Origin of the sequence: Hydrogenophaga aromaticivorans (assembly GCF_013387465.1) — a bacterium.
In the GTDB taxonomy this organism is placed as follows: Bacteria; Pseudomonadota; Gammaproteobacteria; order Burkholderiales; family Burkholderiaceae_C; genus Hydrogenophaga; species Hydrogenophaga aromaticivorans.
In genome coordinates this window covers 445192-500952 of sequence record NZ_VYGV01000016.1, presented here as the reverse complement: position 1 = coordinate 500952, position 55761 = coordinate 445192, and the positions used below count along the sequence as shown (strand labels likewise).

Annotated in this window: 53 protein-coding genes (2 of these 53 cut by a window edge); 25 read left to right on the top strand and 28 right to left on the bottom strand. The window is 67.4% G+C overall.

Translation table 11 applies throughout. The annotated features are described in order from the left end of the window. Positions 1–649, bottom strand: partial view of an ABC transporter ATP-binding protein gene (locus tag F3K02_RS19505; RefSeq protein WP_177137276.1) — the 5' portion only. 422 nt of this gene lie to the left of the window's left edge; the window shows 649 of its 1071 coding nt (coding positions 1–649); it begins with the start codon at positions 647–649; the stop codon falls past the left edge of the window. Further along, positions 646–1728 carry an ABC transporter ATP-binding protein gene (locus F3K02_RS19500; protein WP_177137275.1) on the bottom strand — a complete coding sequence of 361 codons (1083 nt, stop codon included), beginning with the start codon at positions 1726–1728 and terminating at the stop codon, positions 646–648. Before F3K02_RS19500 ends, F3K02_RS19505 begins: the two co-directional genes overlap by 4 nt. A 154-nt stretch (positions 1729–1882) precedes the next feature. Here F3K02_RS19500 and F3K02_RS19495 point away from each other — a divergent pair, with 154 nt between their 5' ends. From F3K02_RS19495 to proC, 3 genes are all read left to right on the top strand, one after another. After that, complete coding sequence (locus F3K02_RS19495) at positions 1883–2665, top strand: DeoR/GlpR family DNA-binding transcription regulator (protein WP_177137274.1); 783 nt, start codon at positions 1883–1885, stop codon at positions 2663–2665. A gap of 26 nt (positions 2666–2691) precedes the next feature. Beyond that, positions 2692–4185, top strand: coding sequence for a glycerol kinase GlpK (gene glpK / locus F3K02_RS19490; protein WP_177137273.1), 1494 nt, complete (start codon positions 2692–2694; stop codon positions 4183–4185). Positions 4186–4399: 214 nt separating this feature from the next. Next, positions 4400–5227, top strand: coding sequence for a pyrroline-5-carboxylate reductase (gene proC / locus F3K02_RS19485; protein ID WP_177137272.1), 828 nt, complete (start codon positions 4400–4402; stop codon positions 5225–5227). Between the two features lie 22 nt (positions 5228–5249). Here the strand turns inward: proC and F3K02_RS19480 are convergent, their stop codons facing one another. The 3 genes from F3K02_RS19480 to F3K02_RS19470 form a co-directional block, all read right to left on the bottom strand. Further along, the gene (locus F3K02_RS19480) at positions 5250–6167 is read right to left on the bottom strand and encodes a 4-hydroxybenzoate octaprenyltransferase (protein ID WP_177137271.1); all 918 of its coding nucleotides are present in this window, start codon (positions 6165–6167) and stop codon (positions 5250–5252) included. Positions 6168–6293: 126 nt separating this feature from the next. Beyond that, positions 6294–7253 carry a hydrogen peroxide-inducible genes activator gene (locus F3K02_RS19475; RefSeq protein ID WP_177137270.1) on the bottom strand — a complete coding sequence of 320 codons (960 nt, stop codon included), beginning with the start codon at positions 7251–7253 and terminating at the stop codon, positions 6294–6296. Continuing rightward, positions 7250–8248, bottom strand: a complete 999-nt coding sequence (locus F3K02_RS19470; protein ID WP_177137269.1) for a LysR family transcriptional regulator — start codon at positions 8246–8248, stop codon at positions 7250–7252. The genes F3K02_RS19475 and F3K02_RS19470 overlap by 4 nt, the downstream gene beginning before the upstream one ends. A gap of 139 nt (positions 8249–8387) precedes the next feature. On the opposite strand from F3K02_RS19470, the gene F3K02_RS19465 reads away from it, so the two are divergent. Next, entirely contained in the window at positions 8388–9623 is a 1236-nt protein-coding gene (locus F3K02_RS19465) for an MFS transporter (protein ID WP_177137268.1), read from the top strand. On the opposite strand, the gene F3K02_RS19455 is transcribed toward F3K02_RS19465, so the two are convergent. Next, positions 9612–11858, bottom strand: coding sequence for an ATP-dependent DNA helicase RecG (locus F3K02_RS19455; protein ID WP_246309591.1), 2247 nt, complete (start codon positions 11856–11858; stop codon positions 9612–9614). The two genes, F3K02_RS19465 and F3K02_RS19455, sit on opposite strands and share 12 nt — an antisense overlap. Positions 11859–11948: 90 nt before the next feature. Between F3K02_RS19455 and queA the strand changes: the two genes are divergently transcribed. After that, positions 11949–13073, top strand: coding sequence for a tRNA preQ1(34) S-adenosylmethionine ribosyltransferase-isomerase QueA (queA, locus tag F3K02_RS19450; protein ID WP_177137267.1), 1125 nt, complete (start codon positions 11949–11951; stop codon positions 13071–13073). Positions 13074–13124: 51 nt separating this feature from the next. Here queA and F3K02_RS19445 read toward each other — a convergent pair whose 3' ends face one another. Genes F3K02_RS19445 through F3K02_RS19435 form a run of 3 tightly spaced genes read right to left on the bottom strand, consistent with a single transcriptional unit; the run spans position 13125 to position 15258 of the window. Next, complete coding sequence (locus F3K02_RS19445) at positions 13125–13436, bottom strand: non-heme iron oxygenase ferredoxin subunit (RefSeq protein WP_177137266.1); 312 nt, start codon at positions 13434–13436, stop codon at positions 13125–13127. Between the two features lie 14 nt (positions 13437–13450). Then, on the bottom strand, positions 13451–13942 hold the full coding sequence (locus F3K02_RS19440; RefSeq protein WP_177137265.1) for an aromatic-ring-hydroxylating dioxygenase subunit beta: 492 nt from the start codon (positions 13940–13942) through the stop codon (positions 13451–13453). Beyond that, positions 13939–15258, bottom strand: a complete 1320-nt coding sequence (locus F3K02_RS19435; RefSeq protein ID WP_177137264.1) for an aromatic ring-hydroxylating dioxygenase subunit alpha — start codon at positions 15256–15258, stop codon at positions 13939–13941. Before F3K02_RS19435 ends, F3K02_RS19440 begins: the two co-directional genes overlap by 4 nt. A 111-nt stretch (positions 15259–15369) precedes the next feature. Here F3K02_RS19435 and F3K02_RS19430 point away from each other — a divergent pair, with 111 nt between their 5' ends. From F3K02_RS19430 to tgt, 4 genes are all read left to right on the top strand, one after another. Beyond that, positions 15370–16287, top strand: coding sequence for a LysR family transcriptional regulator (locus F3K02_RS19430; RefSeq protein WP_177137263.1), 918 nt, complete (start codon positions 15370–15372; stop codon positions 16285–16287). 79 nt (positions 16288–16366) lie between these two features. Then, the gene (locus F3K02_RS19425) at positions 16367–16561 is read left to right on the top strand and encodes a hypothetical protein (protein WP_177137262.1); all 195 of its coding nucleotides are present in this window, start codon (positions 16367–16369) and stop codon (positions 16559–16561) included. A gap of 94 nt (positions 16562–16655) precedes the next feature. Continuing rightward, on the top strand, positions 16656–17036 hold the full coding sequence (locus tag F3K02_RS19420) for a c-type cytochrome (RefSeq protein ID WP_177137261.1): 381 nt from the start codon (positions 16656–16658) through the stop codon (positions 17034–17036). Positions 17037–17149: 113 nt separating this feature from the next. After that, the gene (gene tgt / locus F3K02_RS19415) at positions 17150–18316 is read left to right on the top strand and encodes a tRNA guanosine(34) transglycosylase Tgt (RefSeq protein ID WP_177137260.1); all 1167 of its coding nucleotides are present in this window, start codon (positions 17150–17152) and stop codon (positions 18314–18316) included. A 119-nt stretch (positions 18317–18435) separates the two neighbouring features. On the opposite strand, the gene F3K02_RS19410 is transcribed toward tgt, so the two are convergent. After that, the gene (locus F3K02_RS19410; protein ID WP_177137259.1) at positions 18436–18864 is read right to left on the bottom strand and encodes a c-type cytochrome; all 429 of its coding nucleotides are present in this window, start codon (positions 18862–18864) and stop codon (positions 18436–18438) included. Between the two features lie 230 nt (positions 18865–19094). On the opposite strand from F3K02_RS19410, the gene F3K02_RS19405 reads away from it, so the two are divergent. Next, positions 19095–20282 carry an MFS transporter gene (locus tag F3K02_RS19405; RefSeq protein ID WP_177137258.1) on the top strand — a complete coding sequence of 396 codons (1188 nt, stop codon included), beginning with the start codon at positions 19095–19097 and terminating at the stop codon, positions 20280–20282. A 7-nt stretch (positions 20283–20289) separates the two neighbouring features. Here the strand turns inward: F3K02_RS19405 and F3K02_RS19400 are convergent, their stop codons facing one another. The 4 genes from F3K02_RS19400 to F3K02_RS19385 all read right to left on the bottom strand — a co-directional run bounded on the left by F3K02_RS19400 (position 20290) and on the right by F3K02_RS19385 (position 27963). Further along, positions 20290–21450: a response regulator gene (locus F3K02_RS19400; protein WP_177137257.1), complete on the bottom strand. Its 1161-nt coding sequence runs from the start codon at positions 21448–21450 to the stop codon at positions 20290–20292. Positions 21451–21477: 27 nt separating this feature from the next. Continuing rightward, positions 21478–24378 (bottom strand): PAS domain S-box protein, encoded by a 2901-nt coding sequence (locus F3K02_RS19395; RefSeq protein WP_177137256.1) that lies wholly within the window; start codon positions 24376–24378, stop codon positions 21478–21480. Between the two features lie 247 nt (positions 24379–24625). Then, positions 24626–25264, bottom strand: a complete 639-nt coding sequence (locus tag F3K02_RS19390) for a response regulator (RefSeq protein ID WP_177137255.1) — start codon at positions 25262–25264, stop codon at positions 24626–24628. Next, on the bottom strand, positions 25261–27963 hold the full coding sequence (locus F3K02_RS19385; RefSeq protein WP_177137254.1) for a PAS domain S-box protein: 2703 nt from the start codon (positions 27961–27963) through the stop codon (positions 25261–25263). The genes F3K02_RS19390 and F3K02_RS19385 overlap by 4 nt, the downstream gene beginning before the upstream one ends. Positions 27964–28288: 325 nt before the next feature. Here F3K02_RS19385 and F3K02_RS19380 point away from each other — a divergent pair, with 325 nt between their 5' ends. Beyond that, positions 28289–28570 (top strand): MFS transporter, encoded by a 282-nt coding sequence (locus F3K02_RS19380; RefSeq protein WP_425485626.1) that lies wholly within the window; start codon positions 28289–28291, stop codon positions 28568–28570. Between the two features lie 32 nt (positions 28571–28602). Continuing rightward, positions 28603–29046: an inner membrane protein YiaA gene (gene yiaA, locus F3K02_RS19375; RefSeq protein WP_177137253.1), complete on the top strand. Its 444-nt coding sequence runs from the start codon at positions 28603–28605 to the stop codon at positions 29044–29046. Between the two features lie 24 nt (positions 29047–29070). Here the strand turns inward: yiaA and F3K02_RS19370 are convergent, their stop codons facing one another. The 5 genes from F3K02_RS19370 to F3K02_RS19350 form a co-directional block, all read right to left on the bottom strand. After that, a complete protein-coding gene (locus F3K02_RS19370; RefSeq protein WP_246309589.1) occupies positions 29071–30177 on the bottom strand; it encodes a zinc ribbon domain-containing protein in 1107 nt (368 codons plus the stop codon). 46 nt (positions 30178–30223) lie between these two features. Further along, complete coding sequence (locus tag F3K02_RS19365) at positions 30224–31033, bottom strand: DUF2145 domain-containing protein (RefSeq protein WP_177137252.1); 810 nt, start codon at positions 31031–31033, stop codon at positions 30224–30226. Between the two features lie 18 nt (positions 31034–31051). Continuing rightward, positions 31052–31510, bottom strand: coding sequence for a hypothetical protein (locus F3K02_RS19360; RefSeq protein WP_177137251.1), 459 nt, complete (start codon positions 31508–31510; stop codon positions 31052–31054). Positions 31511–31567: 57 nt separating this feature from the next. Then, the gene (locus F3K02_RS19355; protein WP_177137250.1) at positions 31568–32071 is read right to left on the bottom strand and encodes a YiaA/YiaB family inner membrane protein; all 504 of its coding nucleotides are present in this window, start codon (positions 32069–32071) and stop codon (positions 31568–31570) included. Between the two features lie 216 nt (positions 32072–32287). After that, complete coding sequence (locus F3K02_RS19350; RefSeq protein ID WP_177137249.1) at positions 32288–33748, bottom strand: MFS transporter; 1461 nt, start codon at positions 33746–33748, stop codon at positions 32288–32290. 124 nt (positions 33749–33872) lie between these two features. On the opposite strand from F3K02_RS19350, the gene F3K02_RS19345 reads away from it, so the two are divergent. Then, complete coding sequence (locus F3K02_RS19345) at positions 33873–34787, top strand: LysR family transcriptional regulator (protein WP_177137248.1); 915 nt, start codon at positions 33873–33875, stop codon at positions 34785–34787. Positions 34788–34849: 62 nt separating this feature from the next. Here the strand turns inward: F3K02_RS19345 and F3K02_RS19340 are convergent, their stop codons facing one another. After that, a complete protein-coding gene (locus F3K02_RS19340; RefSeq protein ID WP_177137247.1) occupies positions 34850–36826 on the bottom strand; it encodes an MFS transporter in 1977 nt (658 codons plus the stop codon). A gap of 26 nt (positions 36827–36852) precedes the next feature. Further along, positions 36853–37677: a hypothetical protein gene (locus F3K02_RS19335; RefSeq protein ID WP_177137555.1), complete on the bottom strand. Its 825-nt coding sequence runs from the start codon at positions 37675–37677 to the stop codon at positions 36853–36855. Positions 37678–37940: 263 nt separating this feature from the next. Between F3K02_RS19335 and F3K02_RS19330 the strand changes: the two genes are divergently transcribed. From F3K02_RS19330 to F3K02_RS19320, 3 genes are all read left to right on the top strand, one after another. Beyond that, positions 37941–38672: a helix-turn-helix domain-containing protein gene (locus F3K02_RS19330; RefSeq protein WP_177137246.1), complete on the top strand. Its 732-nt coding sequence runs from the start codon at positions 37941–37943 to the stop codon at positions 38670–38672. 206 nt (positions 38673–38878) lie between these two features. Continuing rightward, a complete protein-coding gene (locus tag F3K02_RS19325; protein WP_425485625.1) occupies positions 38879–39550 on the top strand; it encodes a ProQ/FinO family protein in 672 nt (223 codons plus the stop codon). Then, positions 39547–40806, top strand: a complete 1260-nt coding sequence (locus F3K02_RS19320) for an MFS transporter (RefSeq protein WP_177137245.1) — start codon at positions 39547–39549, stop codon at positions 40804–40806. The genes F3K02_RS19325 and F3K02_RS19320 overlap by 4 nt, the downstream gene beginning before the upstream one ends. Before the next feature lie 10 nt (positions 40807–40816). Here F3K02_RS19320 and F3K02_RS19315 read toward each other — a convergent pair whose 3' ends face one another. The 3 genes from F3K02_RS19315 to F3K02_RS19305 are packed head-to-tail and all read right to left on the bottom strand — an operon-like array spanning position 40817 to position 44099. Beyond that, a complete protein-coding gene (locus tag F3K02_RS19315) occupies positions 40817–42109 on the bottom strand; it encodes an FIST signal transduction protein (RefSeq protein ID WP_177137244.1) in 1293 nt (430 codons plus the stop codon). A 41-nt stretch (positions 42110–42150) separates the two neighbouring features. Next, positions 42151–43218: a PhaM family polyhydroxyalkanoate granule multifunctional regulatory protein gene (locus tag F3K02_RS19310; protein WP_177137243.1), complete on the bottom strand. Its 1068-nt coding sequence runs from the start codon at positions 43216–43218 to the stop codon at positions 42151–42153. Between the two features lie 41 nt (positions 43219–43259). Then, complete coding sequence (locus F3K02_RS19305) at positions 43260–44099, bottom strand: enoyl-CoA hydratase/isomerase family protein (protein WP_218179497.1); 840 nt, start codon at positions 44097–44099, stop codon at positions 43260–43262. A 251-nt stretch (positions 44100–44350) separates the two neighbouring features. Here F3K02_RS19305 and F3K02_RS19300 point away from each other — a divergent pair, with 251 nt between their 5' ends. The 4 genes from F3K02_RS19300 (at position 44351) to F3K02_RS19285 (ending at position 47026) form a co-directional block, all read left to right on the top strand. Further along, the gene (locus F3K02_RS19300) at positions 44351–44710 is read left to right on the top strand and encodes a TraR/DksA family transcriptional regulator (protein WP_177137242.1); all 360 of its coding nucleotides are present in this window, start codon (positions 44351–44353) and stop codon (positions 44708–44710) included. Between the two features lie 52 nt (positions 44711–44762). Further along, a complete protein-coding gene (locus tag F3K02_RS19295; RefSeq protein WP_177137241.1) occupies positions 44763–45212 on the top strand; it encodes a hypothetical protein in 450 nt (149 codons plus the stop codon). Between the two features lie 55 nt (positions 45213–45267). After that, entirely contained in the window at positions 45268–45711 is a 444-nt protein-coding gene (locus tag F3K02_RS19290) for a VOC family protein (RefSeq protein WP_177137240.1), read from the top strand. 157 nt (positions 45712–45868) lie between these two features. After that, positions 45869–47026 carry an ABC transporter substrate-binding protein gene (locus F3K02_RS19285; protein WP_177137239.1) on the top strand — a complete coding sequence of 386 codons (1158 nt, stop codon included), beginning with the start codon at positions 45869–45871 and terminating at the stop codon, positions 47024–47026. A gap of 27 nt (positions 47027–47053) precedes the next feature. On the opposite strand, the gene F3K02_RS19280 is transcribed toward F3K02_RS19285, so the two are convergent. Beyond that, entirely contained in the window at positions 47054–48064 is a 1011-nt protein-coding gene (locus F3K02_RS19280) for a fumarylacetoacetate hydrolase family protein (protein WP_177137238.1), read from the bottom strand. Positions 48065–48286: 222 nt separating this feature from the next. Between F3K02_RS19280 and F3K02_RS19275 the strand changes: the two genes are divergently transcribed. The 4 genes from F3K02_RS19275 (at position 48287) to F3K02_RS19260 (ending at position 52165) form a co-directional block, all read left to right on the top strand. Further along, positions 48287–49180, top strand: a complete 894-nt coding sequence (locus F3K02_RS19275) for an IclR family transcriptional regulator (RefSeq protein WP_177137237.1) — start codon at positions 48287–48289, stop codon at positions 49178–49180. Positions 49181–49201: 21 nt separating this feature from the next. After that, positions 49202–50407, top strand: a complete 1206-nt coding sequence (locus F3K02_RS19270) for a DUF3108 domain-containing protein (protein WP_177137236.1) — start codon at positions 49202–49204, stop codon at positions 50405–50407. Between the two features lie 182 nt (positions 50408–50589). Beyond that, positions 50590–50874, top strand: coding sequence for a BTH_I0359 family protein (locus F3K02_RS19265; RefSeq protein ID WP_177137235.1), 285 nt, complete (start codon positions 50590–50592; stop codon positions 50872–50874). A 142-nt stretch (positions 50875–51016) separates the two neighbouring features. Then, positions 51017–52165: an ABC transporter substrate-binding protein gene (locus F3K02_RS19260; protein WP_177137234.1), complete on the top strand. Its 1149-nt coding sequence runs from the start codon at positions 51017–51019 to the stop codon at positions 52163–52165. Between the two features lie 148 nt (positions 52166–52313). On the opposite strand, the gene F3K02_RS19255 is transcribed toward F3K02_RS19260, so the two are convergent. Next, positions 52314–53405: an AbrB family transcriptional regulator gene (locus F3K02_RS19255; protein ID WP_343067115.1), complete on the bottom strand. Its 1092-nt coding sequence runs from the start codon at positions 53403–53405 to the stop codon at positions 52314–52316. Between the two features lie 55 nt (positions 53406–53460). Here F3K02_RS19255 and F3K02_RS19250 point away from each other — a divergent pair, with 55 nt between their 5' ends. Then, positions 53461–54342 carry a ChaN family lipoprotein gene (locus F3K02_RS19250; protein WP_246309587.1) on the top strand — a complete coding sequence of 294 codons (882 nt, stop codon included), beginning with the start codon at positions 53461–53463 and terminating at the stop codon, positions 54340–54342. A 9-nt stretch (positions 54343–54351) separates the two neighbouring features. Here F3K02_RS19250 and F3K02_RS19245 read toward each other — a convergent pair whose 3' ends face one another. Then, positions 54352–55443 (bottom strand): zinc ribbon domain-containing protein, encoded by a 1092-nt coding sequence (locus F3K02_RS19245; RefSeq protein ID WP_177137232.1) that lies wholly within the window; start codon positions 55441–55443, stop codon positions 54352–54354. Between the two features lie 15 nt (positions 55444–55458). Then, a protein-coding gene (locus F3K02_RS19240; RefSeq protein ID WP_177137231.1) for an SPFH and helix-turn-helix domain-containing protein crosses the window boundary here: on the bottom strand, positions 55459–55761 show its 3' portion. The gene runs 774 nt beyond the window's last position; the window shows 303 of its 1077 coding nt (coding positions 775–1077); the start codon falls outside the window, past its right edge; its stop codon occupies positions 55459–55461.

Below are 55761 nucleotides of genomic sequence, written 5' to 3'. Positions count from 1 at the left end.
TGCCACGCGTCATCACCACCACCTGGTCGGCGAAGGTCAGCGCTTCCACCTGGTCGTGCGTCACGTAGATCAGGGTCAGCTTGAGCTCGTGGTGGATCTGCTTGAGCTTGCGGCGCAGCTGCCACTTCAGGTGCGGGTCGATCACGGTCAGCGGCTCGTCGAACAGCACGGCCGACACATCGGGCCGCACCAGCCCGCGCCCCAGCGAAATCTTCTGTTTCTGGTCGGCGCTCAGGCCGGCGGCGCGCATGTCGAGCTGGTGGCTCATCTCCAGCATCTCGGCGATCTGGCCCACGCGGGCCTGGATCTGGTGCGCCGGCACCTTGCGGTTCTTCAGCGGGAAGGCCAGGTTCTCGGCCACGGTCATGGTGTCGTAGATGACTGGGAACTGGAACACCTGGGCGATGTTGCGCTGCTGCGGCGTGGCGCGGGTCATGTCCTGGCCATCGAACTTGACGCTGCCGTGCGACGGCACCAGCAGGCCGGACATGATGTTGAGCATGGTCGTCTTGCCGCAGCCCGAGGGGCCGAGCAAGGCGTAGGCGCCACCGTCTTCGAAGCTCATCTTCAGCGGCAGCAGCGCGTAGTCGCCGTCGGCTTTCGGGTTCGGCTTGTACGAGTGCGCGAGGTCCAGATCGATACGGCTCATTGAGACGCTCCCTTGCGCTCTGGCGCGACCAGCAGGTCGCCCGCTTGGTCGAACACATAGGCCTGCGCGGGGTTCAGGTGCAGGGTGATGGGGCTGCCGAGTTCAAAGTCGTGCACGCCGGTGAGCTGGGCCACCACCTCGCCCACACCGGTGTGCACGTGCACAAAGGTGTCGGAGCCCGAGATCTCGGCCAGTTCCACGGTGCCGGGCAGGGACACATCGCCCTCGCGCGCATGCAGCCGCAGGGCGCTGGCGCGCACACCCACCGTCAGCGCGCGCGTGGCGCGCTCGGGCAGGTTCACGGCCAGGCGCGGCCCGCCACCCAGCTGCACGCCGCCGTCGACCACCTCGGCCGCCAGCAGGTTCATCGGCGGGTCGCTGAAGGCACGCGCCACGCGGATCGATTTGGGCACGTGAAAGACCTCGGCGGTCGGCCCGTATTGCAGCAGCTCGCCCGCGTCCATCACCGCCGTGTAGCCGCCCAGCAGCAACGCCTCGCCAGGCTCGGTGGTGGCGTAGACCACGGTGGAGTCACCAGCCTCGAACAGCTGGGTCAGCTCCTCGCGCAGTTCCTCGCGCAGCTTGTAGTCCAGGTTCACCAGCGGCTCGTCCAGCAGCATCAGCGGCGCGTTCTTGGCCAGGGCGCGGGCCAGCGCCACGCGCTGCTGCTGGCCACCGGAGAGCTCGGCCGGCAGGCGGTCCAGAAAGATGTCGATGTGCAGGCGCTCGGCGAGCTGCCGCACCTGGGTGTCGATCGCGGCGCGCGGCAGACCACGCAGTTTCAGCGGCGAGGCGATGTTGTCGGCCACCGTCATCGAGGGGTAGTTGATGAACTGCTGGTAGACCATGGCCACGTTGCGTTCGCGCACCGGCACACCGGTCACGTCGACGCCGTCCACCAGCACCCGGCCGGTGCTGGGCACGTCCAGCCCGGCCATGAGGCGCATCAGGCTGGTCTTGCCGGCCTGGGTCGCACCCAGCAACACCGTGACCGCGCCGGGCACCGGGGTCAGGCTCTGGGGATAGAGGTGGACCGATGGTCCGACCGTTTTCCCCACGTATTCCAGAGAGAGCTGCATTTCAGGTCCAGAAGAAGGCCAGCCACCCGAATCGGGTGTTTTCGTTTCGGCGATTCTATTGTTCGTTTATGTTCTTTTTTATTCGGTATTTACCCTTAATGGCAAAAATTTGATTTCCGTTATGTTCGGGTTGTCCTGTTTCAGAATCCCCCGTATGAACCTCGCACCCCGACACACCCAGCTGCTCGACGACGTGCGCACCCGCGGCCCGCAGACCATCGAAGCCCTGGCCGAACGGTTTGGCGTGACCCTGCAGACCGTGCGCCGCGACGTGCAGCGCCTGGCCGAGGCCGGCCTGCTCTCGCGCTTTCACGGCGGCGTGCGCCTGCCGGGATCGACCACCGAAAACATCGCCTACCGGCAGCGCCAGGCCATGCAGTCCGACGCCAAACGCGCCATCGCGCGCGCCATCGCGCAGCGGGTGCCCAACGGCTGTTCGCTGATCCTCAACATCGGCACCACGATCGAGGCGGTGGGCCACGAACTGCTGCGTCACCGCGGCCTGCGGGTGATCACCAACAACCTGCACATCGCCGCGCTGCTGAGCACCAACCCCGACTGCGAGGTGATCGTGGCCGGCGGCCTGGTGCGCGGCGCCGACCAGGGCATCGTGGGTGAGGCCACGGTGGACTTCATGCGCCAGTTCAAGGTGGACATCGGCCTGATCGGCATCAGCGGCATCGAGTCCGACGGCACGCTGCGCGACTTCGACTACCGCGAAGTGAAGGTGGCGCGCACCATCGTCGAGCAGTCGCGCGAGGTCTGGCTCGCCGCCGACCACAGCAAGTTCAACCGGCCCGCCATGGTGGAACTGGCGCGGCTCGACGAGATCGACGTGATGTTCACCGACGCGCCGCCGCCCCCGCCTTTTGGCGAGCTGATGGCGCAGGGCCACGTCGAATGCGTGGTGGCCGACCGCTCGGACGACCCCGCCTGATCCACACAAACTGATCGAGACAGACCATGACCTACCTGCTCGCCCTGGACCAGGGCACCTCCAGTTCGCGCAGCATCGTGTTCGACCGCGACGGCCACGTGGTGGCCATGGCGCAGCGCGAGTTCCGCCAGATCTACCCCCAGCCGGGCTGGGTGGAACACGACCCGCGCGGCCTCTGGACGACACAGCTGGAAACCGCGCGCGAGGCGCTGGCCCAGGCCGGTCTGAAGGCGAGCGACATCCGCGCCGTGGGCATCACCAACCAGCGCGAGACCACGCTGCTGTGGAACCGGCGCACAGGCGCGCCGGTGTACAACGCCATCGTCTGGCAGGACCGGCGTGCCGAAGCCGCCTGCGCCGAACTGCGCGAGCGTGGCCTGAGCGACACCGTGTTGCAGAAGACCGGCCTGCGCATCGACGCCTATTTCTCCGGCACCAAACTCCAGTGGATGCTCGACCACGTGCCCGGCGCGCGCGCGCAGGCCGAACGCGGCGAGCTGGCCTTCGGCACGGTCGACAGCTGGCTGATCTGGCAGCTCACGGGCGGCGCGCGCCACGTCACCGACATCAGCAACGCCTCGCGCACCATGCTGTTCAACGTGCACAGCCAGCGCTGGGACGACGAGTTGCTGGCCCTGCTCGACATCCCGCCCAGCCTGATGCCCGAAACCCTGCCGTCGAGCGCGCACTTCGGCGATATCCAGGCCGAATGGCTGGGCTCGCCGCTGGCGATCGGCGGTGTGGCCGGCGACCAGCAAAGCGCCCTGTTCGGCCAGGCCTGCTTCTCGGCCGGCATGGCCAAGAACACCTACGGCACCGGCTGCTTCATGCTCATGCACACCGGCGAGCGGTTCCAGACCAGCCAGAACGGCCTGATCACCACCGCCGCGGCACAACCCCCTGGGCCGCAGCAATACGCGCTGGAAGGCAGCGTGTTCATCGGCGGCGCCGTGGTGCAGTGGCTGCGCGACGGGCTGCGCGCCATCGAGTCCAGCAGCGAGGTGCAGGCCCTGGCCGAGAGCGTGCCCGACGCGGGCGGCGTGGTGCTGGTGCCCGCCTTCACCGGGCTGGGCGCGCCCTACTGGCAGGCCGACGCGCGCGGCAGCATCAACGGTCTGACGCGCGGCACCACCATGGCCCACATCGCGCGCGCGGCGCTGGAGAGCATCGCGTTCCAGAGCGCGGCCCTGCTCGACGCCATGAGCCGCGACGCCATCGCGGCCGGTGGCGTGCCCGTGAGCGAGTTGCGGGTGGACGGCGGCGCCTGCGTCAACGACCTGCTGATGCAGTTCCAGGCCGACCTGCTGGGCATCCCGGTGGTGCGCCCAGCGGTGATCGAGACCACCGCACTGGGCGCGGCCTACCTGGCCGGCCTGCACAGCGGGCTGTACGCCGGGCTGGACGAACTGTCCAGACAGTGGCGCGCCGAACGCACGTTTCATCCGACGCTGTCGCGCGAGCGGGCGGCGGAAAAAATGGCGCAGTGGGAACACGCGGTGAGGATGACGACGGCGGCGTAGCCGCCTCCCCCCGCGCCGCTTCGCGTGCCTTGCAGGCCGCGTCATCGTCAGAGCTGATGACTCTTCGTCCCGTCCACGCCTGCGCAGGCAGGCGCGGAGCCGCGGTCCTCAGCCCCCCGGAGGGGGGCGGCACCAGAGGCCCGGCAAAGCCGGTTCCTCGGTGCCCTTGGAAACTCCCCCTCGCGCCTCCTCGGGCTCGGGCGACAATCTCCGCATGAACACGTCCACCCACCCCATCATCACCTTCATCGGCGGCGGCAACATGGCCAGCGCCATCATCGGCGTCCTGGTCCGACAGGGCCACCCCAGCGCCGCCCTGCAGGTGGTCGAGCCCTGGGACGAGCAGCGCGCGAAGCTGGCGCAGCAGTTCCCGGGCATGTCCATCCTGCCTGTCGCCAGCGCTGACCTGAAACCCTCCGATCTCGTGGTCTGGGCGGTGAAGCCGCAGACTTTCAAGGACGCCGCGATGGCCGCAGGACCCTTCCTCGGCAACGCCCTGCACCTGAGCGTGGCCGCCGGCATCACCAGCGAGAGCATGGCCGGCTGGCTGCAGACACAGCGCATCGTGCGCGCCATGCCCAACACGCCCGCCCTGGTCGGCCTGGGCATGACCGGGCTGATGGCCCGCGCCGCCGTCTCGGACGCCGACCGGGCCCTGGTGGAGCGCGTGGTGCGCACCACTGGCGAGCTGGTATGGGTGAACGTGGAGTCGGACCTGGACGCGGTGACCGCCCTCTCCGGCTCCGGCCCGGCCTATGTGTTCTATTTCCTCGAAGCCATGCGCGACGCGGGCGCCCGCATGGGCCTCGCGCCCGAGGTGGCACAGCAGCTCGCCATCGGCACCTTCATCGGCGCGGCCACCCTGGCACAACGTTCCAGCGAGCCGCTGCAGACACTGCGCGAGCGCGTCACGTCCAAGGGCGGCACCACCTACGCGGCGATCACGTCGATGGAGGCGAGCGGTGTGAAAGCCAAATTCGAGGAAGCCCTGTTCGCGGCGCAAAAGCGTGCAGCGGAGCTCGGCGCCGAATTCGGCAAATAAAGGCTCACCCCGCAACGCGCCTTCACACGCCCAGCACCACCCCCACGAACACCGTGAAGCCCAACCAGTGGTTGAGGCGGAAGGCCTTGAAGCAGCCGTCCCGGATGCGGTCCTTGATCAGGTGGAAATGCCAGGCCACCTGGGCCAGCGCCACCACCAGCATGGCGCCCCAGACCCAGGGGTTCACCACGGACCACAGCGCGGCGGTCCAGATGCCCAGGAAGACCAGGTAGAACGCGGTGACGGCCGGCACATCGGCGTCGCCCAGCGTGATGGCCGAGGTCTTCATGCCGATGCGCAGGTCGTCGTCGCGGTCCACCATGGCGTATTCCGTGTCGTAGGCCAGCACCCAGAACAGGTTGCCCGCCATCAGCAACCAGGCCAGCGGCGGCACGCTGTGCCAGACGCCCGTCCAGAAACCCGGCGCGGTCCAGGGCGCCGCGCCGGAGAACAGTTCAAACGCCGGACCGCCGTTCACCGCCGCAAAGGCCATGGGAATGCCGAAGCTGAAGGCCACGCCCAGCACCGCCTGCGGCATGGACACATACCGTTTGGCGTAGGGATAGACCAGTGACAGCACCAGGCCCAGCACCGACCAGGCGATGGTGGCGACGTTGGTGGTGAGCACCAGCAGGAAGGCCACGAAAGCGAGCGCGGCGCCCACGCCCAGCGCTTCTTTCACGCCCACACGCCCGCTGGTCACCGGACGCTGTGCGGTGCGTTTGACGTGTTTGTCGAACTCGCGGTCGGCCACGTCGTTGACGCAGCAGCCGGCACTGCGCATGAGGATGGTGCCGAGCACAAAGACCAGCAGCAGGTGCAGGCCTGGAAAGCCACCCGCCGCCACCCAGAGGGCCCCCAGCGAAGGCCACAGCAGCAACAGCCAGCCCGCCGGGCGGTTCCAGCGGATCAGATCAAGATAGAGGTTCAGTCGGGACATCAAGATAAAACACAGCAAGTGCGTGGGCGCGCCGGGTCATCCAGCACACCGCAGAACCAGCTCGCCGGGCTGCTGGTGTGCTCCCCCTGGGGGGAAGATCCGAAGCGGCGCAGGGGGGAGCTCAACTCAAGACAGCCTTTTGACGCCCGGCAACTCGCAGGCGTACACCGCATTGCGCAACTCGGCGATCGCCTCGTAGCGCGTGAAGCTGCGCCGCCAGGCGAGCACCACGCGCCGGGTCGGGGCCTCGCCCTCAAACGGCAGGTAACGCACGAAGGACGAATCGCCAAAGTCCTGGCCCGCGTTGGGCGCCCCATCGAGCGCCGAGCTCGGCACCGACAGGCGCGGCACCAGGGTCACGCCCATGCCGGCGGCCACCATGTGCTTGATGGTTTCCAGCGACGAGCCTTCGAAGCTCTTGCGGATGCCCTCGGTGTCACTCGAAAACCGGGCAAATTCGGGACAGACCTCCAGCACATGGTCGCGGAAACAATGGCCCGTTCCCAACAGCAGCATGGTCTCGCGCTTGAGTTCTTCGGTGGTGACGCATTTCTGCTGCGCCAGCGGGTGCCCGACCGGCACCGCCGCCAGGAACGGCTCGTCGTACAACGGCGCGATGGCCAGGTTGGTGTCCGGGAACGGCTCGGCCAGGATGGCGCAATCGATCTCGCCCAGGCGCAGCTGCTCCAGCAGTTTGGTGGTGAAGTTCTCCAGCAGCATCAAGGGCATCTGCGGCGTGCGCTCGATCACCTGGCGCACCAGATTCGGCAACAGATACGGCCCGATGGTGTAGATCACTCCCAGTCGCAGCGGGCCAGCCAGCGGGTCCTTGCCACGCTTGGCAATCTCCTTGATCCCGGCGGCCTGTTCGAGCACGGTCTGCGCCTGGCGCACGATCTCTTCGCCCAGCGGCGTGACCGCGATTTCGCTCGCATTGCGTTCGAAGATCTTGAGCTCCAGCTCTTCTTCGAGCTTCTTGATCGCCACGGAGAGCGTCGGTTGCGAGACAAAACAGGCCTCGGCCGCCTTGCCGAAGTGCTTCTCGCGCGCCACAGCCACGATGTATTTGAGTTCGGTCAGGGTCATGGCTGTATTTTGCTCTCGGACGTCGTGCCGCCAGCGCCCACGGACATGGCGTCCACCCCGGACGGACCTGGGAGGGGCCCCTCCAGCATCGGCATGTGCGCCAGACAGGCCGACACCACCTCGCGCACACAATCTCTCAGCCATCGGTGCGCCGGGTCGGCGCTGTACCGCGGGTGCCAGATCAGGGACACGGAGAACGCCGCCACCTGCACGGGCAGGGCTGCGCTGTGCATGCCCTCGCGCAGGCTGTGGGTGTGGCGCTCGGGCACGTTGGCGATGTAGTCGGTGGCGCGGGCCAGCGCCAGTGCCGCTGAAAAGCTGCCCACGCTCAGGTCCACCTGGCGCTGCAGTCCCAGACGCTCCAGCGCCAGGTCCACGGCTTCCTGCCCGCCCGTGCGATGGGCCACGCCGATGTGCCGGCCGGCGATGTAGGGCTGCAATTCGTGAAGCTGGCCGGCCAGCGGGTGCCCCTGGCGCACCACCGAGACAAACCGGTCGCTGAACAGCGCCTGGGCCCGCAACTCCGGCGCCAGCGCCGGGCCCACCACGCCGGTCTCCAGATCGGCCAGCCCTTCCCGCAAGGCCGCGCTATCCCGCTCGGTCTTCTGCTCGAAGCACAGGCGCACGCCCGGCGCCTGCGCCGCCACACGCTCGACCAGCGCGGCGCCGAAGTTCTCGACAAAGCCCTCGCGGTTGCGCAGGGTGAAGGTCCGCTGCAGCTGTTGAAGATTCAGCACCTCCGCCGGCTGCAGCACCTCCACGCTGTCCTGCACCAGTTGGCGAACCTGCTCCCGCAGCGCCAGGGCGCGGGGCGTGGGCACCAGGCCGCGCCCGGCCCGGACCAGCAGCGGATCGCCCGTGGTGTCCCGCAATCGCGCCAGCGCCCGGCTCATGGCCGAGGCGCTCAAGCGCAAGCGGCGGGCCGCCCCGGCCACGCTGCCCTCCTGCAGCAGGACATCCAGCGTGAACAGCAGGTTGAGATCGGGCGTGGGCATGTCCGCACCTTAGCGCAAACCGACCGGACATGGCGTCAAACGCAACATATCAATGCAACCTACGCGCCTTCCGCCATGTCATGCAAAAAAATACAGTGCCCTCACGCCTGCTGTGCAGGACTTTTGAGGAAACCTGACCATGTCCCAACTTCTTTCCCACCGGCCCGGCTCCGCAGGCGCCCTGGCCAGCCTTTCGCTGTCGGTGCTGCTGTCGTCGCTGGGCACCAGCATGGCCAATGTGAGCCTGCCCAGCCTGACGCAGGCGTTCGGCGCCTCGTTCCAGCAGGTGCAGTGGGTGGTGCTGGCCTACCTGCTGGCCATGACGGCGCTGGTCGTTGTGGCCGGGCGGCTGGGCGACCGCCTGGGCCGGCGACGCCTGCTGATGGCGGGTCTGGTGCTGTTCACCCTGGCCTCGGTGCTCTGTGCACAGGCACCTTCCCTGGAAGCCCTGGTGGCGGCCCGCGCCCTCCAGGGCCTGGGGGCCGCGACGATGATGACGCTCGCCATGGCCATGGCGGGCGAAACCGTTGGCAAGGAGCGCACCGGCAGCGCCATGGGCTGGCTGGCCAGCATGTCGGCGGTGGGCACCGCGCTCGGACCGTCGGCCGGCGGTCTGCTGATCGCCTGGCTGGACTGGCGCGCCATGTTCCTGTCCACAGTGCCCCTGAGCGTGCTGACCCTCTGGCTGGTCCACCGGCACCTGCCGGCGCCCACCCCGATGTCTGCGGCACGAAGCAACACACCAGGGGAGGCGGCGGCGCTCTGGCAAGGGACCGCACTGGGTGCCGGCCTGGTCATGAATGCGCTGGTGGCCACCGTCATGATGGCCACGCTGGTGATCGGTCCGTTCTTCCTGTCCGGTGGCCTGGGACTGGGGACGGCCGGCGTGGGCGCCGCGATGTCGGCCGGACCGCTGATGTCCATGGCGTTCGGCTTCGTGGCCGGCAAACTGGTGGACCGCTGGGGCGCAGCGCACACGCTGCGCACGGGCCTGCTGGTCATGCTGGCCGGCGCACTGGGGCTGGCGGTGCTGCCCGGCCCCTGGGGCCTGGCGGGCTACCTGCTCGCCATCTCCGTCCTGACCCCGGGCTACCAGCTGTTCCAGGCCGCCAACAACACGGCCACCCTGACCCGGCTGCCCGCGGCGCGCCGGGGTGAGGTCTCCGGCTTGCTGAACCTGGCACGCAACCTGGGACTGATGGCCGGGGCCTCGGTCATGGGCTGGGTGTTTGCCTGGGTCACCACGGAGCCCGCCGCCGCATCTCCTGCGATCCTGCTGCACGGTGTCCAGGTCACGTTCGGGGCCGCGGCCGGACTGCTCATGCTGTCCATGCTGATTGGACGGTCAACCCGCCCAGCCACCTCAGGCCTTTAGGTACTCCGCCTTGGTGCCCAGCCAGCGCCCCACATGCCGCTCGGCGGCTTCGGGGAAGCGGGTGAGCATCTCGGCCGCCGCCGTTCTCGCCCAGTCCAGCAGGTGGCCATCGGTGGCGAGATCGGCAAACCGCAGCATCGCGGCCCCCGACTGGCGCGCACCGAGAAATTCGCCCGGGCCGCGGATTTCGAGATCTCGGCGGGCAATTTCAAAACCATCGTTGGTCTCGGCCATGGCCTTCAGCCGTTCGCGCGCGGTTTCGCCGAGGCGCCCGCCGTCGGGTGGCGTGTAGAGCAGCACGCAGGCCGACGCCGCCGCGCCGCGCCCCACACGGCCTCGCAGCTGGTGCAGCTGACTCAGGCCGAAACGTTCGGCGTGTTCGATCACCATCAGCGAGGCGTTGGGCACGTCGACGCCCACCTCGATCACGGTGGTGGACACCAGCACACCCATGTGGCCACTGGTGAAGAGCGACATCACCGCCTTCTTCTCGGCCACCGGCATGCGCGAGTGCAGCAGGCCGACCAGGACAGGAGCACCCCCCTGCGCCGCTGACGCGGCTTCCCCCCTCTCTCGCGCGCCTTCGGCGCTGGGAGGGGGAACGCGCCCTTGGACCGGCAGAGCCGGACCCTCGGGCGCCTTGGACAGGGACACGTCTCGCCGGAAAGGCGCGTGGGAGCTGTTGAGCGCCGCGCTGAGTTCCGCGTGTGTCTCGGTGGCGTTCGACAGGTCCAGCGCCTCGCTCTCTTCGATCAGTGGACAAACCCAATACACCTGCCGCCCCTGCGCCACCTGCGCGCGGATGCGTTCGATCACCTCGTGGCGGCGCTGGTCGGACACGACTTTGGTGACGATGGGCGTGCGGCCGGGTGGCAGCTCGTCGATGGTGGAGACGTCGAGGTCGGCGTAGTAGCTCATGGCCAAGGTCCGAGGGATCGGCGTCGCCGTCATCATCAGAAGGTGCGGCTCGCGCGACTGTCCATCATCGCCCTCGGTCATCTTGGAGCGAAGCGCCAGCCGCTGCGCCACGCCAAACCGGTGTTGCTCGTCAATGATGGCCAGCGCCAGGTTCTGGAACACCACCTGGTCCTGGATCACGGCGTGGGTGCCCACCACCAGCGCAGCCTCGCCGCTGGCGATCAGGGCCAGCATCTCGGTGCGCTGCTTTTTCTTCTGGCTGCCGGTGAGCCAGGCCACGCGTTTGCCCAGCGGCGCCAGCAGCGGCTCCAGCCAGCCGATGAGCTTGGCGAAATGCTGCTCGGCCAGGATCTCGGTGGGCGCCATCAGCGCGCACTGCCAGCCCGAGTCGATGGCGATCGCCGCGGCCAGCGCGGCCACCACCGTCTTGCCCGAACCCACGTCGCCCTGCAGCAGGCGGTGCATGGGCACGTGGCGGGCCAGGTCGCGCGCGATTTCTGCACCCACGCGGCGCTGCGCGCCGGTCAAGGCGAAAGGCAACACGGCCAGCAACTGTTCGTGCAGCCCACCCGGCGCCGTGCGCAACACCGGCGCACGCAGGGCATCGCGCTCGCGCTTGGCCGTCAATTGAGAGAGCTGCTGCGCCAGCAGCTCTTCGGCCTTCAGGCGTTGCCAGGCCGGGTGGCTGCGGTCTTCGAGCGCGTCGAGCGACACATCCGGCCCCGGGTGGTGCAGGTAGCGCAGTGCGTCGCGCAGGGTCCAGGTGCCGTGCACCACGCGCTGCAAGCTGCCCAGCAGTTCCGGCGGAATGGTTTCAGACAGGTCGGCGCGAGCCAGCCCGCTGGCCACCACCTTGCGCAGGTAGGCCTGGGGCAGCTGGGCGCTGGTGGGGTAGACCGGTGTCAGCGCGTCGGGCAGTTCGCCGCCGGCGGCGTGAAAAGCCGGGTGCACCATGGTGCGGCCCATGAAACCGCCACGGACCTCGCCGCGCACCCGCACGCGCGCGCCCACCGCCAGCGCCTTCTGGTGCGAGGGGTAGAAGCTGAAGAAACGCAGGGTGCAGGTGTCGGAACCGTCGTCCAGCGTCACCAGCAGCTGGCGGCGCGGGCGCAGGGTGATCTCCTGGTGCGTCACCGTGCCTTCGACCTGCACGGTCTGACCGTCGCGTGCATCGGTGAGGCGCACCACGCGGGTTTCGTCTTCGTAGCGCAGCGGCAGGTGAAGGGCCAGGTCGATGTCGCGCGTGAGCCCCAGCTTGTGCAGGGCTTTCTGTGGCGCAGAGAGTTCCTTGCGTGGGGCGGGCGGGGCGTCGGGCATGGGACAATTCTGCCTGTCTTTTTATCCACCCTTTTGGCCACTTCCCGGCCACTTCCACTTGGAACGGGCCTTGTCCGGCCCTCAAGCAGCATGACCGCTTCCCCATCTCCATCGGCCCACGGCTTCACCGTCGCCGACTTCGATTTCCAACTCCCCGACGCACTCATCGCCCAGCACCCCGCCGCCGAACGCAGCGCCTCGCGCCTGCTCGACGGCACGGGCGCCCAGCCGGTGGACCGCATCTTCCGCGAGCTGCCCGGCCTGCTGAAGCGCGGCGACCTGCTGGTGTTCAACGACACGCAGGTGGTCAAGGCCCGGCTGTTCGGCGAGAAGGCCAGCGGCGGCAAGTTTGAAATCCTGATCGAGCGCGTGCTGCTGCCGCAAGAAGCCAGCGACGGCTCGGGGCAGGAAGTGGTGGCCCACATCCGCGTGAGCAAGAAGCCGCAGCTCGGTGGCCTGTTGCACCTGGCCGGTGGTCTAAGTGGCGGCGGCTTCGACGCGGTCTTCCTCGGTCGCTGGCCCGATCAACAGGGGCAACTCTTCCGCCTGCGCCTGCAGGGCCCGGCGGGCGAGACGCCCTATGAGTTGATGGCACGCCACGGCCACGTGCCGCTGCCGCCCTACATCACGCACACCGACGATGCCGACGACGAGCGCCGCTACCAGACCGTGTTCGCCCGCGTACCGGGGGCGGTGGCCGCGCCAACCGCCGCGCTGCACTTTGACGAAGGCGTGTTGTCTGCGCTGGAAGCACGCGGCGTGCAGCGCGCGAACGTGACGCTGCACGTGGGCGCGGGCACCTTCGCGCCGATGAAGACCGAGCGCATTGAAGAGCACGTGATGCACCACGAGCGCTACGCGATCCCGCCCGAAACCGTCCAGGCCATCGCCGACTGCCGCGCGCGCGGCGGCCGCGTGGTGGCGGTGGGCACGACCAGCGTGCGCACGCTGGAGAGCTGGGCGCGGTCCGGCGAAACGAGCGGTGATACCAACATCTTCATCACGCCGGGATTTCAGTTCCAGGTGGTGGACGTGCTGGTGACCAACTTCCACCTGCCCAAGAGCACGCTGATGATGCTGGTCAGCGCCTTCGCCGGCCACGAGCACGTGATGGCGCTGTACCGCCACGCGGTGGCGCAGGGCTACCGCTTCTTCAGCTACGGCGACGCAATGCTGCTGGAACGGTCAACGACCACCGCGACAGGCCGCCCCTAGCAAGGCTGCTCCCCGGAGGGACGACCCGAGCTGCGGCGGAGCATGGGGGCATCAGCCCAGATCCAGGAACACGCGCCCGCCCTCCACCTTCACCGGCCAGATCTTGATGGGCTCGGTGCAGGGCGCCAAGGTGGCATCGCCGGTGCGCAGATCGAAGCGGCCCTGATGATGGGGGCACTCAATCTCGTGCCCTTCCACAAAGCCGTCGCACAACCTGGCATGGCCGTGGGTGCAAAGGTTGTCGGTGGCGAACACCTCGCCGTCCACCGCGAACAGCGCGATGTCGCGCCCACCCGGCGCCACCGGAATGCCCGCGCCTTCAAACAGATCGGCCTCGGCGGCCACGTCGGTCCAGTTGCTCATGAAGTTGATCCTGTTCAGATGGGGTAGATGATGGAATTGGGGATCATTTCGCTGTCGTACACACAGAGACGTTGAGCGAACTTGAAGCCCTGCGGTGTGTTGACCACGATGTCCAGATAACGCCCGACGTTGAACACGCTGCTCGCGCCGTCGAGCTTGGTGCGGAACACCGCGTAGTTGGCTTCGCAGTGCAGCCGGCCCTGTTCGTCGATGTGCCGCACGACGGGAGCGCTCACCACGTGGCGTTGGTAATACGGGTCGTGGAACAGCGTCTCCTGTATGCCGTACACCCGGTCGCGCAGCATGGCCTGGCTGTCGAAGGCGAGAGTTGAGAGCGGGAAGCCGCGCTCGTGGTTCTCACGCGGCTGCAGCTTGTAGACGCCGTCGGTGGTGAAGAAATCGGGCCAGAGTTCCCACTGGCCGCTGTCCACGGCCGAGGCGTAGTCGCTGTAGAGCTGCTGCAGCGCCTGCCAGGTATCGAACTCGACTTTGACCAGCGCGCTCATGGCGAAACCTCCTTCGCGACGGAAGGCTCCGGGGCTTCCATCACCTTGCGCCAGTACTCGTACATGCCGCGGATCAGCGTCTCGGTCACCATGTGATCGGTCTCACCCACCTCGCGCCCGCCCAACTCCGCCAGTGTGCGGTGCTGCGGCTTGCTCTCGAAAGCCTGCTGCGAAAACTCGATGACTTCGCCGTCGTCGGCGCTCACGAAACCGGCCGGACCGAACAGGTTGGCCTGGCGCAGGCGGCGCTCGGTCATCTCGGCCGTGTCGTCCTCGAAACCGAAGTGCGTCCAGACGAAATCGAACGCGCCATGCCCGTCGGGCTGGATGTGGCGGGTGCTCACGCTGTTGACCTGCTGCTGGAAGATCACACTGGGAAACAGGGTCGTCATGACGGCGGTGGGCATCTGCTCGCCGAGTTGCCACCAGGGCTCCGGCACGATGTCCAGGAAGCGCTTGTCCTCCAGCTCCATCGCGGCCTTAAAGCTGGACACCTGCGTCACCTGCGCGGCCTGGCCGCTGGCCTGGCCCATGCTGCCGCGGGTGGAGACCATGGCGGCGTGGCGGTGGTGCGCGTCCATGCGCAGCTCGCTCTTGTTGTCGGCGCGCCAGAGGCCGAAGGTGACGAACCAGGTGTGCAGCAGGCCCGGGTGGTACGGGTCCTTGATGTTCTCCTGCATCAGCTTCCAGTTGCCGGGGATGCGCTGGCGGTTGTAGCCCAGGATGGTGAGCTTGCGGCCGTTGAACAGGCGGTCGAAGTACTGGAGGATGGTCGGCCCCAGGTAGTCTTCGAGCGACTCGACTTCGTGGTCGAAGGAAGCGAACACCACGCCGCCGCGCACCGCCACCTTGAGCTTGGTGAGCGCGTGGTCCTTGGGGTTGAAGTCGGCCGGCATGCCGCCATTGACCTTGCCGTCCTGCCGCACGCCGCGGCGAAAGGGCACACCTTGCAGGTCGCCGTTGGGCGCGTAGCTCCACTGGTGGTAGGGGCAGACGAACTCGGTCTGGTTGCCGTGGCGCTTGCGGCAGAAACGCATGCCGCGGTGCGCGCAGACGTTCTCCACCACATGGATCGCGCCGTCGGCGGCGCGGGTCATGATGACCGAACGTTCGCCGACCACGCTGCGCTTGAAGTCGCCCGCGTTGGGGATTTCCGCTTCCAGGCCGACGTAACACCAGTGGCCCTTGTAGAAGAAGCGCTCCAGTTCGCGCTGGTGGCGTTGTTGATCGGTGTAGACGGCGAAGGGGATGCGGCTGGTGCCGCCCAGCTCCCAGTGCAGGGCATCCGGGCTGGCGATGGGGGCCTCGGTGGTCATGGCGTGTCTCCGTTTTTTTGTCGAATTCACCCGCATGATCGCCAATCGTTTCCTATCCAGCAATCGAAACGGCGTGATAGCCTGTATTCACCATCGAAATAATGAGCGCCCATGAACCTGCACGAGATCGACCTCAACCTGCTGGTGGTGTTTCACCGGCTGCTGCGCGAGCGCCGCGTCTCGCGCGTGGCCGAAGCGCTGGGCCTGAGCCAGCCGGCGGTGAGCAACGCGCTGCGCCGCCTGCGTGGCCTGCTGGGCGACGAGCTGTTCCTGCGCACGCCGGGCGGCATGGAACCCACGCCCTACGCCCTGCAGCTCGCCGGCCCGGTGGCGCAGGCGCTGGACACGCTGCGCGAAGCCTTGAACGTGCGCGCCTCGTTCGAGGCGGCCACCAGCGAGCGCTGCTTCACGCTGGCCATGTCCGACGTCGGAGAAACCTATTTCCTGCCGGTGCTGGTGGACGCGCTGGCGCAAGCGGCGCCGCGTGTCACGCTGCAGTGCGTGCCCGTGGCCGACGCCTCGCTGCGCGACGACATGGCCAGTGGGCGGGTCGATCTGGCGCTGGGCCTGCTGCCGCAACTGCAGGCCGGTTTTTTCCAGCAGACGCTGTTTCGCCAGCACTACGTGGCCCTCATGCGCGCCGGTCATCCGCTGGCCACGCGGGCGCAGATCACCGCCACACAGTACCGCCAGGCCAGCCACGTGCGCGTGGTCTCGACCGGCACCGGCCACGGCCTGGTGGACGCGGCACTGGAGCGGCTGGGCGTGGTGCGCAGGGTGCGGTTGACGGTGCCGCACTACGTGGCGCTGGGCCATGTGCTGGGCGGCAGCGATCTGATCGCGACCGTGCCCGAGCGCTTTGCCGATCGCGTGACCGAGCCCTTTGGCCTCGTCGCCCGCCCGCTCACCCTCAAGCTGCCCGCCAGCCACATCGCCCAGCTCTGGCACGCCCAGCTGCACCGCGACCCCGGCCACCAGTGGCTGCGCGCGCTGGTCGCGACGCACTTTGGCGCACCGGAAACCGCATGATGCCGGCGGCCGCCAAGGAAACACACCCCGCCTGCCGTCACAATCGCGGGCATTGCAAATTCTTGCCGCAGGTGATCCCGTGATTGAAATGTTGGTGCGTCTGGGCCTGGCCCTTTTCCTGTCGCTCGGTCTGGCGGTGCTGCTGGCCTGGGGCTGGGACAGCTCCGACGATCGCCCCACCCCGTCCCACACGCCGTTCACGGCCAGCGACAGCGTGGCGCTCCTGCGCGACCACCCGTTCGTCGCCGGGATCGGCCTTCGTGTCTCGATTTGAGACGCATCCCGGACGTATTGACAAAGATCAAGTTTGTGGCATTTCGGCCTGCTAGCCTGCGTGTATTCCCTTCACGCACCCGGAGAAATGGCCCATGAATCGCCTTCTGCTCACCCTCACCGTCACCCTGCTCGCCACCCCTGTCTGGGCCGCCGCAGGCGATGACGCCGCCGCCCTGAAACTCGCCACCAACAGCGGCTGCATGACCTGCCACCACATCGAGCCGGGCGCCAAAGGCCCGGGCGGCCTCGCCCCCATCGGACCGGCTTGGCGCGACGTGGCCGCCAAATACAAGGGGCAAAAAGGTGCCCAGCAGCAACTGACCACCACCGTGCTCGCCGGCTCCAGCCCTTACGAAAGCCACTGGAAAGACAAGGTCAGCGGTCTGGCCATGCCGCCCAACAAGGTCGCCATCTCTGAAGCCGACGCCGGCAAGCTCGTCGCCTGGATCCTGGCGCTCGAAGCCAAAAAATAAAGCGATAACCCCCACGCTCCACCGCTGCGCGGGTCGCTGCCCCCCATGGGGCGGACCTGCCTTGGGGCGGGCTGGCGGCAGGTCGTGCGTCGCACTCGGCGACAATTCGCCCCATGCTCCAGTTCGAACTGCTCAAGACCGAAGGCCACGCGCGCCGTGGCCGCCTCACGCTCAACCACGGCGTGGTTGAAACCCCCATCTTCATGCCCGTGGGCACCTACGGCACGGTCAAGGGCGTCATGCCCGCCAGCCTCGAAGACATGGGCGCCCAGATCATCCTGGGCAACACCTTCCACCTCTGGATGCGGCCCGGCCGCGAGGTCATGGCCAGCTTCGGCGGCCTGCACGGCTTCGAGAAATGGAACAAACCCATCCTCACCGACTCGGGCGGGTTCCAGGTCTGGTCGCTCGGCGCCATGCGCAAGATCACCGAAGAAGGCGTGCACTTCGCTTCGCCCGTCAATGGCGACAAGCTCTTCATGTCGCCCGAGGTCAGCATGCAGATCCAGACCGGGCTGAACAGCGACATCGTCATGCAGCTCGACGAGTGCACGCCCTACGAGACCAACGGCCACCTCACCACCGAGGCCGAAGCGCGCAAGAGCATGGAGATGAGCCGCCGCTGGGCCGTGCGCTCCAAGGATGAGTTCGCGCGGCTCGAAAACCCCAACGCGCTGTTCGGCATCGTGCAGGGCGGCATGTTCGAGCACCTGCGCCAGGAATCGCTGGACGCGCTGGTGGACATGGACTTCCCCGGCTACGCCGTGGGCGGCGTGAGCGTGGGCGAGCCCAAAGAACAGATGCTTCAGATCATGGCGCACACGCCGCACCGCCTGCCGGCGCACAAGCCGCGCTACCTGATGGGCGTCGGTACGCCCGAAGACCTGGTGCAGGGCGTGGCCGACGGTGTGGACATGTTCGACTGCGTCATGCCCACGCGCAACGCGCGCAACGGCACGCTGTTCACCCGCTTCGGCGATTTGAAGATCCGCAACGCGCGCCACAAGACCGACCACCAGCCGCTCGACACCACCTGCACCTGCTACGCCTGCGCGGGCAAGAGCGGCGTGAGCTGGGACGCGGGCGGGCGCGATGGTTTCAGCCGCGCCTACCTGCACCACCTGGACCGCTGCGGCGAAATGCTCAGCCCCATGCTGGCCACCATCCACAACCTGCACTACTACCTGAACCTCATGCGCGAGGTGCGCGAAGCGCTGGACGCCGGTCGCTTCGAAGCCTTCCGCGCGCAGTTCAAGGCCGACCGGGCGCGCGGCGTCTGAGACCCACAGTGACCTGGATGCTCGCCGTCTGGAACTGACCCGGTTCCGTGGACACATCAAGCCTTGTGTTCAAGGAATCGCAAATAGCCAAGGTACGGCCGCCCCTTGCGCCAGGTCGATCAGCGGACCTGAATGCGACTGATGTATTCCAGCAGCGTCAGAATGCGCGCGCGCACCACCGCCGGAGCATCGTAGGCGCCTCGCGCTTCGCGAAGTCTCTGCGATTCTTCAACAAGGTATTCCTTGCCCCAGATCGGCATGTCGCGAACGCCATGGCTGGGAACACCCGCGCCCTCCATCACCTCATACAGCCGATTCATCGGTAAAACACCGTTGTTGTTTTTGGCCAGCGTCGTGAGGTCGGGCGGGCTGCGCCGAAGCAGGTTGCCCATCACACCGTTGCCCTTGCCATCCACGCCATGGCAAGCCGCGCAGTTGTTCACAAATTCGATCTTGCCCAAGTCATTGCTGGGCTGCGCCAAGGCCAGACCGCTGCACAGCGAAAGGCCGACCGCAATGACGCCTACTTTGTTTACTTGCTTCTTCACGATGGTTCTCCTTCAGTGGCTGAAATCACAGGCTTGATGCCTCCAGGCTGTCGATCACGGCCGTGCAGCCATCATGAAGTCCGCCACCTGCGCCCGATTGAGCACGCTCAACGCCGCACCGTCTTGCGGCCCTGCACATGGCATGGCGCCTTTCGACGCACCCACCCGCCCCGGTGCCGACACCCCCCGGGGCCAGACCAACGAATCACCTGACAGGTAAGCTAGGCACCATGACGCCGCAGCAAGCCAGAATTCCCCGCCACATCCTGCCGGTGCTCGTGCTGGCGCAATTCGCGGGCACTTCGCTGTGGTTTGCGGTGAATGCTGTGATGCCCGATCTGCAGCGCGAGCTGGGCTGGCCCGCCAGCGCCGTGGGGCCGCTCACGTCGTCGCTGCAGTTCGGCTTCATCGTGGGCACGCTGGTGTTTGCCTTGCTGGCCATCGCCGACCGTTTTTCGGCGCGCAAGGTGTTCCTGTTCTGCGCACTCGCGGGCGCGGCCTGCACCGTGGGCGCGTGGGCCATGGTCGCGCACTACGAGGCCTTGCTGGCCTGGCGATTCCTCACCGGTGTGTTTCTCGCCGGCATCTACCCGGTGGGCATGAAGATCGCGGCGCAGTGGTACACGCGCGGCCTGGGTGGGGCGCTCGGCCTGCTGATCGGCGCGCTGGTGCTCGGCTCGGCCAGCGCCCACGCGCTGCGCGCGCTGAGCGGCACCCTGCCCTGGCCCACGCTCATGCTCGGCGTGGCCGCGCTCGCGGCGGGGGGCGGGTTGTTGCTGTTTTTCGGCACCGGCGACCCGCCGCACGCCCATGCCCGCGTGACCACGCTGCAGTGGCGCGCGCTCGGTGCGCTCTGGACCGATGGGCGCGTGCGCGCCTCGGTGCTCGGCTACTTCGGTCACATGTGGGAGCTGTACACCATGTGGGTCATGGTGCCGCTGGTGCTGGCCACCCGGTTGCAGGGTCCCGATCTGTCGTGGGCGGCGTTCTGGGTACTGGGCGCGGGCGTGATCGGCTGCGCCGGCGGCGGCTGGGTCGCGCTGCGCTGGGGCAGCGCGCGCGTGGCTTCGGCGCAGCTCGCCACCAGCGGACTGTGTTGCCTGGCCACGCCCTGGGTCATCGAAGCGCCCGCGCTGTGGTTCTACGGCTGGCTCGTGCTCTGGGGCATCACGGTCTCGGGCGACTCGCCGCAGTTCTCCACGCTCACCGCGAGCAACGCGCCGCCGCAGGCCGTGGGCAGCGTGCTCACGCTCACCAACAGCATCGGTTTCGGCATCTCCATCGTGAGCATCTTGCTGTTCGTCTCATTGGCCGAAACCATCAGCCTGGGCGCGCTACTGCCGTGGCTGGCGCTCGGTCCTGCGCTGGGCTTGTGGGCGATGAAGCTGCTGGTGCGAGAGGAAGCTCAACACTCCTGATGCAGCCTCAGCGGGCCAGGTGCTGGGCCACCTTTTTCAGCAGTATGTCGCGGCTGAATGGCTTGACCACGAAGCCCACAGCTCCCGCTTTGCGGCTCTCCACGATCACCTGCTTTTCGGTCTGACCCGTGAGCATGATCACCGGAATGTCCACGTTGAACTGGTCAGCCTTGAGCTCGCGGGTGAGCAAGATGCCGTTGGAGTCCGGCAACAGGACGTCCATCAGGATCAGGCTTGGCCGGTTCGTGGCCAGAAATAGCTGAGCATCTGCCGCGGTGCCCACCGCCTCGACGTCGTATTGCGCGCTGGTGAGCACCTGCCTGAGCAAACGGCGAATGAACACATCGTCATCCACCACCAACAGCTGCGGGCGGCTCATTTTGGCGCGATGGACCATTTCTTGGGAGGCCCTCAGCGGTTCGGCCAGTTCGCTGGTGATAGTGTCCACCCAATCCTGCACCGGTTGTGCCGCCTTCACCACGTATTCCAGCGTGGGGATCAAGGACTCGCGCTGCAAATTTCCAAAGGCCTGTTCGACGCGCGAGGCGTCGCGTACCGTCAGTGCGTCGTCCAAGCCGTTGGCCAAGATGCGTTCGGACAGGCCGCCCATCGCTCGGCTGACCGAGGCCTGCGCCATGCGTGCGGTGGTTTGTACGTTCTGAGCATGCACCCGCCCAAGCTTGACCTGCTGTGCAAGCTGCTCCTCCAGTGACTCAGCACGGCGGGCCAGGGTGGCCAGCTCGGACAGCGGCTCAAGCGCCTGCGTCTGGTCCAGAGCACACAGCGCCAGGTGCGCCGACATGGCCAACCGCTTGGCGTCGTGCACCAACGGCCAATACAGCACGTAGTCGTCAAACACATCCTGCATGCAGAGCTCAAAGGCGCGTCGCACGCTGTCCTTGTCACAAAGCAGCAGTGTGCGGTGCGCCAGCGACTGGATCACCTCGCTGCGCCGATACAGGCCCAGGTAGAAGCGCTCACAGGCTTCCAGCGATTTGAAGGCCAACACCAGCAATTGCGGCTTGATCCCGTCGAACACCGCGTCCGACTTGTTCGAATCTGTCGTGGCCTCCACATGTGGGTAACGATCGCGCAGCATGTTGCAAACCTGTTCTACGTCCACTGCGTTGTCACCGACAACGAGGATGCGCGCTTCTTTGTGCTTCATGGTCGGATCCAGAACAGTTCGCTCGGTTCAATCGGCAGCGTTTGAATGCTGCAAATCCTCGTGACCGCACAAGCGGGTCATGACATGGGCGAGCGCATCTTCCAAGTGGGCCATGAGCCTGTGCATCTCGCTGGGGCTGCAGCCGGCGCGAGCGCGCTCGATGCGGCTGCAGCATTCGCCCAGCGCCACGGCACCGATCATGCGACAGGAGGACGAGAGGCGGTGGGCCAGGTTGGACAGGGTGACTGTGTTGCCGCTGCTGGTGGCGCGGCGCATCTCGTCCACGGTGTTGAGGGCAGAAACAACGAATCGCTGACGGAACTCGGCCAGCAGCGCGGGCTCTTCGCCGACCAGACGCGCCAGCGCCTGGTCGTCGTAGACGCAGTGGCCGAGCTCGACTTCGAGCACATCCACTTCTTCACAATCCTCCAACCCAAACGAGGTCGGGGTTGGCGCATCCTCCGTCGGCAACCAACGCTTGACCATCTCGCCCAACTGGTCCGTGCGAACCGGTTTGCTGAGGTAGTCATCCATGCCGGCCAAGCGGCAGCGTTCGATCTCGCCATGCAAGGCATTTGCCGACAGGGCCACGATCGGGAGATGCGATCCACCCGTTTCCTCGGCGCGAATGGTGGTGGCCAGCGTGTAGCCGTCGATGCCGGGCATGTGCAGATCGGTGAGCAGCAAGGCATGGCGCTGGGAGGCCCGACCCGCGCGCCAAAGCGCCAGGGCTTCGAGTCCATCACTGACCATCTCCACCGCCAACCCCAACAGCGCGAGCTGGTGCCCGATCACTTTCTGGTTGACGGAATTGTCTTCGGCCACCAACACCAGCGGGCCACCGGATGCCACGAAGTGCGGCCCGGAGCGCGTGACCATGGCGAGCTTGTCCTCGGCCACGGGCTGGGGGGCCGACGTGGACTGGAAAGGCAAGGTCAGGGTGAAGGTGGAGCCCTGGCCTTTCTCGCTGTCGACCATGACCCATCCCCCCATCAGACCAGCCAGCCGCTTGCAGATCGACAGGCCCAGTCCGGTACCGCCAAAACGCCGGGTGGGGGTACTTTCGGCTTGCACAAAGGGCTGGAAGATACGCTGCAGCACCTCGGGGGACATGCCGATGCCGTTGTCGATCACGCTCAACTGCAGGTGCCCGGGCCATTCTGGCCCACAGGGCTGCACCCGCAGCGCCACCTGACCTGTTCGACCCTGGCCAGCCGAGAATTTGATGGCATTGCCCAGCAGGTTGTTGAGAATCTGGCGCAGGCGTGTCCCGTCGCACAGGATCCAGTCAGGCAAGCCCGGTGCCACATCCACTTGCAGATCGACTCCATGGGATGTGGCCGTGGGGCGCAAGGCGCTGCACACACTGTCGGTGAGTCGCTCCAGCGAAACAGCTTCGCTTTGCAGCTTGAGCTGACCGGCCTCGATCTTGGAGAAATCCAGGATGTCATCAATGATGGTCAGAAGGCCCAGCGCCGACTCGCTGACGGTGTCGATCAGATCCCTCTGGTAGGCCGAGAGCTCCGAGTGTTGCAGCAGATCGAGACTGCCCACCACGCCATTCATGGGCGTTCGAATCTCGTGGCTCATGGTGGCGAGAAACGCGCTCTTGGCTTCGCTGGCAGCCTCGGCTGCGCGGCGCGCTTCCACCAGCGCCACGGTGCGTTGCTCCACAAGATGTTCCAGGTGGAGCTGATGGCGCTCCAGTTCTTCGGTCAGGCGCCGCTTCTCGGTCACATCCAGCATCAGCGCCAGGTACTGGGTCACAGTCCCTCGAGCGTCTCGAATCGGCGTGATCGTCGCGTCCACGACGTATTCCACGCCGTCCTTGCGACGCTTGAACAGCAGACCTCGCCAGGCTTTGCCCGCGGTGAGCTGCTGCCATATGCGAGCATAGGTCTCATGCGGCGTCCTGCCTGACAGAAACATGCGCGGATTTCGCCCCAGCAGCTCATGCATGGCGTAACCCGAACTGGTCAGCACCGCGGCGTTGACGTATTCGATGTTGGCGTCCAGGTCGGTGATCACGATGCTCTGCACGCTTTGCTCGACGGCCATGGAAAGCATCCGCAACGCCTGCTCCTGCGCGTGTCGCGGTGTGATGTCGCGCATGACCACCACAAAACGCTGCTGTTCGACCAGCCGGATGCTGACCTCCGCCATGAAGCTGCTGCCATCGCGCCGCAACACCCGCCAGTCGGCCAGTTGCTCGCCGCCCTTGAGCACCCGCAGCGCCGTGCGTGTGAGCCGGGTGTGTTCGCGTGCAGGCAACAGGTCGTGCAGGTGCATCTGCTGCAATTCGTCGGCGCTGTGACCGAGCATGCGCGCGGTTGCGCGGTTCACTTCGACCACACGGTGGTTGCGGTCGACCAGCAAGATGCCGTCGCCCATCTGGTCAAACAGATTGTGGCGCTCGGCGTTGGCCCTCTGCGCTTGCCGGTTGACCAACTGCGTTTGCAACCAGTGTTCGGCCGCACGCGCAAGGTCTTTCAGCGTCTGGCGCTGCACATCGGATAGCTGGCGCGGACGGTGGTCGATTGCGCACAGCGTGCCCATGGCATGACCTTCCACCGACAGCGGAACGCCGGCGTAGAAGACCACATGGGGCTCGCCAGTCACCAACGGGTTGTTGGCGAACCGCGCGTCCAGCCGCGCATCGCCCACCTCGAACAGGTCAGTCTGCAGGATGGCGTGTGCACAAAACGCCAGCTCGCGCGGGGTCTGCTGCACATCCAGACCATGGCGCGCCTTGAACCACTGGCGCTCGTCATCGACCAGGCTCACCAGCGAAACGGGGCAACCGGTCAGCTCGGCGGCAGCCCGCACGATGCCGTCGAGCACGGGGTCGGCTGGCGTGTCCACCACGCCAAGGGAATCAAGGATGTCCAGACGTCGGGCTTCGCCGGGAGTCAGGGGAGCGGATTGCATGAGTTGTCCCAATGGGTTTGCAGAAGACAGACGGCCCGGACTGCGATTGCGCCAGAAAGCGCTTGTTGCAGGCATCCGCGCGCCGTCTATGGAAAGGTCGGACACGCCGACCCACATCTGCGACAGACTTTAAAAAGGCCGCTGCTCGCGGTATGTGGGGAGTTCTCGATGCGGCCCGTAGGTCGATCGTGTTGTCGGTCTTTCCGGGCTTTCTACCGCGCAAGGCTTGCGGGTTTGACGCCGCGAATCAGGCGTTCCCGGCGTCGATCAAACCGTTTCGGATGGCAAAGCGCACCAGGGCGGGCACGTCGGGCGCGGCCAGCTTTGCCATGATGCGGCTGCGGTACGAGTCCACGGTTTTGGGCGACAGGTGCAGTGCACGCCCGATCTCGGAGCTGGACTGCCCCTGCACCACCATCAGCACGATCTGGCGCTCGCGGACCGAGAGCGTGTCCAGGGCGTCGTCCCCCGGCGCTGTAAAGCCCTGCACGGCGAGCTCGGCCACTTCGGGTCCCAGGAAGCGTTGGCCCTTGCTCACGAGATCGACCGCCTGAAGCAACAGGGAGGCGGGCGATCCCTTGAGCACATATCCAGCCGCACCCAGCTTCAGCGCCTCAGCCACATGGCGCGGCTGGGCCGACATGGTCAGCACAATCGAGCGCACCTCCGGTGCCCGACGCTGCAGCTCGGTGAGCAGCTCGAAACCCGAGCGCTGGACCAGGTGCAGATCGAGCAGGACCACCACCGGCCCGAGCTCGCGCAGTTGGGCCAGCGCCTGCGTCGGGTCGGCCGACTCGCCCACCACGCGGTGGCCGGCGGCTTCCAGCAACGACCGCAATCCGTCGCGCATGAGCGTGTGGTCGTCAACCAGGTAGATGTTGCTCATGGTCCTGGCGCCGTCCAGCTCAGGCAGACGTGTGTGCCACCACCCGGTTCTGCGGTGATGGCGCAGCGCGCGCCGATGGAGATGGCCCGCTCCCGCATGCCCGCGATGCCCAGATGACCAGGTCGGCCGAGCTGCATGTCGGGTGCAATGCCCACGCCGTCGTCAACGACGTCCACATTGAGCCGGTGCGCATCACCGTCCAGCACCACCCGGATCAGCGACGCGTGCGCGTGGAGCCGGGCGTTGGCGATGGCTTCACGCACCACCATGAAAGCGCTGTACTCCACGTCGGAGGGCCAACGCTGGCGATGCACCCCATCGGCAATCTCCAGCAGCACATCGGGGCCCGATGCCGACAGTGCGACCTGGATTTCATTGTCCAGCGCGGCAGCCAGACCCTGCTCCTCGAGCAGGGGCGGCCGCAGGTCGGCCAGCACTCTTCGCACGTCCAGCACCGCTTGCGCCAGCACACCCGACAGATGCTGGCACTGCTCCACCAGCACCGACGGCAAGGTCTCGCCCGCCTTGAACAGCAAGGTGTCAAGATTCAAGCGAGCCACCGCCAGAGACTGGCCGAGGTTGTCGTGCAGCGCCTGGGCCACGCGCTGGGTGGTGATCCGCTCCTGATGCATCAGCCGCTGATTGAGTTCGGAGAGCTCAGACTGGTGGGCGAGCAGCGCAGTCTCTGCCGCACGTCGATCGGTGATGTCGCGCAGCACGGCGATGTGGCGGGTGGAGTCAAGCGCGCGCGCGCTCACCTCCACCGGCACAACAGTGCCATCCCGACGCACGACGTCCCATTCCGTCAGCGGCCCCGTGCCGGGCGACTGGGTCTTTCGGGTGTCGAACGGGATGCTGGGCTGAGGGCTCCCCAGCAAGGCATGCAGCGGCATGTTGAGCAGGCTGTCAGCCGGATAGCCCAGCATGTTCATGGCTTGCGGATTGGCGTCCAGGATGCGGTTGCTGTCGTCGATCAGCAGGACACCGTCGGCCAGTTGCTCGAACAGCTTGCGCCGGTAGGCCTCGGATTCACGCAGTGCGGCCTCGGCCTTCTTGCGCTGGCTGATGTCCACCGTGGTGCCCGCCATGTAGATGGCCCGCCCCGCGCCGTTCCACTCGGCCAGTCCACGAACATGCATCCACCGCCATTCGCCCCACGCATCGCAGATGCGAATCTCCAGGTCGAACGGCTCCCGGTTCTTGAGGTGGCGGCGCATCGCATCGTGATGCAGAACCAGGTCCTCGGGATGGATCATGTCCGCCAGGCGGCTGCTGCGATAGTCCGCAGCCGAAAAGGGTTCAAAACCCAGCTGCATCCAGAAATCGTCGCTGAAGCTGAGCCGGTCGCTCATCAGGTCCCAGTCCCACACCTGCCCACTGGCGGCGGCCAACCGGTAGCGCTGCTCACTGCGTCGCAAACTGGCTTCGCTGTCGCGCAAGGCCTGTTCACTTTCCACAAGATCGGTGATGTCCAGCGCGATGCCTTGCACATAGGCCGGGCTTCCATCGGCGGGGTCGATCCGGCTGGATCGGTCGCGGAAATGCCGCCAATTGCCCTGCGCGTCGCGCAAGCGGTACTGAATCTGGTGATCGATACCGTCCACGTATTCATCCGAAAGCGCTGCCACTGCGCGTTCGCAGTCATCGGGGTGAAGCGCCTTGATCCACGCCAGCGGATCGGCCATCCATTCGCTCACCGTGTAGCCGAGGACGCGAATCGACGGGCTGATGTACAGCGTGCGGTATGGCGGTTCGAGCGAGGCACGGTAGATCAATGCCGGCGTCTGCTCGGCCAGCAGGCGGAAATCACGCTCCCGGTCGAGCAGCAGTCGCTCGAACACCTTGCGCTCCGTGATGTCGTTGCAGAAGATCGACAGCCCCTCCGGCGAAGGAAAGACGCGCCCTTCAAACCACTTGTTCCAGGGCGCATAGAACGCCTCGAAGACTTCCGCCTGCTGGGACCGAAACGCCCTGTCGTACGCACGGTGAAAGGCTTGCGCATGCTCCAGCTCGTACTCGTCCCAGATGTACCTGCCCATCAGTTGTTCTGCTCGATCGCGCTGGAGCAGTCTCACGGCAGACGCATTGAGGTAGGTAAACCGCATGTCCTTGTCGAGCGCAAAGATCGCGTCGCCCACCCGATTGATCACATGGTCCAACAATTCGCGCGCGGCACCCATGTCCCGCAGGGCATGCTCGGCCTGGCGCTGCAGCGCAACATGCTCGGTCACTTCGGTCGCCACCACCAGGCGCGCCGCGTGGTCTCCCCAGTGCAGGTCGCTGGAGGTGATGTCGACATCGATCACGCTGTCATCTTTCAACCGATACCGCCAGCGCTGGGTCTGCCGCAGGCCATCGGGACCGACAGGGTCCTGGTCAATCTCCTCCACCGTCACGCCCTGGCCTTGCGGCGCGAGCCGGATGTCCATGACGCTGAGCTGTAGGAACTCTTCGTGTGAATAGCCGTAACGCGCGACTGCCGCCGCGTTCACGGCCAAAATGCGTTTGCTGGTCTGATCGAACACCCACATCGGCTGCGGGTGGGCGTCGAACAGCAGCCGATAGCCCTGTTCATCATTCCAGGGTGCTCCCCGGACATCTGAAGGCTCCGTTCTTCGGTGCGGTGGGCAATCCTTGGGCGCAGACATGAGGGTATTGTGCGCGCCGGGAGGCTCGCACTCCAACAGCGAGACGATCACAATGACCCGTGATTTCAGGATTGGTCAGCGCCATCCGTTGACGCCATACGGATACGCTCGACGGCAGCTTCGCACGCGGTCAACGATCGCCTTTGAGGCGGCCTTCAGCGTGACCACAGCAGCCATTTCGTCGAGTTGGCGTGAGTGGATGTGGCCACTGGGCTACCGCTCAGGCAGTGAGTTGAAGACAATTCGGTCGCCCGCGTTGACGCCAACATCGCTGAGGTCGCTCGCACTGTGCGAGGGCTCATCGAACCGCAAACACACATGAGTCCCAGCTGCGTGGCTGTAGTCGAATTCGCCGCCATTGGCGTGGCCTGAGGTCTTGTGTGGCGGATGGGGCATCACCGTCTCGGGCGACTCACCGCAGTTCTCCACCCTCACCGCTCGCAACGCGCCGCTACAGGCCGTGGGCAGCGTGCTCACGCTCACCAACAGCATCGGCTTCGGCATCTCCATCGTGAGCATCCTGCTGTTCGTCTCGCTGGCCGAAATGGTTTCGCTGGGCGCACTGCTGCCTTGGCTGGCGCTCGGCCCGGTGCTGGGTCTGTGGGCCATGTGGCGACTGGTGCGCGAGGAGCGACAAATGGTTACAGGCATCCGGTAAAGTCCGGCCACCAACAACTCTGGAGGATTCCCATGCCCGCTCCCGCCTACGTCGCCCAGCGCCCCACCGGCGCTTTCATCGGTGCCTCCTGGGCCGCCCTGCTGGTCGGGGCCGTGGTCTACCTGCTGGGCCTGTGGAACGCCGAGATGCAGCTCAACGAAAAGGGCTATTACTTCACGCTGCTGATGTATGGCCTGTTTTCTGCCGTGTCGCTGCAGAAGTCGGTGCGCGACCGCATCGAGGGCATTCCCGTCACGGGCATCTACTACAGCCTGTGCTGGGTGTCGCTGGGCATCGCGGTGATCCTGCTGACGGTGGGTCTGTGGAACGCGACGCTGGCCGCCAGCGAAAAAGGCTTCTACGCGATGGCCTTCCTGCTCGCGCTGTTCGGCGCGGTGGCGGTGCAGAAGAACATCCGCGACGTGGCGCAGTTCAACCGCGCCCACCCCGAGTTCGACGGCGCAGCGGCCGAGTAAGCCCGCCCCGCCACGGTTTTGCGCTCAGGCGGCCGCGACACCGTCAGGCGCTTTCGGCGGCAGGTCCGCCGAGGCGTTCACCGGCTCTGAAGCCGGCTCCTTCGCCGACGCCCCACACGAGAAGCAGTAGCGAGCAAACGCGTTCTTGCGCGTGCTGCAGTGCCCGCAGTGGTCGAACAAGCACAGGCCGCAGTGCGGGCAGAAGTCGGTCTTGCCGTCTTTCATGTCGACCGTGCGCTCGCAGCCCGGGCAGATGTTCTTAGTCATGCGCGCCTGCGCCTGGTCGTAGTCCATCTCGCGCTGGCGCGTCTGGGCCGGCTGCGCTTCGGCGAGCTTCTGCCGCTCCAGGTAGCGCTGCAGCGCCTGGATCGCATAGCGCCCGCCGATCACCGTGAGAACGATGCCCACGATGTAGCGCACATAGCCGCCGTAGCTCGGCAGGTAAGGCACCAGCTCCACGAAGAACGCGAACAGCGCGAAGAAGATGAAACCCCACACGAACGGCCACGACGAGCCCTTGCGGTGTTTCTTGAACAGGTAGCCGGCCAGCACCAGCAAGGGCAGCGTGAGCGCCAGGCGGTAGCCGAACACGCGCAGCTCCTGCGCGCGCTGCGCCTCCACAAAGGCGCCACGGGCATCGTTCTGCAGGCTTCGCAGTTCGGCCTGCGCGCGTTCCTGCGCCTGGCGCGCGTCCAGCGCCGCCTGCTGCTGCCGCTCGACCGCCGAGAACGCCGCGCGTTCGGCCTGCCGCAGGCCGTCCAGCTCGCGCGTGCGCACCAGCACCTCGTCGTCCTGTTCCGAACGCTGCGTCACGCTGCGCGTGGCCAGCCAGTTGTCGAAAGTCTCGCGTGCCGCGCGGTTGTCGGCGCGCGCCGTCTGCAGCTTGAGCTGCGCCTGCTCCAGCTCGGCCTGTGCTTCCTCGGCCGCACGCTCTGCTGTTTTGATGGAGTCCTTGAGCGCGGGCGTGCGCTGCGGGTCCATGAAGTCTTCCAGCGAGCGGGTCTGCTCCACCTGCGGCAGATCACCCACGATGGTGCTGCCCAGCCCGGTCAGGAACCAGGCAAACAGGAACGCCACCAGCCACAGGCCGCGGTGGAACCACTTTTCGGACAGACGCAGGGTCTTGCTCATGTTGTTTCCCTCCAAGAGAAAGATATCCAAGCGATTGTGACCCCGCTCACAGCACGATCCGTTGCGGCGCCGAGCCCAGGCCCGTGCGCGCCAGCCAGTCCAGCACCGAATCCACCGTCACGGTTTCGACGCGGTCGGAGAAGCGCTTGTGATTCGGGTGGTCGTCGAAGCGGATGTGCGCCGAACTGGCGCTCGCGCCCAGCCGCGTGAGCGCACCCAGGCGCAGCGTGCTGGGCTGGTAACCCTTGAAGCCCAGCCAGGCTTGGGCCTGTGCGCGACTCGTGACGCCCGGCTCGGCCGCCATCGCCATGGTCTCCAGCGCCCACTGGTTGGACTGCTGGTAGCGCATGCCCCAGGCGTAGGCCACCATGTTGTAGTCGCGCTCGTGCAGGCGCAGGCTGCGCGCCGGGTCGGTCAGCAACGCGAGCAGCGGCGCCTGCAGCGCGGGCGCGGGCACCGACCACACCGCCTCGTGGCGCCACAAGTCGTCCAGAAAAAACTCGCCCAGGCCCTGGCGGTAGATGGAACCGGTGGATGTGCCGCACTGGTTGAGCTTGTGCAACACGCGCCACGGCCCTTCGGTCGTTTTATAGGCCCAGCCCAGGTGCGAGTAACGCAGCTGGTACTTGCCCAGGTCCTGCCCCGCACGGCCCAGCACCACCACACGCGCGCCGCTGCGGGCGAACTCCGCGTCCAGCGCCTGCGCCGTCTGCTGCGCCAGCGCCAGACCCTGCGTCAGTGTCTGCGGCGTCATGGCCCGCTGCTCGCAGGAGCGGCCAGCGTGCGCGGTGGGCGCCATCAGCAGCGCGGCGGCCAGGGCCAGCGCGGTGGGAATCGCTTGAAACGTCTTCTTCATGGTGAGCTTCACTCTCTATTAATAGGTGATGCGTTCGTTGTGGAGCAGCGCGCGACCGAGTTCGTTGGGGATGAAGCACAGCACCTCGCCCGCCGCCGAGAGCAGCACGCCCGTGCCGATCACGCTCACCACCACCGCCGTGCCCACGCTGGCCGCCACGCCCGAGGCGGCGCGCCCCGTCAACTCCACACTGGCCCGCGCGCCGTCGGACGCCCGCTCCAGCACGATCACCGTGCCGCGCGCCGACACCTCGACCGTTTTCACCACCAGCACCGCGCCACTCACCGTGAGCGCCACCGGCAGCGCGCTCACCGCCACGGCGCCCGCCGCGGCACTGCCCGCCACACCCACCACCGAGGCGACCGGCAAAGCCGACAGCACCAGCGAAGCCTCGCTCTGCGCCCGCGCCGGACCGGCGGCCAAAGCCAGCGCCAGGCCGGCGGCGAGAAAAGTCTTGGTCAGAAAAGAACGTGTCATGTCAATGCTCCTGAAAAGGAAACTGGGTCAATAGAAAGAGGGGAAAGAGAAGCCGCTTCAGGCCGCCGCCTGAGCAGGAGCCACCGAGCGTTCGGCCAGTGCCTGCTGACGGCCCGCCACATGCGCCTCGGCCAGGTCCGCCTCGTGGCGGTCGCGCAGCGTCTTGGCCAGCGTGAACGCCGACGTCACCAGGTACAGCCAGCTCACGCCCAGGTAAGCCTTGTAGGTCTCATCGATCTGCATGCGCAGCAGTCCCCAGAGCGTGAGCCCCATCGCCACCGCAAAACCGCCCCAGACCACCAGGCGCCACATCGGCGTCTCGGCCTCACCCGTGAGGCTGGCTTTCTGCGTGTCGCGCACCGCCTTGGACAACACGAACACCGTGGACAGGCAGAACACATAGCCCATCACCATGAACGCTCGGTCCAGCGCCTGCCCCGGCAGGTAGGCCAGGCCGGTGGCGCAGAGAAAGACCGCGAGGCCAAACGACACCCAGACCTGGAGCTGCCAGGCACGGGTGTCGCGCATCACGATGAGGGGGGAACGGGGGCTGCTGGCCATGTGAAACCTCGATGGGTTGTTGAACATGGCGCGATGGTGGGATGGGCGCAGGTATCCGAGGTCAGATTTGACTACTGGAATCGAAAAATCGAACTGTCAGGATCGATATCCAATACTTTTTGATCCACAGCATCTGAACCGCACGTCAAAGGCATCGTTCGCCCTCGACCTGGATCGGGCGCTCGGTGGCAGACGGACGCCCGCCCAGTCCACGGTTCAAGCCTGGGCCTCTGCAGGCGGTGTGATGCGACGCGAAGCGGTAACGCCCAGCCAGGTGAGCACACCGCCCAATGCCACCAATGCCGCCGCCACGAGAAACGTGAGGTGCAGGCCCGCCGTCAGCTGTTGCGCGCTCGCCGTGGCCACCAGGCTTGTTGAAGCGCCGAAGCCGAATACCGCCCCCATGGCGGATGCCCCTGTGATCAGGCCCAGGTTGCGCGACAGGTTGAGCAGGCCCGACACCACACCCCGTTGGTCCGCTGTGGCGCGGGCCATCACAGCCGTGTTGTTGGCCGACTGGAAGGTGGCGTAGCCCGCCGTGATGAGGCCGAGCGCGCCCGCGTAGCCGGCGGCGCCCCAGGTGGTGGCCGCGATCGGCAGCGTGGCGGCGCCCAGGAACATGGTGACCAGCCCCGCCGCGCCCACCGGCTGCGAGCCCACACTGTCCACCAGGCGGCCAGCCGGCGCGCCGAACACGGCGGCCACGGCCGGGCCGACCGACATCACCAGCCCCATGTGCATGGCGTCCAGCTGGAGCGCGCCCACCAGGTAGAACGGCCCCACCACCAGGGTCGCCATCACCACGGTGGTGACCAGCGCGCTCGCCGCAAAGCCCGTGGCCATCACCGGGTGGCGGAACGTCGCCAACGGCACCAAAGGTGCTGCTACCCGGGTCTCGGCGAAGACAAAGGCGCCCAGACCCAGCAAGGCCAGGAGCAACAGGCCCGCGTTGAGGGGGCCGAACGCGCCGCGCCCGAGCGTCATGGCCAGGGAATAGGCCGCCAGGCTGAGCGCCAGCAGCACCATGCCGACGAGGTCGAAGCGCACGGGCTTGGCGGCGGTGGCCGCTGGATCGGGCGGCAGGTGGCGGTAGGCCATCGTCAGCGCCACCAGTCCCAGCGGCACGTTGATCCAGAACACCGCGTTCCAGCCGCAGACGCCGATCAACAGGCCGCCCAGGGTGGGGCCCAACGCGGTGCCCAACGCAGACACGGTCCCCAGCAACCCCATGGCGCTGCCCACCTGTTGCTTGGGCACCCGCTCGCTGACCAGGGCCATGCTCAGCGCCATCATGGTGGCGGCACCCAGACCCTGAACCACCCGGGCGGCGATCAACTGCCAGAGCGTGGTTGAGGCACCGCCCGCGAGCGAAGCCAGCGTGAACACCCCCAGACCCCAGAGCATGAGCCGGCGCCGGCCCACGAGGTCGCCCAGACGGCCCACCGTCACGATGACCACCGTGACGGTCAGCAGGTAGGCCAGCACCACCCATTGCACCGCCTGAAACGACGCGGAAAACGCCTGCGCCAGGGTGGGCAGGGCCACGTTGGCAATGCTGGTGCCCAAAGAAGACAGCAGCATCGACAGAGACAGACTGAACAGCACGCGGTTCAGGGCCGGTGCCGAGGGGGTGGCGGCGGTGGCGGGGATCGCTTCGAGGGAGGTAGGAAGAGACATGTCGGGCTTCGGAAAAAGGATCACCCGATGCTAGGGAGCGGGTCGTGCTGGCGGAAGGCGCGTGCCGCGCAATCAACCCATGCAGCCAACGCCATGTGTGGGGCCTGCGTGCTATGTTTCCGGCATGACCCCGCTCGACTTCAACCTGCTGTTGACCCTGGACGTGCTGCTGTCCGAGCAGCACGTCGCCCGCGCCGCCCAACGGCTGAAGCTGAGCCCCTCGGCGATGAGTCGCGCGTTGGCCCGCCTGCGAGAGACCACAGGGGACCCGCTGCTGGTCCGGGCCGGGCGCGGCCTGGTGCCCACGCCCCGCGCGCTGGAACTGCGCGAACGCATCGGCCCCTTGGTGCAGGAGATCGAGGCGGTGTTGCGCCCCCTGAACGCCCTCAAGCTGAGCGAACTGGCCAGGATGTTCACGCTGCGCAGCAGTGAGGGGTTTGTCGAAAACTTCGGCGCAGCGCTGATCCAGCGTGTCGCCGAAGAGGCGCCGAATGTGCGCCTGTGTTTTGTGCAGAAACCCGACAAGAGCAGCACGGCGCTGCGGGATGGAGCGGTCGATCTGGAAACCGGGGTGGTGGGCGCCACGATGGGGCCGGAAATCCACGTGCAGGCCCTGTTCCGCGACCGCTGGATCGGCGTGGTGCACCACGGGCATCCGCTGCAACACGAAACGTCCATCACGACAGAACAATTCGCCCAGAGTCGCCACATCGCCGTGTCCCGCCGCGGCGTGGTCGGTGGCCCGGTCGACGATGCGCTGGCACCCCTCGGATGGCAGCGCAAGGTGGTGACCATCACCAGCGGCTTCGTGGCAGCCTTGGCGCTCGCACGCGGCACCGACCTGATCGCCTGCGTGCCCGAGCGCCACACACAAAACCTGCGCGGCGACCTGCACAGCTTCGAGCTGCCATTTCCCGTGCCGGCGTTCTCCATTTCCCTGTTCTGGCATCCGCGGCAACAGGCGGACCCGGCACACATGTGGTTGCGCCGGGTGGTTCTGGAGACCTGTGGCGCCGATCACCCCCCAACGCCCGGTTGAATCGGGCGCCCGCTGTGCAGGCCGCCGGCCAAGGCGGGGGTTACCAACCTGTCGACCGTGACTCAGTAGCCGAGAAGGCCTGCCACGCGTTCGCGCAGGCTCTCCGGCGTCACAGCCTCGACACGCACCGGTTCGCCCACGTTCAGCCCCACGCGACTGAACACGCCACGGCGGAACGGTTTGACCATGGCGGTGGGTTCGCCGCCCGCCAGTTCAACGCGGCTGAAGTACGAGCCCCACAAGTTGGTGAGCGCCATGGGGATGACGCTGACCGACACGCCGTCGGCCTGGGCCTGCGCAAGGATCTTGGCGATGCCGCCTTTGAAGGGTTGCAGGGTGCCGTCGCGGGTGATGCCACCTTCGGGAAAGATGCCGAGCAGGTCACCTTCGCGCAGCACCTGGGCAGCGGCGGCGAACGCGGCCTCGTAGGCGGCGGGGTCTTCTTTCTGTGGTGCCACGGGGATGGCCTTGGCCAGTTTGAACAACCCGCCGAGCACCGGCACCTTGAAGATGCGGTGATCCATGAGGAAGCGGATAGGGCGCGGGCTCGCGGCCATCAACAGCACCGCGTCGACAAAGCTCACGTGGTTGCAGGCGAGCACGGCGGCGCCTTCGGTGGGGATGTTCAGGTCGCCCTTCACGTCGAACCGGTAGACGAAGCGCGACGCGATCCAGGCCACGAAGCGCAGCAGGTACTCGGGCACCAGCATGAAGATGTAGAACGCGACCACGGCGTTGGCCAGGCCCACCAGCAAGAAGAGTTGCGGGATGCTGACGCCGGCGCCGAGCAGCGCGCCCGCGAGCACGGAGCTGCCGATCATGAACAGCGCGTTGAGGATGTTGTTGGCCGCGATGATGCGGGCGCGGTGCGTGGGCTGGCTGCGCATCTGGATCAGCGCGTACATAGGCACGCTGTAGATGCCGGCAAACAGCGAGAGCAACGCCAGGTCGACCAGCACGCGCCAGTGCGCGGCCTCGGCCATGAACTGGCCGAGCGTGAGCGCGATGGTGGACGGCGGCAGGCTATGGGAAGCGAAATACAGGTCGATGGAAAACACACTCATGCCGATGGCACCGAGCGGTACCAGGCCGATCTCCACATGGCGGCGGCTCAGCATTTCGCACAGCAGCGCACCGATGCCGATACCAATGGAAAACACCACCAGCAGCAGCGAGGCCACCTGCTCGTTGCCGTGCAGCACGTCGCGCGCGAAGCTGGGGAACTGGCTCAGGAACACGGCGCCGAAGAACCACATCCAGCTGATGCCCAGCAGGGATCGGAAGACGACGGTGTTGCCGTGGGCGAGCTTGAGGTTGCGCCAGGTCTCGGTGACCGGGTTCCAGTTGATCTGGAGTTGCGGGTCGGTGGCGGGCGACACGGGCACAGCCTGCGCCAGCGCGCGGCCGATCACGGCGAGCAGCAGGCAGGCGACGGCGACGTAGGTCGGGCCCACCAGCGGCATGGCGATGAGCAGGCCACCGGCCACGTTGCCGAGCAGGATGGCCACAAACGTGCCCATCTCGACCATGCCGTTGCCGCCAGTGAGCTCGCGCTCGCTCAGGTGCTGAGGCAGGTAGGCGAACTTCACCGGGCCAAACAGCGTGCTGTGCAGACCCATGAGGAACACGCAGCCCAGCAGCACCGGCACGTTCTGCTGCATGAAGCCCCAGCCGGCCAGCAGCATGATGGCGATTTCGAGGTTCTTCACGAAACGGATCAGCACCTCCTTGGGGTACTTGTCGGCCAGCTGGCCGCTGGTGGCCGAGAAGATCAGGTACGGGAAGATGAACAGCGCGCCGATCACCAGCCCCGCCATGGCCGGCGGCAGCCAGCTCACCTGCAGCTGGTAGGTGACGAGCACGGTGAAGGCGAACTTGAAGACGTTGTCGTTGCCGGCGCCGAAAAACTGCACCCAGAAGAAGGGGCCGAAACGGCGCTGCGTGAGCAGGGCGAACTGGCTGCCATCGTGGGCGCTGGGGCTGACGTGGCCGGTGCTCGCCGTGGGGACCCCGGCGGACGTGGTGGCTGGGCTGCTCATGCGGATCTCCTCCAGATGTCTTGTGATCATTGTTCCGAGGGCACCGCGCCGCGGCCCGTTGCCCGCGCATTCTGCCGCATCGCCCGCAGCACCGGCCAGGCCGCCAGACCGGCCACCAGATGCTTGAGGCTGTGGCCCGACACCACATTACCGGTGGCGTGGAACACGGCTTCGTCGCCCAGCTCCAGCAGCTTGGCCAGCGCATAGAGGGCGATCAGCACGCCGAGGCGCACCCCCAAGGCGCCGGCCCTGGGTTTGTGCAGGGCGAGCCAGGCCATGAGCGCCATGCCGCCGAACTGCACCACGGCCCAGGGCAACACATTGCCATGGGTGAGCGGCATCGCCGCCGAGAGCAGCGCCACCACCAGCGTGAGGCGCATCACACACGCCGCGGGCTTCTGCCCCACGCGCTCGGCCACCGCCAGCGCCAGCGCACCGGCGAAGGTGACCGCCATGCCCATGCGGTCGAGCACCAGGCCGTGGGCATCGGGGGCCCAGTGGTACCAGGCCGAGCCGAAGCACGTGGCCAACAGACCGCCGAAGAACACGGCCAGGGCCAGCCGGGTGCCCGGCGCCCACGGGCCACCACGCAGCAGCACCCACCCGCCCAGCAGACCCGCAACCCCCATCGCCAGGTTGGTCCAGACGTCCATGAAGTTGGGTACGCCCCAGAGGCTTCGGGCGTCCACGAACGGATGGCCGTGGGCATGCAGCGCAGCGTGGCCGTGGGCGTTGAGCGCCAGGCCGCTGTGCGCCAGCCAGGCCGGTCCGGCGATCACGGCCAGCAGCCAGAGCACCAGCAGCGCGGTGCCCAGGGACACCAGCCGCTGCCCGATCGGTGACAGGGGCATGGATCGCAGCACACACAGGCTGGTGGGTCGGTGGGTGACAGATCGGGCGGACGAGGACATATCGGCACTCCGGTGGCGCATGGGCCGGTGAAATACAGGGACAAAGGGCGGGACCGGGGCGCAGTGTCTGACCGGCCAGCGTCCAAACGGGTCAACTTCCGATACAGTGCTCCCACTTCCAACCCAAGGTATCGATATCCGATACCCATGAGCGCCGCGCCAAGCCAGCCCGCGCCGCAACGCACAGCACGAAGGCATTTCCCATGAGCACCACCCAGGACCTGGTCACCGCGCTGAAGAAGGAACTCAAGACCGCGCAGATGACCTACGCCGACCTGGCGCGGGCCATGGGCATGGCGGAATCGAGCGTGAAGCGCATGCTGGCCAAGGGCGACATGTCGCTCTCGCGCGTGGACGAGATCTGCCGCGCGCTCAAGCTGGACTTCGCCGATCTCGCGCGCCGCGTGGCCGACGCCCAGCCGCTGCTGCGCGAGATGACGGCCGAACAGGAGCGCGCCGTGGTGGCCGACAAGAAGCTGCTGCTGGTGGCGATCTGCGTGCTCAGCCAGTGGACGCTGGAACAGATCACGGCGGCCTACCGGCTCAGCGAGGCCGAGTGCGTGACCTGCCTGGTGCAGCTCGACCGCATCGGCATCATCGAGCTGCGCCCGCTCAACCGCTACCGCCTCAAGCTCGCCAAGACCTTTCGCTGGCGGCCGCACGGTCCGGTGATGAACTACTTCCGCGACCACGCCCTGCTGGACTATTTCGCCGGCGGCTTTGACGGCTCGGGCGAGGGCCTGCTGCTGGTGCACGGCTCGATCAGCCGCGCACTCGCGCCGATCTTCGTGGAGCGGCTGCAGCGCGTGGCGCAGGACTTTGCCCAGCAGCACCAGACCGACCAGAAGCTGGCCGAGAAGGACCGCGGGGGCTATACGCTGGTGCTGGCGATGCGCGGCTGGGAGTTTGAAGCCTTCGGCAGGTTGAGGCGGTGATGGTTTCCCCACAGACGCGCTGCCGCCAGCGCTGGCATGATGTCGGGCCTTGCCCCAACGTGGGCCCACTTCTTTTCCTGCTCCGCACGCCTCCATGAACGCACCCGCCAACGACACGCCCGACCACACCGCTGCGGCACCCGCTGAAGCCAGCGCCCCTGAGCCCACCGGCGCCGCACCACCCCGGCAGCGTCCGAAAGCACCCGGTGCTGGACCAGTTGGCCACGCTCTACCCCGCGCTGTTTGGCGAGACGCTGCTGCCGCTCAAGCGCGGCATCTTCGAAGACCTGCTGGCGGCCCACCCGGAGGCGCTGGACAAAGACAGTCTCAAGGCCGCGCTGGCGCTGCACGCGCGCTCGACCCGCTACCTGACGGTGGTGGCCTCGGGCCTGCAGCGTCACAACCTGGCCGGTGAGCCGGTGGAAAGCCTGACGCCCGAACAGGTGCACCACGCGCTGATCGAGGTGTTCCGCCGCCGCGGCGCGCGCAGCCGCGAAGACCTGCGCCCCAAGCTGCGCCAGCGCATCCTGCAGGCCTATGAAGCCTCGGGCCTGCCGCGCGACGCATACGCCGAGCGCGTGCGCGGGCGTGACGATGAAGTGAACCAGCTCACCCACGACGCGCTGACCGTTGCCGCAACGCGCGAAGCGCGCGAAGAAGCCCTGCTGCGCGCCTTCGATGCCAGCGGGAAGACGCTCAACGAGTTCGCCGATATGTACGGCCTGCACGTGCTCGACGCCAACCGCACGCTGGAGCGCGCACGGGCCCGGCTGAGCCGCCCGGCCACCCCGGCGGCCCCGACAAACCCCGAGACCACGGTCGACGCGCCCGCCACCGAGCCCGCAGCCGAACCCGGCGCCCCCTCCCCCGCCCCATGAACCCGGCCCCGCCCGCCACCGCCACCGAATCGCCCTACGCGTGGTTCCGGCTCGTGGTGTCGCTGGCGTTGATGACGCTGGGCGGCGCGGGCATGTATTCGGTCACGGTGGTGCTGCCACGCATCCAGGCCGACTTTGACGTCGCGCGCGGCGACGCCTCGCTGCCCTACACGCTGACCATGGTGGGCTTTGGCCTGGGCGGCATCCTCATGGGCCGCCTGTCCGACCGCTTCGGCGTGATGGTGCCGGTGCTGGGCGGCGCGGTGGGGCTGGGCCTGGGTTTCATCGCCGCGGGCGCGGCCCAGAGCCTGTGGCAGTTCAGCCTGGCGCAGGGCATCCTGATCGGCCTGCTGGGCACCTCGGCCACGTTTGCGCCGCTGGTGGCCGACACCTCGCGCTGGTTCACGCGCCGCCGTGGCATCGCACTGGCGATCTGCATGAGCGGCAACTACCTGGCCGGCGCCGTCTGGCCGCCGGTGATCCAGCATTTCATCGACAACGGCGGCTGGCGCCAGGCCTACACCGGCATTGGCATGTTCTGCCTGCTGGTGATGCTGCCGCTGGCGCTGGTGCTGCGGCGACGCCCGCCGGACATGCCCGCACCGCAGGCGGCCACCGCCACGCAACCCGGCGCACCCCCGCACGGCGAACGACCGCTCGGGCTCTCGCCCGGCACGCTGCAGGCCCTGCTGTGCGTGGCGGGTGTTTCGTGCTGCGTGGCGATGTCGATGCCGCAGGTGCACATCGTGGCCTACTGCACCGACCTGGGTTTTGGCGCGGCGCGCGGTGCGGAGATGCTCTCGGTCATGTTGGGCATGGGTATCGCCAGCCGGCTGATCTCGGGCTGGATCTCGGACCGCATCGGCGGCCTGCGCACCCTGCTGCTGGGCTCGGTGCTGCAGGGCGTGGCGCTGCTGATGTTCCTGCCCTTCGACGGCCTGGTGCCGCTGTACCTGATCTCGGGCCTGTTCGGCCTGTTCCAGGGCGGCATCGTGCCGAGCTACGCGCTGATCGTGCGCGAACACTTCTCGCCCGCCCAGGCCGGCGCGCGCGTGGGCACGGTGCTGATGGCCACGCTGTTCGGCATGGCACTGGGCGGCTGGATGTCGGGCGCGATCTTCGACCTGACCGGCTCTTATCAGGCCGCGTTCCTCAACGGCATCGGCTTCAACCTGCTCAACATCGGCATCGTGCTGTTCCTGCTGAAGCGGGCCCGCGGCCCCGGCGCCGGCCACGCCCAGGCCGTGCCCGCCTGAAGCGCTTGCTTCAGGTCGGCATGGTGAATACGGTCAGCACGCCGGTGTAGCCGTAGAGCCGGTGGTGCGCGATCTCGCCGCCGGCAAAAAATCCGACCAGGGGCACATCGCCCAGCGCACGCCGCACGATCTGCAGTTCGGCGCTCGGGCTGCCAAAGTGCGGCCCTCCGCGGCCGGCGCAGCTCACGTACACCGCGCCCGCGATGCGCCGCGCGGGTTGTGGTGCGGCATCGGCCTCCGGGGTTTCCAGCGCCGTGGCCAAGGGCAGGCTGAGCTCTTCGGGCTCCAGCTCCTCGCGTACCTCGGCGCACACCCGGATCAGGTCGGCGCGCGCCGCCTGCACGTTGCGCTCGCAAAACGCCAGCCGGCTGCCCACCGGCGCCACGTCGGCAATCGCCACGCCGCGCCGCCCCGGGTCCAGGCCGATGATGTGGCGCACCGTGACTTCGGGGCCGAACTGGCCGCGCCGCTGCGGTGATCGCACACCGGCCTCGGCGATCGGCGGCGTGAGGCCCACGAGCGTGGCGCGCAGGCGCGGCATGGCCGCTTCAGGCTGTTCGAGCGAAATGCCGAGTTCGCGCAGCAGCACGTCCAGCGCGGGCTCGTGGTCCAGCGAGAGCACCAGGTTGCCATCGGCGGCCGTCACCGTGCGTTCGCGGTCCACCGGCTGGGCCCCCTGCGTGACGCGAGAGATCAGGTCCACGCCCGGGCCGAAGGCCACGCCGCTCAGGCCACCATGAAACACGCCGCTGGCTGCACCGTGACCCTGCAGGGTGCCCGCACTGCTGAACGCGAACTGCACGCTGTCGCTGCGGCTGCCCACCAGACCACCAAACAGGTAGCCGCTGGTGGTGCGGTCGGCCATCTCGGTGATCAGTTCGGCGAGATCGGGGGTGTGGCTGTCGGCGTGCACCAGCGCGGTGTGGGCCTCGAAACCATCCACCCCGGCCGCGCGCCCACTGGCCGCCAACGGCGCCACGCCGCTGAACACGCGGTACTGGTCGGGGCTGAGGTCGCACAACATGACGGCCAGCGCCGGCTCGTCAAAGTATTCGACGTTGTTGGCCGCGATGCCCACCCCCACCGTGCCGGCCCAGTCGGTCACTTCGGGCAGTTCGGCGCTGAGGTGTTCAAGGATGGCTTCGGCCTCGCTGGCGTAGTGGTCGGTGATGTAGAGCAGTGCCAGCGAAGGCGCCCGCGCGGCGCCCGGCAAGGCGAGCTGCGCACGCAACTGGGCGAGCACCAGCGCAGCGGCCATGCGCCACTGGGGATGGGTGGCGTGGGCGTAGGGAAACGGTTTCATGGTCATACGACCTCGGCAGGGCCAGAGGGTTCAGCGCAGCGTCAGCGCCGGCCGGTGCTTCTCGCCGACTTGCCGGCAGCGGGTTTGCGCGTGCCCGTCTTGCGGGCCGGTGTCTTGGCTTTGGCCTTGGGTGCAGCTGCAGCTTTGGGCGCTGCGGCCGGCTTTTCGGTGAGCTGCTGGAGCCCGCTCAGCGGGAAAAAGGCGGTTGGCATGGGCCAGTTGCCGGTGGCCAGCGGCTGGGCCGGGTTGGCGCGGGGCGCAGCGGCCTTGCCCATGCCGGCCGCGGTGCCCACATTGCGGGCCACGGTTTCGGTCAGGCCGCGCGTGACCTTGCCGGCCACGCCGGTGGCGGTTTTCACGGCCTGCTCGGTCAGGCCGCTGGCCACCTGGCGGGTGGTGTCGAGCGCGGTCTGCTTCGCCACATCCTTCATGGCGTTGGTGGCGATGTGCTGGAACTGCTGCGAGAGCGCACCCCACCACTGCATCGGGTCGACCACGCCGCCGGCGGGCGCAGCGGGTTGAGCGGCGGCGGGCTGCGTTCGGGTCTTGCGCGAGCGGGACACCGGCGGCGGCGCGGGTTCTTCGTCTTCCTCGTCTTCGATGTCCTCGTCGATCTCTGCTTCGTCCTCTTCCGCCTCGGCGTCATCGTCCTCAGCCGCCGGTGGGGTCGGTGTGCCGTAGGTGCGGGGCGGGATCTCCAGACCGGCGAACTGGGTGTGCGCGGGCACTGCCGCGGGGGCGCCTCCGGTGAAACTGGCCATGGTGTCGGCCGCCTTGATCTTCAGCGCGTTGGCCACGTCACCCAGGCTGAAGTTCATGTTCTTCAGCGTTGCCAGGGTCATCTTCTGCACCTCCAGCGCCTGGATGGTGGCGGCGAGCGCCTTGCTGTTCTGGTCGAGCCAGAAGTGCACCGCCTTGAGCTCCTCGATGCGTTTTTCGAGGTCTTCCACGTTGAAGGTGGGCGCCACCCAGTTGCCCAGGTTGGGCATCTGCGGGATGCTGTTGCCAAGACCCTGCGCCACACCACCGGCGGCCTGCCCCGCGAGGTTTTGCAGGAACTCGAAACCCGGAACGAATTTGCCAAAACCGCTGCCCGATGTGTCGCTCATGGGTGTCTCCTGTTGAGTGTCTGGGTGGCGTGCACGCCGGTTCAGCTGTCCACGCCGTAGCGTGGGGCGCGGCGTTCCCGCAAGGATGCCACACCTTCGCGCACATCGGGTCCGGCAAAACCCATGAATTCGAGGGCCAGCGAGGTGTCGAACGCCGGGCCGGCCTGGCGCAGCCAGTTGTTGAGCGAGTACTTGGTCCAGCGGATCGCGGTCTGGCTGCCCGAGGCCAGGCGATCGGCCACTTCATAGGCCTTGTCGAGCAAGGCGTCGTCGTCCACCGCGAGCGACACGAGTCCGATGCGCTCGGCCTCTTCGCCGCTGATGGGCTCACACAGCATCAGGTAGTACTTGGCCTTGGCCAGACCGCAGAGCAACGGCCAGACGATGGCCGCATGATCCCCGGCGGCCACGCCCAGGCGGGTGTGACCGTCGACGATCTTCGCGGACTTCGCGGCGATGGAGATGTCGGCCAGCAGGCCGGCGACCAGGCCCGCGCCCACGGCCGGACCGTGCATGGCGGAGACGATGGGCTTGTCGCAGTTGATGACGTTGTAGACCAGGTCGCGGGCCTCTTTCCAGACCCGCGTTCGCACCTCGAAGTCGGTCGCCATGTCCTGCACCAGGGCCAGATCACCGCCGCCCGAAAAACCCAGGCCGCTGCCGCGCAGCACGGCGCAGCGCACGCTGTCGTCGCGCCCCACGTCGCGCCAGATCTCGCTCAGTTCCCAATGGCCTTCGTGGCCCGCGGTGGGCAGCTTGCCGTTGCCGCCGGGTCCGTCAGCGCGCATCTGGATGTCGAGCACCGAGGGCACGCCGTCGACGGGCGGACCGCGGCGGGTGATGGCCAGGGTCTGGTAGCGGCTGTAGTCCACAGGTGTCATGGGAGTCTCCTTGAATGGGGGTGTTGCCCGCCGAAAAACCGGGCCAGTGTCCGGTCGATTCTGCCCCGTTTGCCCCACCAAACCGCCATCGATTGCGCCGTGTTTACCCGGGGGATTGACCGGCTCGCCCTCTTGCGGCCAAGGTCGATTGACGTGCGTCAAAACCCGTACCGGCGAGCAGGCGCAAGATGGGTTTAGGGGGTTGGGAGATTCTTCCGGAAACCCCCTCTCAAAAATCCAGAGGAGTCAGCATGAGCCAGAACATTTCCGACACCTATGCCAGCCAGCTGCAGCAGATGCGCACCGAGGTGCTGGCCCAGTTGCGCGCCCAGCGGGGCGGCAGGGTCGGCCGCGCCGAATCGGCCGCCGAAGCGCGCGAGTCCGCGAGCGACGACAGGGCCACCGCCGAGACCGAGCGAGACCTGGCCTTCGGGCTGGAAGAGCGCGAGTCCGCCGAGCTGGTGGCCATTGACGACGCACTCAAACGCATCGCCGACGGCAGCTACGGCCTGTGCATCGACTGCGGCGTTGCCATCGCCGCCGCGCGGCTGCACGCCAACCCGACCGCATTGCGATGCGTCGCCTGCCAGGAGAAGGCCGAGCAGGCCTGACACCCACCGCACCGACCCCACGACCCTTTCACTTTTTTCCGGAGGTTTTCCCATGCCCACTTTTCACGCTGTCGTCTGGATGGATCGCCGCGAGGCCCATGTGTTGATGTTCGATCGTGAACATGTCGAGTCCGAGAGCATCAAGTCCCGCTCGCACCACAAAGCCACCGGTGGCCATGTGGGTTCGCACCAGCTGATGCACGGTCGCGGCCCCGCGGCCGGTGGCAGCCACTCCCCCGAAGGCGGGCACGACTCGGCCGACGAAAATTTCTACCACGAGGTCGCACAGGCGCTCCAGGGCGTGCGCGAAATTCTGGTCGCCGGCCCGGCACAGGCCAAGGACGAGTTCCGCGCGCATTGCCAACGCCACGACAAAGACATCGCCAGCGCCATCGTCGATGTGGTTTCCGCTGACCACCCCTCTGACCGCCAGTTGGTGGCCATGGCGCGCCAGTATTTCCTGAAGCACGACCTGAACGCCGGCGACCCCACGCAGCGCTGAGCCCGACGCCAGCGTTTGCACGGCATATTCGCGGGGGGTTTGCTATCCTGCCGGGATGCCGACCCACAGCCACCAGACCCTTCCCGCGCGCAGCCTGTTCCACCTCGCGTTCCACGTCACCGACCTGGACGAAGCCCGCCGCTTCTATGGCGGTGTGCTCGGCTGCGCCGAAGGACGCAGCACCGACACCTGGGTGGATTTTGATTTTTTCAGCCACCAGATTTCGTTGCACCTGGGCGAACCCTTCAAGACCACGCGCACCGGCCGCGTCGGCGACCACCTGGTGCCCATGCCGCACTTCGGTCTGGTGTTGCTGCTGCCCGATTGGCAAGCACTGGCGCGCCGGCTGGAAGCGGCGGGCCTGGATTTCGTGCTCAAGCCCCAGTTGCGCTACGAAGGCCAGCCCGGTGAGCAATGGACCATGTTCTTCTGCGACCCGTTTGGCAACCCGATCGAGGTCAAGGGCTTTGCTTCACTGGACCAGCTGTACGCGAGCTGAGCGGGTGCGCGGTCCGGGCGTCGGACCGACCAACGGTGCGTTTGGCCGTCCAGGCGATGCCTCTGGGCCGTCCCCCAGCCGCTAGCATCGGAAACCCTCGCGTACCACGGCCACGCCGCCCATCCCGGCCCTCCACTTCCAGGCAAACAGCGACGACATGACGACCACCGCAAACACACCCTCCGGTCTCTCACGACGCGCTTTCAGCGGTCTCATCGCTGGCGCCGCCGTGCTGGGCGCGCCCACCCTGCGAGCCCAGTCGGGCAACCGCGTGGTGCTGGGCCAGTCGGCCGCCTTCACCGGGGCCGCCGCCCAGCTGGGCATCCAGTTCCATGCCGGCGCCAAGCTGTTTTTCGAACAGCTCAATGCGAAGGGCGGCGTGAACCAGACGCAGATCGAGCTGCGCCAGCTCGACGACGGCTACGAACCCGCTCGCTGCGTGGAGAACACCCGCAAGCTGCTGGACGATGAGGTGTTTGCCCTCTTTGGCTACATTGGCACACCCACCAGCCTGGTGGCGCTGCCCCTCGCCACCCAGGCGCAGACACCGTTCTTCGCCCCTTTCACCGGCGCCATGGGACTGCGCCAGCCGTTCAACCGCATGGCCTTTCACATGCGCGCCTCGTACAACGACGAGACGGCACTGATCGTGCGCCAGCTCACCAACCTGGGTCTGAAGAAGATCGCCGTGTTCCACCAGAACGACGCCTACGGCAAGGCCGGTCTGGACGGCGTGACGCTGGCCCTGGGTGCGCAAGGCCTCAAGCCGGTGGCCACGGCCACGGTGGAGCGCAACACGGTCGACGTGGCCGAAGCGGTGAAGACCATCAACGCGGCCCAGCCCGATGCGGTGGTGCAGATCAGCGCCTACGCCTCGTGCGCCGCCTACATCCGGGCGGCGCGCAAGGCGGGCTACGGCGGCACTTTCTTCAACGTGTCGTTCGTGGGCACGCAGGCGCTGGCCGATGAGCTGGGCAAGGAAGGCGCCGGCGTGGTGGTTTCGCAGGTGGTGCCTTCGCCCTACAAGGCCTCGAGCGCCGTGACGCGCGAGTTCCTGGCGCTGATCGCGCAGGGTGGCAACAAGGTGCAACCCAACTTCTCCAGCATGGAGGGGTTCATGGCCGCCAAGCTGTTCGCCGAGGGCATGCGCCGCGCCAGCGGCCGGCCGACCCGCGACGGCCTGATCAGCGGGCTGGAGAGCATCCGCAACTACGCCATGGGCGGCTTCGACGTGTCCTTCAGCGGCAGCAACCACGTGGCCTCGAAGTTCGTCGAGCTGTCCATGCTCACCGGCGACGGGCGCGTGCGGACCTGAGAAGCTGAGCCGCCGCGCCAGACCGTTTCAGACCTCCAGCGGCGCGATCTTCTGGTCGATGGCGCCGAAGATGCTCTGGCCGTCCTTGCCCTTCATCTCGATGCGGATGGTGTCGCCGAACTTCATGAACTCGGTCGACGGCTTGCCGTCCAGAATGGTCTCGATGCAGCGCTTTTCGGCGATGCAGCTGTAGCCCTTGGGCCAGTCCTTCTTGCCGTCGACTTCGATGCCCTTGTTGCTGACGGTGCCGCTGCCCACGATGGAGCCGGCGCGCACGTTGCGGGTCTTGCCGATGTGGGCGATGAGCTGGCCGAAATGGAAGGTCATTTCCGGGCCGGCGTCGCACATGCCGACCTTGCGGCCGTTCCAGGTGCTCTGCAGCGTCAGGTTGACACGGCCACCCTGCCAGGCGTCGCCCAGCTCATCGGGCGTCACGGCCACGGGGCTGAAGGCGCTGGCGGGCTTGCTCTGGAAGAAGCCGAAGCCTTTGGCAAGTTCGTTCGGAATCAGGTTGCGCAGCGACACGTCGTTCACCAGCATCAGCAGGCGCACGCCGTCGAGCGCCTGCTCGGGTGTGCAACCCATGGGCACGTCGCCGGTGACGACGGCGATCTCGGCCTCGAAGTCGATGCCGAAGTCTTCGCTGGGCACCACCACGTCGTCGCAGGGGCCGATGAAATCGTCGCTGCCGCCCTGGTACATCAGCGGGTCGCTGTAAAAGGTGGACGGCACTTCGCTGTGGCGGGCGGCGCGCACCAGCTCCACATGGTTCAGGTAAGCCGAGCCGTCGGCCCACTGGTAGGCGCGCGGCAGCGGCGCCATGCACAGCGCCGGATCAAACGGAAAAGCGTGGCGCGCCTTGCCCTGGTTGAGGGTGACGTAGAGGTCGTGCAGCTGGGGCGCATGGAAGTTCCAGTCGTCCAGTGCCTGCTGCAGCTTGTGGGCGATGCCCGTCGCATAATGGGCGGTCGAGAGGTCGCGCGAGACCACCACCAGTTGTCCGTCGCGCGAGCCGTCTTTGTAAGTGGCGAGTTTCATGCAAGTCTCCTGCTGTCGCTGGGCGTTGAAGGGTTCGGTTTTACCCGGTTCGGCGCCTGAGGCGCACCCGGTTGATGCATCGGAAATTACGAATAGTGAAATCAGTTAACCTATCCGTAAAAATCGGATTCTAGACCAAAGCCCCGATCCCGGTGCTGGCCCGCCTCAAAAAGACCCACAGGCCGCCGGCTGACCGCCACCCGATCCCGCTGCCCACACACCATGCCCGCCGCGAAAAACCCGATCAAGCAAACCAGCCCCGCCAGCCCGTCGACCGTACCCGATGCCGACCACGCTGAAAACGGCGACCCCCGGGCGGGTATCCAGTCGGTGGAAGTGGGTTTCGAGTTGCTCAGCGCCCTGTCCGATGCGCCCGGGGCGCTGATGTTGCGCGACCTGGCCGCCGCCGCCGGCATGAGCGCCGCCAAGGCGCACCGCTACCTCGTGAGCTTCCAGCGCATGGGCCTGGTGATGCAGGACCCGGTGAGCACGCGTTACGACCTCGGCCCCGCCGCGCTGCGGCTGGGTCTGGCCAGTCTCTCGCGCATCGACGCCGTGAAGCTGGCGCGCGAACGCCTGCCCCAGCTGCTGGCCGAAACCGGCCACACACTGGCGATCGCCGTGTGGGGCAACCAGGGGCCGACCATGGTGCACTGGCTGGAAGCGCCGCAAACCGTGCCGGTGACGCTGCGCCTGGGCGACGTGATGCCGCTGCTGACGTCGGCCACCGGCCGCTGCTTCGCGACCTTCACAGGCCCGGAAGGGCGCGACGGCCAGCGCATCGCGCCCATGATCCGCGACGAACTCGCGCGCATGAAAAAACTGCCGCCCACCGGCCTGCCGCTGGTGGACGTGCCGCAGAACCAGCACGACGTGCAGGCCGTGCTGGCCGAAACCCGCCAGCACGGCCTGGGCCGCGTGGTGCACAGCCTGCTGCCCGGTGTGGGCGGTTTCTGCGCCCCGGTGTTCGACGCCCAGGGACGCCTGGCCATGGGTCTGGTGGTGCTGGGCTCGGTGGCCACGCTGGACACCCGCTGGGACAGCGCGCCGGCCGCTGCGCTCCTGCGCTGTGCACGCCAGCTCAGCGCCGACCTCGGCCACCGCCTGGCCGCCTGAACCCCGATGGCCCGACCCGCCATGCGCTCCGCAGAAGCCGCACCACGCTGGCCCGTTCTGCTGGCCCTGACCGGTCTGGTGCTGGCCCTGCACCTGCTGCTGCTCACCGACGGGTTGCCGATCTGGTGGAACAACAAGGCAGCGCCACAACCCACCACGCCGGGCTTGTCCGCCCCGCCCGAGGCTTCGACCGAAGTCGCCGCAGCAACGCCCGTCCCTGACACGGTGTTGCCGGTGACCAGCAGCACGGTGCGCTGGATCGTGCCCAAGCCGCCGGCGCCGGAACCGCCGCCTCCACCGGTGAAGAAGAAAAAGGCGCCACCCGCCCCACCGCCCGAAACCGTGGTTGAGCCGGAGCCCGCGCCCGCCACCCCCCTGGAACCGGCCGTGACCGAGGCGCTGCCCGAAGACAGCCCCGTGGTCAGCGAAACGCCCGAGGCGGTGGCTACCGTGGAGGCGCCGCCGCCGCCCGTCGACGTGCCACCCGCCCCGGACGCCATCCCGCAGGCGCCATCCGCGCCCGCCCTGCCACTGCCCACGGCCCCCGGCCCCCGGGTTTCGACCGCCCACCTGCCCGCCGACGGCCAGCTGGACTACCAGGTGAAGGGTCAATACAAGGGCCTGAACTACAACGCGTCGGGGGAGCTGACCTGGCATTTCGAGGCGCAGCGCTACGAGGCGCAATCGACCGTGAAGGCCTTTCTGCTTGGCAGCCGGGTCCACACCAGCGTCGGCCGCATCACGCCGCAAGGTCTGGCCCCTGAGCGCTTTGGCGACCGCAGCCGCACGGAAAAAGCGGCGCATTTTGACTACGAGGCCCAGCGCATCCGGTACAGCCGGAACTCGGCAGACGCCGCCTTGCTGCCGGGCACCCAGGACCAGCTGTCGGTCAGCCTGCAGCTGGCGCTGATGCTGCATGCCCAGCCTTCGACCTACGTCGAGGGCCAGGTGTTGAGTCTGCCGGTGAGCAACGCCAGCTACACCGAAGACTGGAAGTTCCAGATCGGTCCGCTGACCGAGCTGGAACTTCCCGCCGGCACCGTGACGGCCCGCCTGCTCACCCGCTCACCCCGGCGCGAGTTCGACAAGACGCTGCAGGTGTGGCTCGCGCCAGCTTTGGGCTACCTGCCGGTGCGCCTGTGCATCACGGAACACAACGGCGATTTCGTGGACCAGCTGCTGGATACGCTGCCAGCGATGGCGCAACCCACCGTTCAGGCCCAGTGATTCCGCCCGGCTGGCCGGGTCCTGCCCGGCTTAAAGGCCGAACTGTGCCGAAAAACACACGCATATTGAATCTTCGCGATCCGTGCCCATCTAATTCTGTAACCAGCCTGCAGTTGGTTCGCCAATTGCCGATATAAGGTTCATAGGAACACCAGTTTCACTTTTAGAAGGACTTTTCAGTCATGCACATGCTCTACGACTCGGATGCCTTTGCCGTGGTTCACATCCTGGCCAACGCCACGGAAGAAGGTGAAGCACCGTCACTGGATGGTCCACAGATCCCGCGCCACGGTTTTGAAATCGTGGACAAACGCTCGGGCAAAGAGGTTTACCTCGACGGCTCCTGGGCAGAAATGTTCCAGATCCAGATCACCGCCTGGCAGCAGAACACCCCCTCGCAAGAAGAGGTGGAAGACACGCTGGAAGGTTACGCCGAACTGGCCCAGATGCCGGTGGTCATGCACTGAACAGGCCCGACCTGCCTCCCTATGAAAGCCGGCACTTGTGTCGGCTTTTTCACGACCGGACCCGATTCCTGGGAGCGTGCGCCCGGCAACACCCTCCATCGGCGCGACCACCCGCGTAAACTGAAAGACAGGAGGCTTCCCCATGAAGAAACAAGCTGGCGCCCGCTGGATCCCCGTCTTCGGTCTGATGGCGCTGATGGCTTGGCCGGGTGCCCATGCGGAAGATGGCGTGGGTCCGCAGCAACTGCTGATCGGACAGAGCATCACCCTGCAGGGCGGCAAGAACGACTACGGCACCGCGGTGCTGGACGGTGTCGAAACCTACCTTTCGCTGGTCAACAAACAGGGGGGTGTGGCGGGCCGCAAGGTGGTGGTGAAGGTGCTGGACGACGACAACAAATCGGCCCAGGCCGAAGCCAATGCGCGTCAGCTGATCACCCAGGACAAGGTCTTCCTCGTGTTCGGCTCCATCGAAGGCGGCCCGTCCACCGCGGTGATGAAAGCCACCACCGAACTCAAGGTGCCGTTTTTCGGCCCCATGGCGGGTTCGCCCACCCTGCGCACGCCACACCAGCCGCTGGTCTTTCCGGTGCGGGCCGAACACAAGGAAGAATTCCGCGCCTTGCTGCAGCACGCCAAGAGCCTGGGCATGCAGCGTGTGGCGTTCCTGCGCTCGGACTCGGAAACCGGCCAGCAACACCTGGACAACGTGCGCCTGCTCAGCCAGCCCCTGGGGCTGGAGGTGGTGGCCGACCTGGCCTTCAAGTCGGACATCGACGACGCCGGCATCGACGCGCTGGTGAAACAGCTCGGCAACAGCAAAGCGCAGGTGGTGTTCAACCACGGCGGCATTGGCGTCTATGAAAAACTCATCCGCAAAGCGGAGTCCCGGAACCTGAGCCTGCAGTTCTACGGTGTCAACTCCGGCTCAACCCAGCTGGCCGGGCACCTGGGTGAGCTGGGACACGGCATGATCTTCGCCCAGGTGATGCCCAGCCCGTGGGAACGCAAATCCGCGCTCACCCGGGCTTACCAGGATGCCTTCAAGGCCCACAAACCGGGCAAGGCTTTCTCTTACGGCAGCCTGGAGGGTTACATGACGGCCCGGGCCCTGGTCGAAGCGCTGCAGCGTGCCGGCCCCAACCCCACGCGGGCGAGTTTTGTGGCCGGCCTGAAAAACGCCGACCTGCAGATCGAGGGCCAGAAGGTGAGCTACCGCGATGGCGCCCACACCGGCCTGTCGCTGGTGGACCTGGCCATCGTCACGCGCCAGGGGCAGTTCCGCCACTGAAAGGCGACACCCCCCGCGCCGCTTCGCGTCACCCCCCTCCAGGGGGGCGGCACTGGCCGTCTGGCAAAGCCAGCCCGGCGATGCCTCTGGGAGGCGCAGTTTCATGCGTTGCGGATGGCGCTCCGGTGCCGTGAAAAACCAACGCCCTTCAGCGCACCCGCCTCTGTACGGACCACCAGCGGAACACCGGCTCGGCCAGCACCAGCACCGCCACCAGGCGGCAGACCTGAAACGCCGTCACGACCGGCACCCCGAGCTGCAGCACCTTGGCCGTGATGGCCATCTCGGCGATGCCGCCGGGCGAGGTGCCGAGCACCAGGGTGGCCGGGTGCAGCCCGGTGAACCGGGCCAGCAGCCAGGCGAATGCCGCGCACATCACCATCATGACCCCGCTGGCCAGCGCCACCGAGGCCAGCCAGCGCGGCGCGGTGTGCACAAAAGCCGGTGTGAAGCGCACACCCAGGCTGACGCCGATGACCAGTTGCGCGGCGGCCGTGAGCCAGCCCGGCAGCGCTGACAGCACCACCCCCGACAGCGTCAGCGCCATGGTCGCCAGCAACGCGCCCATGAACCACGGATTGGCGCGCCCGAACTTTCGCATGCCCAGGGCCCCCGCCAGGCTGAGCAGTGCGAGCCAGCCCAGCCCCGGCACATGCACCTCGCGAGCGCCGGGCGTGGCCAGATCCAGCCCGCTCACACCCCAGGCCTGCATGGCAAACGGGACGCTCAGCGTCACCAGCAGCACGCGCAGGCTGTGGGCGGCTGCCACGAGGTCGGTGCGGGCGCCGTGCCGTTCGGCGATCAGGGTCATTTCCGATGCGCCGCCAATGGCGCCTGCGAAGTAGGTGGTGCCAAACAGCTGCGCAGCGCTCAAGCCCGGCAGGTGCTGCGCATGCACGCGCCGCAGCCAGACACCAAAACCCAGACCCAGCGCCAGGGCCCAGACGATGCCGAGCGCGATCGCCCACCACAGCCCGGCCACCAGCGCCCCGACCTCCGGCGTGAAGTACAGCCCCAGCGCCGCCCCGATCACCCACTGCCCGGCGTTGCGAAAGGGCGTCCAGCTCGCGGTGGGCGCGCCCAGCACCGAGACCAGGGACGTCACCACCAGGGGCCCGATCATCCAGGGAATGGGGGTTTGCCACCACACGCACAGACGCGCTGCGCCGTAGGCCAGCAGCAGGGTCAGGATCGGGCGCAGCCAGGCGGACGCCTGGCGGGAACGGGAAGGGGGAATCACTCGGGTATCCAGAAAAGACGCGGACCCAGGCGGGCCGGGGCCGTAGTATCCATGCATGAACTGTCGAAGCGCTGTCATGTTCGGGGCCGGTCTGGGCCTGTGGTGCGCCGTGCTGGCGGGCGAGGCAGGGGCCCCGCCGCAGCCCACACCGACCGTGGTGTCCGAGGCGGAGGACCCCGGCCAGCAGGCCGGCGCCTTGTTGACCCGCCTGATGCCCACGCCGCTGCTGCTGGTGGGCGAACAGCACGACGCCCCGGAACACCAGGCGCTGCAGCGCGAGCTGGTGCAGCAGCTGGCGGCGCGCCGGCAGCTCAGCGCGCTGGTGCTGGAAATGTCGGAAGCGGGCACACACACCACCGATCTGCCCAGCCAGGCCAGCGAAACCCAGGTGCGCGAGGCTTTGCGCTGGAGCGGCGATCAGGGCGGCTGGCCCTGGTCCACCTACGCGCCGGTGGTGATGGCGGCGGTGCGCGCCGGGGTGCCCGTGCTCGGTGGCAACCTGCCCCGCGCCGACATGCGCGCGGCCATGGGCAACGAGTCACTGGACCGGCTGCTGCCCACCGAAGCGCTGGAGCGCCAGCGCGTGGCGATCCGCGAGGGCCACTGCGACCTGTTGCCCACCCCGCAGATCGCGCCCATGACCCGCATCCAGATCGCCCGCGACCAGGCCATGGCCCGCACCGCCGCCGCCGCCATCCGGCCCGGGCAGACCGTGTTGCTGGTGGCCGGCAACGGCCATGTGCAGCGTGACCTGGGCGTGCCCGTGCACCTGCCGCCGGACCTGGCGCACCGGGTCGTGGTGGCGCTGGCCCGGCCTGCGGCCGATGCCCAGGAAGCGGCGGGGCAGACGCTGCCCGGCGCCGACGTGGTCTGGCGCAGCCCGCCGCGCGCGCCGCGGGATTACTGCGCCGACATGAAGCGCAGCATGGGTCGCTGATGCCCCCGACTACTGATCGAGAGAAGCGAACACCGCCAGCAACACCAGTCCGAGCAAGACCGCCAGCGCGATCTTGACCCAGCTCTTGGGGTACTCGCCGGCCACCTGCCCCGAATAGCCGTTGACCACCGCCTGGAAGGTCTTCGCGCCGTACTGGTAGCTCACCAGCCAGACCGGCAGCAGCACGTGCTTGAAGGTCTGCTCGTCAAAGCGGGCGTCCAGTTGCAGGTTGCGGTGGGTGTCGGCGGCGATGTCTTGCGCGCAGAGCTGGCGCAGGCCCTGCAGCATGCGCTCCCGCCCCTGCTGCGCGGCGCCCGCGAGGTCGAGGGCGTAGCGCTCGACCGTCCAGCCGCTGAGGTAGCTGGCGTCGTAGGCTTGCAGCTCGCTGGTGGTGGGAAAGGGTTCGATGGCGCGCATCAGCGCCGGATGCACGCCGCGCGAACCGCAGACCAGGGTGTCGTCGAAGCGGTGGGCCACCTGGCCGCTGACCGGGCGCCAGCGCACCTGCTGCTTGTTCTGGCTGTCGCGGTAATAGGTGCCGGCCTCGGCGGTGTAGTGAGCCGCACCGTGCGCATCAAACGTCCAGTAAGGCAGGTAGACGCCTTGAAGGGTGTCGGTCAGCGCGCGGTGCTTGAGCGCGTTCGGCGCCCAGAAGCGGCTGCCATACCACTGCCGCAGGCGGTTGCGCGCGTCGGGTTCGGCCACCTTGAAGGGCAGCAGGCTCTGCGGGCGGATCACGTCCAGCCCCTCGTCGAACGGCAGCAGGGCGGTGGAGCCGCAGAAGTCGCAGCGCCGACCTTGCTGCTCGGCGCTGAAGAAGCTGATGGCCTGGCAGTGCTGGCAACGCACCTGGCGGCGCGCCTGCTGCAGGCCGCGCGCGCTCTGCGGCACGGCCTTGAGGGCGGCCACCAGATCGTGCTCCAGGATCTCGCCCGCCGCTTCGATGCGGTAGGGCGACTCTGTGCCGCAATAGGCGCAGAGCAGCGCCTGTTTGCCCGGGTGCCACTGGGCCTCGCCGCCACAGGCCGGGCAGACGAATTTCTGTTGCGCGCGGCGCTCGGCCTCGGGCGCTGCAGCGAGGGTATCGGGAAGACCGGTCACAGGCGGGGTCGCGGTTCAACCTTGCATGAACGTGTCCAGCGCCGGGCGGCCGATGCGCCACTGGCTGCCGATCTTGCGGCCTTTGAGGTTGCCGGCTTCAAGCTCCTGCAACACGTCGGCCACCGACACCGACAGCGCCTGCGCCACCTGCTCGGGCGTGAGCAGCTCGGGCACGGCGGCCGCCGTGGCAACCGGCGCAGCCCCGGGCACGAAGCCGGGCATGGACGGCGCGGCTGCCGCGCCCATGCCGCCGCCCTGCATCATCGACTGCCCCATCGCCAGGCCGGCCGCCAGTTCGGCGCCGATGCCGGCCGTGCC

Coding starts and splice junctions, on each gene's coding strand:
- F3K02_RS19500 (WP_177137275.1), bottom strand. CDS start 1,728: ATGCAGCTCTCTCTGGAATACGTGGGGAAAACGGTCGGACCATCGGTC.
- F3K02_RS19495 (WP_177137274.1), top strand. CDS start 1,883: ATGAACCTCGCACCCCGACACACCCAGCTGCTCGACGACGTGCGCACC.
- glpK (WP_177137273.1), top strand. CDS start 2,692: ATGACCTACCTGCTCGCCCTGGACCAGGGCACCTCCAGTTCGCGCAGC.
- proC (WP_177137272.1), top strand. CDS start 4,400: ATGAACACGTCCACCCACCCCATCATCACCTTCATCGGCGGCGGCAAC.
- F3K02_RS19480 (WP_177137271.1), bottom strand. CDS start 6,167: ATGTCCCGACTGAACCTCTATCTTGATCTGATCCGCTGGAACCGCCCG.
- F3K02_RS19475 (WP_177137270.1), bottom strand. CDS start 7,253: ATGACCCTGACCGAACTCAAATACATCGTGGCTGTGGCGCGCGAGAAG.
- F3K02_RS19470 (WP_177137269.1), bottom strand. CDS start 8,248: ATGCCCACGCCCGATCTCAACCTGCTGTTCACGCTGGATGTCCTGCTG.
- F3K02_RS19465 (WP_177137268.1), top strand. CDS start 8,388: ATGTCCCAACTTCTTTCCCACCGGCCCGGCTCCGCAGGCGCCCTGGCC.
- F3K02_RS19455 (WP_246309591.1), bottom strand. CDS start 11,858: ATGCCCGACGCCCCGCCCGCCCCACGCAAGGAACTCTCTGCGCCACAG.
- queA (WP_177137267.1), top strand. CDS start 11,949: ATGACCGCTTCCCCATCTCCATCGGCCCACGGCTTCACCGTCGCCGAC.
- F3K02_RS19445 (WP_177137266.1), bottom strand. CDS start 13,436: ATGAGCAACTGGACCGACGTGGCCGCCGAGGCCGATCTGTTTGAAGGC.
- F3K02_RS19440 (WP_177137265.1), bottom strand. CDS start 13,942: ATGAGCGCGCTGGTCAAAGTCGAGTTCGATACCTGGCAGGCGCTGCAG.
- F3K02_RS19435 (WP_177137264.1), bottom strand. CDS start 15,258: ATGACCACCGAGGCCCCCATCGCCAGCCCGGATGCCCTGCACTGGGAG.
- F3K02_RS19430 (WP_177137263.1), top strand. CDS start 15,370: ATGAACCTGCACGAGATCGACCTCAACCTGCTGGTGGTGTTTCACCGG.
- F3K02_RS19420 (WP_177137261.1), top strand. CDS start 16,656: ATGAATCGCCTTCTGCTCACCCTCACCGTCACCCTGCTCGCCACCCCT.
- tgt (WP_177137260.1), top strand. CDS start 17,150: ATGCTCCAGTTCGAACTGCTCAAGACCGAAGGCCACGCGCGCCGTGGC.
- F3K02_RS19405 (WP_177137258.1), top strand. CDS start 19,095: ATGACGCCGCAGCAAGCCAGAATTCCCCGCCACATCCTGCCGGTGCTC.
- F3K02_RS19400 (WP_177137257.1), bottom strand. CDS start 21,450: ATGAAGCACAAAGAAGCGCGCATCCTCGTTGTCGGTGACAACGCAGTG.
- F3K02_RS19395 (WP_177137256.1), bottom strand. CDS start 24,378: ATGCAATCCGCTCCCCTGACTCCCGGCGAAGCCCGACGTCTGGACATC.
- F3K02_RS19390 (WP_177137255.1), bottom strand. CDS start 25,264: ATGAGCAACATCTACCTGGTTGACGACCACACGCTCATGCGCGACGGA.
- yiaA (WP_177137253.1), top strand. CDS start 28,603: ATGCCCGCTCCCGCCTACGTCGCCCAGCGCCCCACCGGCGCTTTCATC.
- F3K02_RS19370 (WP_246309589.1), bottom strand. CDS start 30,177: ATGAGCAAGACCCTGCGTCTGTCCGAAAAGTGGTTCCACCGCGGCCTG.
- F3K02_RS19365 (WP_177137252.1), bottom strand. CDS start 31,033: ATGAAGAAGACGTTTCAAGCGATTCCCACCGCGCTGGCCCTGGCCGCC.
- F3K02_RS19360 (WP_177137251.1), bottom strand. CDS start 31,510: ATGACACGTTCTTTTCTGACCAAGACTTTTCTCGCCGCCGGCCTGGCG.
- F3K02_RS19355 (WP_177137250.1), bottom strand. CDS start 32,071: ATGGCCAGCAGCCCCCGTTCCCCCCTCATCGTGATGCGCGACACCCGT.
- F3K02_RS19350 (WP_177137249.1), bottom strand. CDS start 33,748: ATGTCTCTTCCTACCTCCCTCGAAGCGATCCCCGCCACCGCCGCCACC.
- F3K02_RS19345 (WP_177137248.1), top strand. CDS start 33,873: ATGACCCCGCTCGACTTCAACCTGCTGTTGACCCTGGACGTGCTGCTG.
- F3K02_RS19340 (WP_177137247.1), bottom strand. CDS start 36,826: ATGAGCAGCCCAGCCACCACGTCCGCCGGGGTCCCCACGGCGAGCACC.
- F3K02_RS19335 (WP_177137555.1), bottom strand. CDS start 37,677: ATGCCCCTGTCACCGATCGGGCAGCGGCTGGTGTCCCTGGGCACCGCG.
- F3K02_RS19330 (WP_177137246.1), top strand. CDS start 37,941: ATGAGCACCACCCAGGACCTGGTCACCGCGCTGAAGAAGGAACTCAAG.
- F3K02_RS19320 (WP_177137245.1), top strand. CDS start 39,547: ATGAACCCGGCCCCGCCCGCCACCGCCACCGAATCGCCCTACGCGTGG.
- F3K02_RS19315 (WP_177137244.1), bottom strand. CDS start 42,109: ATGAAACCGTTTCCCTACGCCCACGCCACCCATCCCCAGTGGCGCATG.
- F3K02_RS19310 (WP_177137243.1), bottom strand. CDS start 43,218: ATGAGCGACACATCGGGCAGCGGTTTTGGCAAATTCGTTCCGGGTTTC.
- F3K02_RS19305 (WP_218179497.1), bottom strand. CDS start 44,099: ATGACACCTGTGGACTACAGCCGCTACCAGACCCTGGCCATCACCCGC.
- F3K02_RS19300 (WP_177137242.1), top strand. CDS start 44,351: ATGAGCCAGAACATTTCCGACACCTATGCCAGCCAGCTGCAGCAGATG.
- F3K02_RS19295 (WP_177137241.1), top strand. CDS start 44,763: ATGCCCACTTTTCACGCTGTCGTCTGGATGGATCGCCGCGAGGCCCAT.
- F3K02_RS19290 (WP_177137240.1), top strand. CDS start 45,268: ATGCCGACCCACAGCCACCAGACCCTTCCCGCGCGCAGCCTGTTCCAC.
- F3K02_RS19285 (WP_177137239.1), top strand. CDS start 45,869: ATGACGACCACCGCAAACACACCCTCCGGTCTCTCACGACGCGCTTTC.
- F3K02_RS19280 (WP_177137238.1), bottom strand. CDS start 48,064: ATGAAACTCGCCACTTACAAAGACGGCTCGCGCGACGGACAACTGGTG.
- F3K02_RS19275 (WP_177137237.1), top strand. CDS start 48,287: ATGCCCGCCGCGAAAAACCCGATCAAGCAAACCAGCCCCGCCAGCCCG.
- F3K02_RS19270 (WP_177137236.1), top strand. CDS start 49,202: ATGCGCTCCGCAGAAGCCGCACCACGCTGGCCCGTTCTGCTGGCCCTG.
- F3K02_RS19265 (WP_177137235.1), top strand. CDS start 50,590: ATGCACATGCTCTACGACTCGGATGCCTTTGCCGTGGTTCACATCCTG.
- F3K02_RS19260 (WP_177137234.1), top strand. CDS start 51,017: ATGAAGAAACAAGCTGGCGCCCGCTGGATCCCCGTCTTCGGTCTGATG.
- F3K02_RS19250 (WP_246309587.1), top strand. CDS start 53,461: ATGAACTGTCGAAGCGCTGTCATGTTCGGGGCCGGTCTGGGCCTGTGG.